This is a genomic window from Aliikangiella maris, assembly GCF_040719265.1.
GTDB classification, from domain to species: domain Bacteria; phylum Pseudomonadota; class Gammaproteobacteria; order Enterobacterales; family Kangiellaceae; genus Aliikangiella; species Aliikangiella maris.
Map to the genome: position 1 here is coordinate 288,358 of NZ_JBFDAH010000002.1, position 51,258 is coordinate 339,615.

The window sequence follows — 51,258 nt, forward strand, 5'->3', positions numbered from 1 at the left end:
TGCGTGGTATATTCTTGCGTCTTTGCCAAGTGATAAAGCCACTAATTGCCAATAATATTAAGATAATTGCCGTTATATCGTTTACCAGTTTGCCTGACAAATTAAACAAACGTCCACTATGTAAATCCTGAACAAATTGGAGCAATGTAATTTGTCGGCTCATATAGTCGGCTTGTAAGTTTGCGAACTGGGTCATTGTTAAGCTGATTGAGGTTTGCGCTGAGCCAACCTGGCCAGTCGCCTCAGTATTCGCAAGTCGGTCATGCTGTGGGCTATTGGCGTTTGATAGCGCTTGAGTGAGTTGTTCAGAGGTTTTTGAATCTAGTATATCCCAAGTAAATTTATCCCAGTCAAAAAGGTAACTGCGCGCCTCAATTTGAACAATGACTTGATTGCGCCAAATTAAAACCTTATCTGCCGGTGCGCCCAACTCATCTTGAAAGTTTAAGTTGTCTACCAATTGATGCGATGAATTTAACCAAAACATTTGATTAAAGGTAATAATGACTTGGTAATCACCGGTGGAGAGGATACCCGCTAAAGCAGACTCAGATTTAAAAGCGTAACTTTCATTTAAATAAATGAAATCGTCTAACTGACAGGCTGTTGTTTGCTGATGTTTAAAGCACTGGTAGCTAGCCGGCGGTTTTACGCCATATTGATCTAGCAGCCAACTTTGGCTTAAATAATGCTGATGCAGGTTAAAATATTCAAAATGATTTAATAAAATGCCGGTTATTGCTAAATTGAAAATAAATAGCGAAGCTAAAAAGCCAAATCTACGATGCCATTTTCGGAATATGCTTTTACGCTTTTTTTGTTTTTGTAATTTAGTTGCTGCAGTCATTGATTAACTAATTGAGCCAGCATTAAGGCCGCCCGGGCCACTTTTTTCATTGCAGTTACCGACATAGTGGCACCTGTAATCCCATCGATTGATTGATTGAGTCGACCCGCATTGTTTAAACTAACATTACTGAATTGATCGGTGAATGCCTGCATTCGAATTTCGCCACCTCGGCTCTCACGAAAGGCTAAAACTTTTATTTGGGCAATTTTGTTTTGATCAACTTTAATAGCAAATGAAATGGGTTTTTCTTTACCTATCTCATCCAAAAACCAAACTGATTCGTTTGCTTTTTGCCAATATCGAATTCTTAATTTAGGGTAGGGGTGATCAAAAATAGCTGTAAGCTTTTCTTGTATATTTTCGTCCAACCAAAGTACTTTGGCTGTAGGTTCGTTGTCTGGGTTGGTGTCGGGAAAAGCAATATTTAAAAAGTCACTTTGCGTCATATAGGTTTTTGCTGAGGCAGCACATGTTGTGCACATAACCAAAATGCAGACAGACAGATTAATAAATTTGCGGAGTTTTTTCACTTTTATATTAATAACTTACTTACAGTTAATGATAATAAATTACCGAGTTTGATTAAGCATTTGACACGATTAAATACTGAATTAGTATTGAGTGCCGACTTATCGCTTGATGCTTATTTCAATTAAATCACATAAGGCAAGCCCAAAAGCTCGCCTTACAGATAAACGTCTTACAGTTTATAATACCTGAGTGATAACAGGTAGTGATTTTTACTTAGATTTAGATTTTGATTACACTAATTAAAATTGATAACCTACGCCTAAGTTGAAACCACTGCCATCTTGCGCACCCGTTCGGTTTTCAATATCGAACTTGAACACAACATTCTCATGTGGCCAGTAGTTCACACCCATGTTGCTTTGGCGCATTTCAGTATCAGCCGCATCGCCTGCATTATTGTCCCAAACGTTATATCTGGCGAAAAATCCATAGTTTTCATTCAGCTTATAGCTAGGCTCAATGTAGTAACCGGTTTGTTCATCTCGGCCCAATGCTTTGGCTTCTTCGCTATCGATATCCCAAGTCGCATATAATGCTCTTAAACCAAAAGGTCCGGTATTATAAATAGCATGTGCAGTAAACAATGTTGCACCAGCACCCAACTCACCTTGGGTAACATCGTCTTGTACCTGAACGGATGCCGCCAATTCTAACCCAGGAATTGCGGTATATTTTAAACGAGCGGTGTAAGCAAGACTATCGGCATCTGCTTTGGCTACTTTTTGACGACCATCGCGGATTAAAAAGGATTTACTACCATCAGTCGGGACACTTAAGCCTGAATGCAACGCAAAGTCAGCTCTTAAGCCATCAACAAATTCGGTACTGTATGCTGCACCAGCTTCCCACCAGGTTGCAGGAATGATATTTTTTTCAATTGGATTACGCTCAACACCGTAAAACGTTGGCGGCTCATGCGTTTCGTTTAAGATGCCAACAGGTACTAGAAATAAACCCGCTTTTAACTGACTTTTGTCGCTTAAGTCTATTTCAACATACGCTTGCTCAAGTTCAACTTCACCAGGCTTACCATCACCAGCTAATGAATGTTCGATTTCTAATTCAGAGAAAAAACGAATGTCTTTGGTGAATTCATGTCCAAAAAATAGAACAAATCGATGGAAATCAATTGCTTCGTTATCTTCTATATCATTGTAGTGTAGTTCACCATAACCACCGATTGTTGATTTTGAACCATCAACACTACTCATGCTTTGCTCGACAGCGTTAATGCTGGCTTCTGCTTTTTTATCTGCTTCTTGAGCTTTTTTCTGGCTTTTGTCGACCTTTTTCTCTAAAGATTCAATTTTAGCCTGTTGTTCCTTGATTAATTCAAGTAGTTCTTTGGTTGTTGGTTCTGCTGCCATTACGGTTGAAGAGGCAAGAAGAGCGGCAATAGCCGAAAGTCTGAATTTCATTTTTTTTCCCAAAAAAGTCATTTAACAATTATTTATTTGTGGTTATGGCGCGGACTATACGCAAATACGTTTATTAATGCAAATCATTATCGTTAGTAGATGTGGTTAATTTTGATTTAGATCAAATAGTGGTGAAGTCATTAAATTGACACATTTAATCAATTTATGCGCTGATTTATTAAAAACATGAAAATTAACTTCGAATTCAATGGAATTCTTAACATATAGAAACAATTTTGCTATTCGAGTAAAAATATGAAGACTTATAATGGAAGCGCAAACGAAGCATCAATTGAACCACATCAATTGAACCATGAGTGTTCAAATTTTATGATGTAGATAAGACATAAATTAAAAGTACTAGGGCAGGTTATTTCAGTGATAAAAGCAATTATAATCGGTGTTGTCTCAAGCAGTCTGGTGACTGTTTTACCGAACGCTTATGGGGCAAAAACATCTTTTTCTGGTGAGCAACTGTTCGCCGCACAATCTTCTGGCAGTCACTCTGCTAAACAGCCAATGATTATTGCCAGTCCTAACGACGAAAGAGAATATCGGGCAATTAAATTAGAAAATCAAATAGAGATTATACTGGTCTCCGATCCCAGTGTCGATAAATCGGCCGCCTCATTAAGTGTCGGGGTGGGTTTATTACATGATCCGATGAGTCAGCAAGGAATGGCCCATTATTTAGAGCACATGTTGTTTTTGGGAACGGAAAGATTCCCCGAGGCAAATGGCTATAGTGAATTTATGGCGAAAAATGGCGGCAACTCTAATGCTTACACCTGGCTTGAAATCACCAACTACATGTTTGAAATTAAAAATGATGCTTATGCTGAAGCGCTTGATCGCTTTGCTGACTTTTTCAAATCACCCAAGCTGTATAAAGAATATTCGGAAAAAGAAAAAAGCGCTGTGAATGCTGAATGGTCAATGCGTCGAGAGCTTGATTTTTTTGGCCAATTTAAATTGAATCGTTCTATGATGGGAAGTCATCCTGCTAATCGGTTTTTAATTGGTAATTTAGAAACACTGGGAGATAAAAAAGAAAGCGAACTACATGCCACGATGGTAGATTTTTATAATCGTTACTATTCGGCCAATATTATGAAAGTGGCTTTAGTGAGCAATCAGCCTTTAGCAACCATGGAAAAAATGGCAAAGCAATATTTTTCAGATATTAAAAATAAAAATATTGATAAGCCATCTGTCGAACATCAACTTAACTTTAAAAAGTTAGGCAAAAAGCGAATTCACTATGTGCCTAACGAAGATGTTAAACAAATGATTATCGACTTTACCATAGAGAACAATCAACAAAAATATCGGCAAAAACCCAACCGTTTTTTAAGTTACCTGATGAGCAGCGAAATGCCAGGAACACCCGCATCAGTATTAAAAAAAGCAGGATTGATTTCACAGTTAAATGTCAGCATTACTCCTGATATGTATGGCAATTATGGACAATTTTCTATTGATGTTGACTTAACTAGTGATGGTATGCAACAGCGTGAAAAAATTATCCAGGTAATTATGAATTACATTGATAAAATTAAGCATGAAGGAGTTGATAAAAAATACTTTAAGGAAATTAAAGTTTCGCTAGCCAATCAATTTCAATTTTTAGAAAAAGGCAGTGCATTTGATTATGTATCTCAGCTTAGCGCACAGATGCAACAATATCCAATTCATGAAGTAATCAGCGCACCTTATACGTTTGAAAGTTTTAATGCATCATCAATTCAATCGGTTCTTGAACAACTCACACCTGAACGGTTGCGTATTTGGTATATCAGTCAGCAAGAACCTCATGATCAAAGTATGCATTTTTATAATGGTAAGTATAAGATTGTTGATATTCCTGATAGTGAAATTCAATCTTGGCGTAAACCTTCTTCCTTTGCTTTGAATTTACCTAAAGTTAATAGCTTATTGCCAGAAGGATTCGAAATTAAAACCTCGGGTAAGTCTGCATCAAAACCTGAGCTGGTTCATGATGAAAAGGGGATAAAGGTCTGGCATTTAGCATCGCCAAATTTTCATCACCAACCTAAAGGGAATTTGCGAATTTATATTAACAATCCTGAGCGCTTGAATAATATTGAAGGTCAAATATTACTGGCATTGTGGGCCGATTTATTACAGCTTGAATTAAGTACTTTAACGACAGAAGCATCAATTGCCGGAATGAACTTGAATATTTCGGTACGTAATGGAATGGAGCTGGTTGTGAGTGGTTTTACCGATAAGCAATTAGTGCTTATTGAAAAAGTATTAAAAAAATTGCGTATTAAAGTTGACGATAAAGCTTTTGTACAAGCGGTTGATCGCTTTGTGAGAGAAATACAAAATCAGGAAAAGCAATTTCCCATTTCACAACTTTTTCAATATGTACGCAAGATTGTTACTAGCTCTGGTTATAGTAATGCTCAACTAATCGCGGCAGCAAAATCGATAAAGCCACAAGTATTAGAAGCATTTATTGAAACGGTGTTGATCAACAATCAAATTAGAACATTTGCTTTTGGTAACTATAATCAAAAAGATCTGAGCGCGCTTGTTGCTGCAATTCAGCAGACTTTACCTGAAAAAAGAAAAGTCACTGATTATGCTATTACTAAGATTATAAAACCTGAAACTGGAAAAACTCTGAGCTTTAAGAAGGACTTATTCGTTGCAGATGTTGCCGTTGCTGATTTGTCAATTCATCCGGATCCAAGTGTTCGTCAGGAGGCTCGGGCTGAAGTATTGCAAAATCATTTTGGTACGGTTACCTATGATAAACTAAGAACAGAGGAGCAGTTAGCTTATGCAGTATCGGGTATTGCCACTAAAATTCGACAATATTCTGCTTTAGGTGTAGTGATTCAAACACCGGTTAAAGATGCCGAAGCCATGCAGCAGCGTATTGATGCGTTCAAAAATGAATATGCAGCAAAGCTGGCTAAAATGACAGACGCTGAATTTGCCGAAATTAAAAACAGTACATTGGTTGAATTGAAAGAAAAACCTAAAAACCTGAACGAAGAACAAAGCTTGTTTTTGAATGATTGGTATTATGAAGAATGGAGCTTTGATTCACGTCAAAAGTTAATTGCCGAAGTAGAAAAAGTCACGCTTGCTGATATCAAGCAATTCTATGCTGAAACTTTAGGCAGTGACAATGCGTTTCGAATTAACATTCAGTTACGAGGAGCTAAATTCAAAGATAAACCCTTTGCGACAATTAAAGATGAAAAAGTTATCGATGATTTAGTTAATTTTCATGAAAGTGCTCAATACCAATAAATTTGATTATAATAAGCGCGAACTTAATTATTCAGAGACCAATTAGTTTTGTTAGTAGGCCGGATTATCTGGCCTTTTTTTGAGTGCTTGAATGATAAAACGGACTGGATGAATCGCCTGTGCTAATGGCTGTGATAGAGGAGATAATTCTTGACTAATTAATTGTGTGATATGTTTGCTGGCAATTAAACCAAGTGTCAGACCATGAGAGCCATAAGCCGTATTTAACCATAACCCAGGAATGTTATAGTGAGACAAATCGGTTCTGCGAATACGCTTTTGTCCTAAACCTTGAAAATCATGGCGTAATTTTTTTGGGTCGATAACACCGCCCACCAAAGGCAGCCTATCATGAGTATGTAATCGATATCCTACTTTTCCGTCTAGTGGATATTGCGAAAAGGTTTCTATGTTGGGAAAATATTGGCCAATTGACTCAAAAAGTGAAGCAGTATTTTTTAATAAAGTGTGTTGCGTTGTTATTTGTAATTGGTCGTCAATAAAATTTTCAAATGAAGAACCAATCAACACTTGCTGATTGCGCATTGGAACAAAATAATTTTTTTCACATATGACTTGTTGATGCGTTTGGCTTAATCGAGCATTCTTGAATAAACAGGTTTGGCCGCGTGATATGTGTGTATCCTCAAAGGCATTTTCAAAAGCAAAATCAATTACAGACTGGTGATTAACGCCACCGCAATAAATGATATGATCATAGTGCTTTTGAAATATTTCAGTAGCATTGTTGTTTGCTGTCAGTACCCATTGATGGTTGGCTTGTTGAACTGAAGCTACATCATGAGCCAGTAAAATATTGAGTTTTTGTGATTGGCACTTGTTAATCAATAACTGACAGAATGCGGTCATATTAATTGCGGCGGCATGTGGAAATACTATTGCTCTTGTCTCTGAGTTGTCGATTGAAGGGGGTAACCAATGAGTTAATTCGAGTTGTTTACTTAATTGACATAACTGAGCTTGTTGGTGTGCTGTTTCAACGTAACGTTTTACGCCTTGCTGAACAATAATCGATTGTTTTTCTTCTGGGCTCAGTTGTTGTAAAAACTGGAGCATTGTTAAATAACCAAGCCAACTGAGTTGACTGCCAAAATTCATGTCGAGTGTTAATTGCGGGTGGAAAATACCAGCCGCCGCACCAGATGCTTGCTGAGCCAGTTGTTGTTTGGCTTCCAGCAGGTCAACAGTGTAACCTTGTCGAGTTAAGTAGTAGGCTGTAGCGCATCCGGCAATACCTCCGCCAATAATCGCAATAGATTGGCTGGTATCGGCTCTTTGCATATTTTTTTGTGTAAACCAGGGACGTTCATATTTTAAATTAATGTAGGGCGCCTTTGTGTTGAGTGTGGCTGGAAGTGTATGAAACGTTGCCGTTAACATTTCACGTTTACGTCCAAAACCTTTTCTTTTTTTAAGGATAAAACCAACATCAATGAGCGGCTTTTTTACTTGAGCCGCAACGCTAAAAGTTGCCAAGCGTGTGCCGGAGATTGAGAGCTTTGCGATTGATTCAAAAACAGATTGTTGCCACATACTCTGGTTTTTACTGGGGGCAAAACCATCTAAATACCAGTAGTCGATTTTGAGTAAATGATTGGTCAGTTGTTTTTCTTGTAACAGATCATCAAGGGCATCAGCAACGGGCATAAAAATTAATGTTAAAGTAATTTTTTGTGAGCTAAAAACGATCTGATGCCTTCCATAAGTTAACGATGGGTAATGAGCAATTAAATGATCGGCAATGGTTTTAAATTGCGGCCAGTTTTGTGATATTTGAATAAAGTCTTCGCGCCTTAATGGATGTTTTTCGATAGAAATATAGTGTAATCGAGGACTTTGGACTGCTGAGTCTGAGTGGCTTTTCTGAAATATGTCATTCCAACAGGCTACTGTATTATAAAAGTTTAACCCGCTCCCAAAACCTAATTCGCCAATGATATACTCGTGTTTTTTAATGGGTCGTGATTTTTCAGTTGGTTCATCTTGAATGAATTGCGCTTGTGCCAACCAGTCTTGCGCTAAATTATTCCCTTCGATAAAGACATAATTTGATTCAGCTACACCATCATTGGGTGAGAAGTATATGTCATCGAAAGTATGGCTATAAGGTTGATTATTTTTCCAGATAATTTCGGCAGGTGAAATCGAAGCAAATTTTTGTAAATGAGCACTGGACATAGTCAGATTAATATGAAAATTTTAAAGGGTCGCTTTGCTAATCAGGTTGTGACATTTTAATGTAGTAAATTTTTAATATGGTCATTCTTCAATATGGTTACTCGTTAATGCGAGCAATCTTTAATATGATCACGTTTTTAATGTCGTCATTTTAAATCAAAACGCGCATAACTGATTAGTGATTAAAATTAATTGGTTATGCGCAGATAATCAATGATTCAGTTAACTGCGAACTAAATTTAAAAATTCACTGCGAGTAGCTGGTTTTGAGCGAAAAGCGCCTAGCATGACAGAGGTTGTCATGGTTGAGTTTTGTTTTTCGACGCCTCGCATCATCATACACATGTGCTTGGCTTCAACAATGACGCCAACACCAGCGGCATTAGTCACTTTGCTGATTGCTTCAGCAATTTGCTTGGTCATATTTTCCTGAATTTGTAATCTTCTGCCGAACATATCAACAATTCGAGCTATTTTTGATAGTCCAATAACCTTTCCTGTGGGCAAGTAGGCAACATGACATTTACCAATGAAAGGTAACAAATGATGCTCGCATAATGAATATAACTCAATATTTTTTACAATGACCATTTCATCATTGTCAGATTCAAAAATGGCATTATTAACCACTTCATCCAGTGACTGATGATATCCTCGAGTTAAAAATTGCATCGCTTTAGCCGCGCGTTGTGGCGTGTCTTTTAATCCGTCTCGGTTTAAATCTTCGCCTAGCTCAGATATGATTTGCGCGTAGTAATTGGCTATATTTTCAGTCATTAAAATGCTCTTATCGATTGTCGTTGTTTTACTGACCAGCGTTAATTCAGTGTATTAATGTTGAATATGCGATTAAAAATACAAGTAAAAGTATAAGCAAATTTTACGATAACTGCTCACCCATGAATATCGCTTTGCATAAGTACTTGTGTTTACAACAGATTAACACTTCGATTATAGAGATAACTCTGGTTGTTCTCTAATCATTAATGCTGCCAAAAGGCGATATTGTATCGCTTAACGGCAATTTAGCCAATCATTATCCTATGGCTAACCAAATACCTACCGCTATCATCAGTGTGCCCGATAGACGATTAACCAGGCGAACATTATTGGGATTAACCAATAACAACTGAAGGGTCCTACCACCAGAAGCATAAAGTGTTAAAAAGATGAATTCGGTTAGTAAGATAATGATAACCAACACAATTAATTGTGAGCGAAGTGGCAATTCGGGATTAATAAATGGTGGTAATAATGAAAGCATAAATGCCCAACCTTTTGGGTTGGCAACCGCAGTGATGAAACCTTGTATCATCAGTTGATAATTACTAATTGCTGCTGGCTGTTTAGCATCGAGATTAATCGCCATTTTACCTTTGCTACGCCACAGCTGTACGCCCAAATAAGCTAAATAAGCGCCACCTAAATATTTGACTACTTCAAATAGTTGAGGGTATTTAAGCATAAATCCGGCAACCCCGATGACGGATAAGATAGAAACCAGTGCCACACCCGCCAGTTCCCCCCACATCATCCAAAAAGTTCGTTTTATGCCAATAGTCATGCCAAGTGTCAAAGCGAGAGTCATGCACATACCCGGCGTTGAAGAGACCAGTGCAAATGTTGGTATAAATAGGGTCAATAGGGTGTAATCGATTAGCATTTTCTTTAACTGGGCGTTACTAAAATTAAGCGCGGTAATTTTTAATGAAGTCACTTTAACTTAACTGCCAAATAATGAAAAGTTAAACAATTTGGCAGAAACTGAAAATGTTGAATAAAAGCATTTGGTTAATTTTGTCAAATTGATATGTGATAATTTGGTATTGGCGTTTCAGATCTTGAATCGCTGACGAAGAGGCAAGTTTTTACTGTAGCTTTTAAATTTTCAATAGGTTAGTCATCGATGGTTACACCAATTCTTATATTGATTTTGTTAGTATTACCGCTGCTGATTGCTTTTATTGGCGCGCGTTCAAAACAAGCTCCCGTTAATGTCTGTCTGTATGCTTGTCGAGGATTAGCAATGACCTTTTTCTTCTTTGCAGTTGGACATTTTGTAAAAACTGATGGCATGGTTGTGATGATGCCAGAATGGGTACCTTATCGATATTTTTGGGTTTATGTCACTGGTGTGTTAGAAGTCTTAATTGGTTTTGGACTTTTGCTCAAGCGCTATCAGTTGCTCGCCAGCAGGTTCGCTATTGCCATTTTTATTAGTTTTTTCCCGGTTAATATTTATGCTGCGTGGCATGGCTTCGGTTTAGGTGGCCATCAATGGGGGCTCGTATACTTATGGATTCGTGCACCATTACAATTAATTTTGATCGGTTGGGCTTATTTTTTGTGTATTAAACCGCTCATAGGCCGAACACAATAAACCTTCTGCTTCAAAAAACCATAAAAAATATTTATTTTTAAATGCAACTCGAATGCGATCCTGTTTGCTAGAATAGAGAGTTCTAGCGTGGATCATTGGGTTAAATTGAGGATAAATGGATTATCATTTGTTAAATGTGACGAAGTCACTTATTCTCTTTCGCCTAATTGAATCAAGAATATTTCCTATAAAGCGGGGTGAAATTGGCTCAACGATTAAATCTTGTCGCAGATGAAGATATGCCTCATGTGCACGAATGGTTTTCACCTGTTGCCGACATCACTTTATTACCCGGCAGACAAATTAATGCTGAACACTTGATCGGTAAAGATGCACTACTATGCCGCTCAGTCACTCAGGTAAATGCCGAGCTTTTACAAAAAAGCAGTATTCAGTTTGTAGGCTCTGCCACGATAGGTGTGGATCATCTGCAAACCGACTGGCTTGATCAACAGCAAATTGGATGGGCAAATGCCGCAGGATGTAATGCCGCCGCGGTGGCACAATATATACTCAGTGGTATCAGTGTCTGGTTATTAAGACAAAACCGCCAGTTAGATGATATTTCAGTAGGGATTGTCGGGGCGGGTAATGTAGGGACTTGTCTTGCAAATTTTTTAGATATATTAAAAGTTCCTTATTATTTTTATGATCCGCCACTAGTCGAGCAGGGAGATCCGCGACAATTTGTTGATTTTAAAAAAATTCTAAGTTGTGATGTGATAACCCTACATGTGCCATTGACACAAACTAATAAGCATAAGACTTTTCATTTATTCAACGAATTCGTCTTGCAACAATTAACGCCCGAACAACTATTGATTAACGCCTCGAGAGGTGCGGTAATTGATGGTGAAGCGCTTACAAAGTATTTATCTCTTGCACATCACGCGCAGGTAATTTTAGATGTTTTTGAACATGAACCGAATGTAAGTGACAAGCTGGTAAATCAGTGTTTGTTGGCGACTCCACATATTGCTGGACATACGCTAGAAGGAAAGTCTCGCGGTAGCTGGATGATTTATCAAGCATTCTGCCGTCACTTCAATCTTGATATATTGGCCGACCAGTCTCTGTCACAAGTTTTACCTGAGAAAAACGCTTTATTACTCGATACAATTGATGATATTCGCCATGGCTTATTAAACCTATATGATGTTCGGACCGATCACCAAAAACTGCTAAATTACTCGGGGAGTTTGGCGGAACACTTTGATGAGTTACGAAAAAATTATGCAAGATATCATCGCCTCTTACCGCGCAGAGACTATGACGGTTGGCAAACTATTGCGAATAAGGTGAATAGCTTAGAACAGGCTGATTTGGCAAAAACACCATCTGATCTTAATCATGCTCAGTTGTTGTTAAGCTTATTAATCGATCAGTAATAACCAATAGAGTTAAGCCGATATCAAGTGCTTGATACAATTGCGACCAGCTTGCTTCGCGGCATATACTGCTTTGTCTGCGGTATTAATTAGATAATTTTGTATAGCTTCGGCACTTTGCAGATGCTGGGCTTGTGGATTCCAGGTGCTTACGCCTAAAGATGCCGTTAGACTAAATAAATGCCCTATATGATCTGCAATTTCCATTTGTTGAATGTTTTCTCGAATCCTTTCCGCAATTTCTAATGCGGTTGATGAACGACATTCGGGCAGTAAAACGGTGAACTCTTCGCCACCAAATCGAGCCAGAACATCTGAGCGTCTGAGCAAGGGAGAGATTGATTGAACGACTGCTTTTAATGCCAAATCTCCTGTCAAATGACCTTTTTGATCGTTGATTTGTTTAAAGTGGTCAATATCGATAAACAAGCACGAAATTGGAGACATCGAACGACTGGCCCGCGCAATTTCACGCGCTAGCGCCTGAAAAAAATATCGCCTGTTTTTGGCTCGTGTCAGTATATCAACCAAGCTTAAATGAACATATTTTTCCTGATTGATACAGTTTTCGATACAAACGCTGATAATGGATGCCAAGTGCTGTAAAAAGTTGACCGCAAGACCCGCGTGAAAGCGATTAAAATCCTGGCTACCCAAATGCAGACTACCAATTAATTGATGTCCACGAATCAAGGGGAGCTGAGCGACAGACAAACTGCGCGTGGCGGAATGATTAAATAATCGTCGAATGACTGTTGAGTCTTGCGACAGGTTCAGCTTAATCCCATCGGTATAATAGGCTTCCAACTTTGTCCTATTATCAATATAGTGAAGATTTGGATAATCGAGATCCTGATATATTTCATTCATCTGACGTTGAATTTCCTGATCACTATCGAGCAAAAATAATTCAACTTGAACCAGACGTAATCGTTGAGGTAAATCGATTAAAATACGATCAAGTAAACTAGTATAAGACTGAGACTCTAAAAAATAGAGCTCTAAAGCATAAAACTTTTCTTGGGTTGCTTGATTTTGTTGAGCACTGGTTAATATTTCATCTAGTGTGGTTTTGAGCAGGCGATTCTCTTGGAGGAGTTGGTTCAAATTACTATCCTGCCCAATAGCATTATTGGCCAGTGGGGATTCTAATTGAGCAGAAGACTTTTTTGAATTATCCATCGACCACAAGTTTAGCTTTGTTACAGCAATTAAAAATGCATAATTAGAGTTTAGTACGATTTATTGTTTTATCTCAATTAAAGATTATAAAATGAATAATTAAAAATAAATCACGTAAAAATAATTTGTTTTAAGTCTGGCACACAAAAGTTATTTTTTCTGTTTAAAATATATTTATTCAGTTTTAAAAAACAGAGTTTTAATAAGTGGTATGATACAGCTATTAAAATTATGGTTATATTCGGTTGAATCAACCTATACTATTAGTTAATTGGAGAAGATTATTTATTTCTATGAGCAACGATGATTCTGAAAAAGATTTATCCAGTGATAAAGTCACTTGGACCTCACAAAAGCGAGTTGATCGTAGCGCGATTGATCGTCGTTCCGGTGAAGATCGTCGTCAAATGACAGGACGCACCATTACTGTTCCTGATATGCGTCAAGGGGAACGACGCAGTGGCAAAGATCGCCGCAAAGTCCGTTTAACCATTACCGGTAGGGCGATGAATATTTAACCAGTTTAGTCTAATTGATTAAGTAATTATCCTTTATCAGCGTATCAGGTATCAATTTGTCAGATATAACACAAACTGATAACGGATACTCTTAAACACCTGAAACTCACACAGATCGACAACAATTGAACTGTAACAACCAGCTATTAGAAATACTACTTGATCAAGTAGTAGTTATTTTGCTAGTATCTTCATTGTTGAAGATAACTTCCTGGTGACGACTTTAATTTCAACATTGAATATTCACCAAGCTAGCTGTCAAATAATTCCGAATGATAGCAACTGCCTGGTTTAAATACATAATGTTGACCCCAGATTTTTCTCCACAAGAAATTCTATCGTTGCTGGGTAGGCTCTCAATTGAAATTGTTACAAGAAAAATAACCACAAGGTAGTGAGGCAATATTTGATACCGATTTAAATGGAAATTAATGGAGAATGGCAGTTTTCTAAAAGGGAATGATTACAAGGATATTTTTATATTGTAAACTTTTTATACAAGGCCGTTGGGTTAAGATTAAAGTACAAACCTGGTGATTGATTTTTTATATATCACTGTTAAGTTTGGCAACTTGAAATATAGTCAATTAAAAATACATAGTGCTTTTTTTAATGTGTTATTTAACTGTAGATGATCAGACAATTTGTTAGGTTGAATAGGTGAGTTTTTTATAAGTTACGATTTAAATTCAAAATTTTGAGTGAGTATTATTTCGTTAGTCGTTGGCTTAACTCTCAATATGCGCAAGGGAGCATATGTTTCTTGAGTGTGACTTATATTAAGTACAATCCTAGAGGCTTGATAATGAGCAAGATCAAGAGCGGTAAATACTGATCAAGCATTGAATAGGTTATGTGTAGATTTAGTCGATGTATTGTAGATAAGCATAATTGTTATAATATGTTTTGAAAATCTTACCTAAAAAGTTGGTTTAGTGATTAAACGCTGTCATTACAGTAGTAGCTGTAAACCGTAGCAAGTAAATGCCGTTGTTATTTTTCTAATTGGGAAGTTATCTTCGACTTTATCTTTTTATTTTTTATGAGCGTGTTTACATGCCTGAATGGCTGGATAAATTGTTAAATACATTAACTGCATCAAATAGCGATATTGGGTTGCCGTTTATAGGTATAATTATTGGGTTATTTTTAATTATTTCGGTAAGCTGCTTAATTCTTCTCTGGCGCATTAAGCGCGCCGATTCTAATCGCTTTGTTCAGCTGAATCAAAACCTGCAAAAATTAACAGAATCAGTTAATTATCTATCTCTTTCACAAGGTAATTTTCAACGTCAGATACAGTCGATGCTGGCAGATAATCAAGCGAAACAATTTTCGATGATACTAAATGATCGGCAATCGATTCTGACGCAATTAAATGAATTGCAAGTTAAGCAAGAACAGCGGCTTGCGGCATCAAATAAAGAACAGTCGATTGCGTTTAACCTTTTTAGTGAAAAGCTTAGTCAACTGGTCGAGCAGAATCAGCGTCTGGTACAAAAACTGATCACTGACAATATACAGAATGGCACCAAACAGTTACTTGATGCAATTGAACGTAGTTTAAACCGCCAAAATCAATTTTTGATTGATAGTATTGGCCAGCTCACTCAATCGACTGATGAACGTTTAAAAGAAATCAGTGGCCAGGTCGACAAACGTCTTGCCGATGGTTTTAATCAGACGAACCAAACTTTCAATGATGTGATAAAACGACTGGCACTTATCGATAGCGCACAGCAAAAAATTACAGAGCTTTCGTCGAATGTGGTGAGCTTACAAGAAATTTTAAATGACAAGCGCTCGCGAGGTGCGTTTGGTGAAGTTCAACTTAACACGCTTATTGCTAATGTGATGCCTGCTACTCACTATAAACTGCAATATAAACTCTCCAACAATAAAATTGTTGATTGTCTGTTATTATTACCTCAGCCAACAGGAAAAATAGCGATAGATGCTAAGTTCCCACTGGAAAATTATCGCAAAATGAGCGATTTAGAATTGGCGCAGCCAACGCGTGATCAAGCACGACGTTTGTTTATTAAGGATATCAAAAAACATATTGATGATATTGCGCAAAAATATATTTTACCGCCAGAAACCTCAAGTGGTGCGGTGATGTTTATTCCCGCAGAGAGTATCTTTGCTGAAATTCACGGACATTTACCTGAGCTGGTCGAGTTGGCTCAGCAAAAAAGAGTCTGGCTGGTGTCGCCAACCACATTGGTTGCAATTTTAACCACAGCATCAGCCGTTGTTAAAGATGAGCAAACTCGTCAACAAGTGCATCTGATTAAAGAGCATATCACTTATCTTGCAAAAGACTTTAACCGTTTTCAGGAGCGAATGGATAATTTGGCTAAGCATATTGGTCAGGTAAGTAAAGATGTTGAAAATGTTCATGTATCTGCACGCAAAATATCGACCCGATTTGACAAAATTGAAAAAGTTGAATTGAGTGATGAAAGTCAAACGCCTAAAAAACGCATAGAAGAATTACACAGTATGCCATTTACTGCTGTTAGTGATAAAAATTCTGTCGGTTACGAAAGTTGATTATATATCAGCATAGCTGTGCCAAATTAAAGTCATTTATTACCTAGATAACACGCTATTTTGACGTTATAGAACACATATTAACCTATTGAAAATTGAGACTATTTGTCTGACATGGGCTATTAATGTGAGGTATTACTTATTTCTGAGAATAATCTATGTAAATTCACTAAATTTTCGGTGAATGGAGAAAATTCCTTCTATAGTTAAGAGTACGTATTGCGAATGAAAAGGGGTTTGAATTGTCCATTCCAAAATCGGTGATTGAACAGTTGGAGAACTGTGAAGTTACATATCAAGTGATTGAATTATCAGAATTTAATCATGCAAATAAAATTGCTGAATCACTCGGTGATGAGGCCGACAACTTACTGAGAACAGTGGCATTAAATAATTCGGCTGGCGACTTTGTAGCGGTACTCAGTCATTTTTCGCTTTTGGATATGCGCGCATTATCTGTGCAAAAAGGTTGCGAGTATGCGGTTAGTTCAAGCAAAAGAAAAAGCGAATTATCTAAGGAGGCCCATCTATTAAGCTTTCCGCCAATTGGAGAGCTTTGCAAAGCAAAGCTGATTGTTGATAGCAGTGTGCTGGAGATGTCTGAGGCGATTATTGAAAGTGGTAATCCTAGAGTTTTAATCAAGCTTCAGCAATCAGAAATTGCAAAATTGTTTGCTGATGCTGAAGTCTTATCTTTTGCTGCCAGCAAAGAGCGTCTATATGCTGGGCGAAACAAAGACGGTAATGAAGTTGATGTGAGTTTTACACCAATTCGATTGAAACAGCGGGTTAACGAAACTTTTGATTTACCTGCAATGCCTGAAATTGCACAAGATATCATGAAGCTAAGGGTTGACCCGAGTGCAGATGCCACCAAGTTGGCGCAAATAGTAAAGCGAGATCCTTCTCTTGCTGCGCAAGTTATTAGCTGGGCTAGTTCTCCATATTATGGTTATCAGGGGAAGGTTGACTCTATTGAAACTGCCATCGCGCGCGTTTTAGGGTTTGAACTGGTGATGAACCTGGCATTAGGTATCTCTATTGGTAAATCACTAAAAGTACCCATGGATGGTCCACTAGGGGTTCGGGAGTTTTGGAAACAAGCAATATATAGTGCCAGTTTATCTGAAAAGCTTTGCCGTACTATGCCCGTTAAACAACGCCCTGAGCGCGGATTAATTTATTTAAGTGGACTATTACATAATTTTGGACACTTATTACTCGGACATATTTTTCCCCCCCAATTTAATCTGGTTAATACGACTATCCTTGCAAATCCACAGATTGCCGTTGAAGATATTGAGCATTATGTGTTAGGTGTCACACATGAAGAAATAGGGGCTTGGTTAATGACAAACTGGCATATGCCAGATGAATTAATCGTTGCGGTCCAACATCATCATCAGGAACAGTTTTGGAGTAAGCATGCGGTTTATTCAAATATTGTGTTGATTGCCAATCGCCTGCTTAAACGATTAGGGATTGGCGATGCCACAGATACCCAGTTACCGCAGTCGACATTGGATCTGCTGGCAATCGATGAAGAAAATGCAGAATCAGCTTTACGAGACATCGAGCTAGAGTCTGAAACCCTTGATATTATGGCAAATCAATTGGTGGCATAAGCCGCGCTTTATATTTATTGGTAAAAAAAGCGTTTGTGGTTAACGGTATAATCTAAATGTACTGGGCTGCCCAATTGGTCGGACTAAATGTTTGTCGGTAATTATACAATTCTCCATGATCAATTTGTGTAACCGGTCATTCTGACTGGTTACAATTCAGTTACAATTCAGTTAATTTTGATAAGCTAATCAATAAGAGAGAAATCGTCATTTAACTTGTGCGATTTCTGTCGACAGTCGCTGTCTCATGTAGGCCATAAAATAGATACGTGATATAGTTGCATCATGAATTTGCTAACTGGACTCGATATGAAATCTTTCTGTGCTACCTTAATCATTTGTTTACTGAGCATTGGTTTATCTTTGCCGGTTTCCAGCGAATCAGCTAAAAAAGGTCGCTCACCATGCAAATTGATTTCAAGCAGTGAAGCGATTAGTCGCGCGAAACAGCAAAGCGGTGGCGGTAAAGTCGTGAGTGTCAAGTTGAACGCTAATGGTGCAGAATCTGTTTATCGTATCAGAATTTTAGTCGGTGAAAAGCGAATCAAAAATCTAACTATTAAAGCTTGTAAATAATTATGAAAGTACTAATTGTTGAAGACGAACTGCGTCTTAGAGAAAGTATCGTTGCTGCATTTAAAGCGGCAGGATTTGCTGTTGAAGTGGCAGAAAATGGTGAAGACGGTTTGTTTTTGGCTGAAGAATATCCAATTGATATTGCGGTCATAGATATTGGATTACCGGGGATGTCTGGATTAGAGTTAATTGCAAAATTACGCGAGAAAGGTAATCAACTGCCAGTGATAATATTGACAGCTCGCGATTCCTGGCAAGATAAAGTTGAAGGATTATCCACTGGGGCTGATGATTATATGGCAAAGCCGTTCCAGTTTGAAGAATTGCTGGCTCGCTGTAACGCATTATTACGCCGTTCGGCTGGTTATGCATCACCTACAATTAAATTTGCTGATATTGAAATTGACACTATGGCACAGGCGGTTACCAAAGCGGGTAAGTCGATCGAATTAACCGCTTATGAATATAAAGTACTGGAGTATCTCTTTCTTAATCCTAAAAAGGTCGTCTCTAAAACTGAACTGACAGAGCATATTTATGATCAGGATTTTGATCGTGACAGTAATGTGCTTGAGGTTTTTGTTGGTCGATTGCGTAAAAAGATTGACCCTAATCAAGATTTGAAAATTATACAAACCTTGCGTGGACAGGGATATCGGTTAAATCCTGAATTTTTAGAAAGATAATGAAATCCTGGTCACTGAAACGGCGCATGACGCTGGTGAGTGCAATCGTGCTGGTGATTGCTTTTTCGATTATCTATTTAATTACCAAGTCAGCCTATACGATTGCCAGTAAAACACGCATTCAGGAAAGTTTAACCGCACAAATTTATGCGCTAATGGCTGTTGCAGAAGAGCGAGATGGTCAACTAGGCTTACCAACTGAATTAAGAAATGATCGACTCAACCATCTAAACTCAGGATTGGTGGCTTATGTGCTGGATGTTGACGGTGATTTGATTTGGCGCTCGCGCTCAAGTGATACCTTTGGTGTATTGCCCAATATCAATTTTGATTATTCGATCACAAAAATTTCTGAAACTGATTTAGACAATAAACCCATGTTTTGGATAGGCGATCGCATTATCTGGGAACATGAAAATGGGATGGAAGGGCGATATTTATTTTTGATTGGAGAAAAGCAGTCAATTTTAAATGAAGCTGTTCGTAAATTTAAGCGCGAAGTGATTGTGTGGTTATCTATTACAGCAATGACTATTATTATCGTGTTTATTTATGTTTTAAACCGAACATTAAGGCCATTGCAAGAGGCGCAGTCTCAAATAGAATTAATTAGCGCTGGCGACGCAGAAAAAATCCAAGGTGATTTTCCAAAAGAACTGATCCCATTAACTTCGAGTATCAATCAGTTATTAGAAAGCGAACTACAACAAAAATCCCGTTATCGAGATACATTAGGGAATTTGGCACATAGTATTAAAACGCCGCTAGCGATTATTAAAAGTGAACTTAGTCAATTAAGCCCCGTTGCAGGATTAAGTGCTGAAGTAGCGGCGAATACGCCTGATAGCAAAATGGGTAGTAACCTTGCAAATACCGGTAAAATAAATTCTCATAAATTGAACACCAATAAAACAAGAGATTTACTTATCGCCCAAGTTGAGCGCATTGATGACATTGTGCGTTACCAACTGAATCGTTCGGTTGTTACTGCTGGTCAGACTCTGCGTCGTAAAGCGCCGATTAAACCCGATGTTGAAAAAATTGTTGATGCACTGAATAAAGTGCACAGCAGTAAATCATTGAAAATTACTTTTGAAGTTGACGAACAGTGCTTTTTTCCGGGAGATCGTGGTGATTTAATGGAGCTGGTGGGGAATTTGGCCGATAACGCCTGTAAGTTCGCAAAATCTTGCGTTGTTATCCGTGTATATAATCAGGGTAATCAGGTTGTGATTAAGGTTGAAGATGATGGTAGCGGAGTCCCCGAGAAAAAACGTACACTCATATTAGATAGAGGGAAAAGACTCGATCAACAAGCAGAGGGGCAAGGCTTGGGATTGTCGATTGTGATGGATATTATTAAAACTTATAAAGGTGAATTGATTATCGATCAAAGCATATTGGGTGGCGCGGCTTTTAGTTTAATGATTCCTTATTAAACGGCGCATCAGGCTTTGAAATTTTGCAATATGGTTATTGGCTCCATAATTATTTAGGCCTGTAAGTGCTTAGGTCTGTAAGCATTTAGGTTCATAAATATTTAGGCCCATAAATACTGGGAGTCATATTCAGGTTTTCAGTTAATTTACTGCTAATCGAGTATTGTGAGTCACTTTAGTGCGTCGGATTATCATGGTTATCACTTGTTAAAATGATGCATAAATCAAAACTGTAAAGATGACTGAAAATTCAACGCCAAATCGGCTTTTCAAAAATGGTTGGTATGGTAATATATCTACTTGTTTAAGTAGTAGGTGTTGATATTAGTCAAATGCGAAAAATCATTCATGTCGACATGGATTGTTTTTACGCCGCAATCGAGCAGCGGGATGATCCGTCACTGGCTAATTTACCGGTTGCAGTAGGCGGTAATCCTCAGTCAAGGGGAGTAATCTGTACCTGTAATTATGAAGCTCGCCGTTTTGGTGTTCACTCTGCGATGCCATCAGCACAAGCTGCAAGACTATGTCCTGATTTAGTATTTATTCGGCCCAATCTGGCAAAGTACAAACAAGAGTCTATTAAGATTCGTGAAATTTTTAATCAATATACCGATCGAATTGAACCACTATCCCTCGACGAGGCTTATTTGGATACAACCGATTCTGACCAATGTCAGGGAAGTGCGACCTGGATCGCTCAGTCAATATGTCAAAATATCCATAAGCAAACAGGCTTGACTGCTTCTGCGGGGGTTGCACGGAGTAAATTTTTGGCTAAAATTGCCAGCGACTGGAATAAACCGGCTGGATTGAAAGTTATTTTGCCACATGAAGAACTTTCTTTTATTGACCGTCTGCCAGTTAAAAAACTTTATGGCGTTGGTAAAGTAATGGCTGCAAAACTCGAGTCAATGGACATATTTTATTGCTTTGAGCTACGCCAGGTTCCATTAAATATATTACTTAAAAAATTCGGTAAAACAGGTAAATATTTATTTGACCTGTGCCGTGGTATTGATGAGCGTGAAGTGGAGTCACGTTCTTCACGTAAGTCGCTGAGTGTTGAGACTACATTTGATGAAAACATTTCTCAGTGGGAAACTTGTGAAAGTGAACTACACCAATTAATTTCTCAATTATCTCGTCGATTAGGTGATCCTCAAAAACTGGGTCATATTCGTAAGGTTTATGTAAAAGTTAAACAGGAAAATTTTTCATTACATACAGCAGAGTCTATTTCAATTGGTCTAGATGTACCACTGATAATCGCATTATTTAAGCGCCTTCGAAAACAATATCCTTCGCCCATACGATTGCTGGGCGTTGGTGTAAAATTTCCTGAAAATGCTGGAATGGTAAAGCATAAACAACTGGATATTCCTTTTTAATTAATATTTAATGACAGCCATTTAAGCAAATGTTTTTATTTTAAAGATTGTGACTTTTTATCCTTCTTTATTTAACTGCCCTTAGCTTTTTCCCATAAATTGACGTCCTAAATAAAAAAGAGTTGGAATCGTCAATAATAATCCGATAACAAATAATGGGCCTGCGATAAGAAATAATTTTGTATTAATATAAGCATGACTCAATAAATGATTTAATAAAAGGCTGTTTATCGGTAAATTAAGTAATAATGCACTAGTCAATCCTGGTGCGTAGTGGCGGGTAATAATACTGGCTAATAAATGCGGGAAAATGACATTTAATAACATTGCTAAAGAATAACCGGCTACCAGGTAGTAAATCCATTGATTTGATTTTTGGTAGATAGCAAAAGAACTGATTGCAATCGCCAGAAAGGTTAATATAAATATGGCAAAGTGAAATTCTTGTGGCGAAACTGCTGGGTGCCAGCGGGTATTATTTTTAGACCACTTGGGTAACCAGATAGCTTCTTCAACATTATGAATGATTGTTGCCAATAAAAATAAAAGGATTAGTGTGTTTAATGACATAAAATGGGGAACCGTTTATTCATCTAAATAATTGAGTAATTACTATTTTTGTTAGTTTTTTACATGGTTAAAAAGATTGGGCTGCGGATTAAGGATGCGTAGATTATGTCTTGATTGATAGAAAAATATTTGATTTGTATCAACAAATAATAGAAGAGCAAGAAAGATAAAAAATAATATGCATGAATGATGATGTGTATTGAATTATGAGAAATCAATTTAAGACGAATGGCGAGAGATAAACACAAGGGGATCTCTTGTGTCATTTATTGGCCAAAAAACAGAACCAAACGGTGTTGACTTGAGTAGTACACCTGGTGTGTCAACTTGCCATTCTTGCATCGCACTTTCGGTTTCTATTAAAACATCAACAATGCCTTGGGTTTGACCGCATTCAAACATTACTAAATCGCCAAGTTGAATTTCATGTCCGTCCAAGTATTGCATTAGATTGCTCATTAAAAAATGAATGTTAAAAGTCCAAAACCAATCATTCATAAATCGCTTATTTTGTGTTAAATTTTTTACCTATAAATTTAGGAAAGTTAACTTTCTGTATGAGAGTTCAAAAAAAATAAGCGATTATTGAATGCAACTTTTAATAATTAGAAGTTATCAGCTATTGTAGTCTTGCTGCGCCATCTAAACGAATTACAGAACCATTTAGCATTTGATTATCATTAATTTGCTCAACCATTTGTGCAAATTCATCGGCATAACCAAATCGTGAAGGAAATGGAATTTCGGCGCAAAGTTTAGTACGAATTTCTTCGGGGACACCTGCCATCATTTGAGTTTCAAAAGTGCCGGGAGCAATAGCCATACAGCGAATGCCAAACTGTGCAAATTCTCGTGCTAGTGGCAGCATCATACCCACAATAGCTGATTTTGTTGCTGAATAGGCGACTTGTCCCAATTGTCCTTCATAAGCGGCGATTGACGCGGTATGAATTATAACGCCACGCTGATCATTGACCGGCGTATTGGTTTGCATATGGCGCGCTGCTGCGCGAGTTAATAAGAAGCTGCCAATTAAGTTAATATCAACCACTTTTTGAAAATAATCGAGAGCCATTGGGCCTTTTTTACTGATTAGACGTCCCGCACCCAAGATTCCTGCACAGCCGACCGCCAGGTTTATGTGTCCAAATTTGGCTGCCGCTTGATCGACTGCACTATCAACTTGGTCTTCTTGGCTTATGTCTGTTTTAATAAAAATAATATTGTTTGAATGTTCCGCTACGGCTTTTGCTCCTTGTTCTTCATTTACATCTAAAATTGCTGCCTTGCCGCCCTGTGAAGCGATTCGTTTGGCAACTGAAAGACCTAAGCCTGAAGCGCCACCACTAATCACTGCTAAAGAATTTTTAAATGACATAGTATTGCGATCTCTTGATTAAAATTTGCCAGCAATTATAACAGCTAGTTTAAAGTATGCCTAAACTGATTACCGAAAAATTGATGATTAATTGATGACTAATTGATGATAGTTGCCTAACTATAATCGCTAAAGAGCAATAACGCTGGTGTCATCAAGTCATTTTAAAAGGTCAATGTTTTTTGCGGAAAAACTTTTGAAGAACTTTCTCTATCAATACGAAGTATGAAAAATCTTGAAAAAAATAGATTGCTCTGTTTATTTAATGTGATTTAAAGTTTTTGATATTATGATATTGACTGACGGTTTTGCTTTTTAAATTTAACTTATTTCAATCGATGGATATTGAATATAATCAAAACAATTTAATTAAAATAATTAAATTGAACCAAGCTGACAATCTTATGCATGGTTAAAAAATATAGTGTTAAATCATTGAGCTCAGGCTGTAATTAGAATTGAAGATTTCTGCTAATTCTTGAGTTCGCCAATTATTGAGTTCGCCAATTATGAGTCTGCCAATTATTGAGTTTGACTGGTTTTTGACTCGTTATCACAAGCTAGCCAAAAATGCTAAGGATTTGCGCTTTGTCGCCACTACGATTTTTACCGGGTAAAGAGCTTTTGTTTTCACGTAAAAAGATCTCGTTAATATCTTCTAATGTATCGTCGAGTCGGCAGTATTTTTTATCTTTCATTGATTGCATCATACTGGATGCAAAATATTCGAATTCGGTGTGCCATAAATGAGGGGTATTTGCCTGTTTCATACGGCGACTTATGCGACCTAAAATGCCATAGAGTCGAGGGGCATCATAAGATTTACAGTATTCTTGGATGACGTCTTTCATCATGGAAAATTCAGAAGGGGTTATTTTGATTGCCTCTTGATGAGCGAACTGTGGACTCATTGATTTCAAAATCACAGGTATTTGCTGAACAGACATAAAAATACTCCTATCGAGAAGTGGTTAGTTATTTGAAATAATTTCAGATAACAGGTGCCTTGAATCTTCACTTTCAATAAAATATAGGAAACGATTTAAATTAGTACAATATTTATAATGAAACAATCTCACTTTTATATATTTATAGTTGTAGTTGGTCTAATCGCGCCGAGTGTTAGAAGTAATGATTACCAAAAAGCGCTTATCGATTGCTATTTTGAACAAATCGATAAGGGCGATAATTCTCGTCAAGTTAATGAAGTCAAAGATTATTGTAAAGAACAGTTGCATCGTGAAATTGTTCAAAAACCAAACAAAGAGTTAACACCGCTCGACAAACGAATTATTAATGAAAGAACCGCATTAGAAAATCCCAATGTGATCACATCGCATAATCGTAATTATATGTTGCCTATTACCTATGCCAGTCATCCTAATAAAGCAGTGTATGAAAATGCTCCAGGTAAGTTGGATAAACTGGATAATTATGAAGCTAAGTTTCAAATCAGTTTTAAGGCACCAATTGCCCAGTCACTGATTAAAGATGACGATGTACTTTTCTTTGGATTTACTATTCAATCTCATTGGCAGATGTATAACAGTGATATTTCTGCGCCTTTTAGAGAGACAAATTATCAGCCTGAAATTTTTTATGGTTTCATTAATGATTTAAAACTGGGTGAGTGGACGAATCGAGTCAATATGATTGGCATTGAGCACCAGTCTAACGGCCGTTCACAACCTTTGTCACGTAGCTGGAACCGAATTTATGCGAATTTTATTTGGGAAAATGACCGTTGGATTATTGGTTTTAAACCTTGGTATCGTATTCCCGAAGATGAGAAGGAAGAGCCTGGTGCATCAGAAGGTGATGATAATCCTGATATTGAAAAATATATGGGCCATTTTGAACTGAGCACCTTATATAAATGGGAAGAGCAAACTTTCAGTTTGATGGTACGAAATAATTTACGTTCTGAAAATCGTGGCGCATTGCAATTAGACTGGACTTTCCCACTGGGGAGTCGTTTTAAAGGTTATGCACAATATTTTAATGGCTATGGTGAAAGTATGATTGATTACAATCATTCTATTGAGCGATTTGGTATTGGTATTTTATTAACTGACTTTTTCTAGTGTTGTCATTTAGGCGATTATTGAATTCAATAATCGCCTAGTAGTTGAGTCTACTTAAAATAAGAGTAATTTTGCGGCTTAATTGTTTTTGTCGCCAATTTATCGTTAAATTCAATAATGTAATTGAAATAATGTAACTTCAATATAGAAAATTAATGAAATTCACGAAGTTAATTTACTAGATATCCAGAGATTATATCTGAGCGCTATTTCACCGATTATTCTTCAAAAATAGCAGTGTAAACCTTACCATCTGTGTCGATATAACCACGATACATTCCTTTTGAGTTAAATGAGAAAACTGGTTGCCCTTTGGGAGATAGGCCAACGATTCCGCCATCACCTTTCATTTTTACCAGCTTTTGCATAATGACTTCATCGGCCGCTTGTTGCAGTGTGATATTCTTATATAGAACGCGCGCGCAAATATCATGAGCGACTGCTGCACGTATAAAATATTCACCATGTCCTGTTGCAGAAACTGCACAAGCATTATTGTCAGCATAAGTGCCTGCACCAATAATAGGAGAGTCACCAATTCTTCCATATTTTTTATTGGTCATGCCGCCTGTTGAAGTGCCGGCAGCAAGATTACCATGTTGATCAAGCGCGACTGCGCCAACTGTGCCAAACTTTTTATCGTCAGGCCAAACGGTATTTTGATAATTTAAAGCGTTGGCGTGTTTATCGGTTTTATCTTCTGATAATGCCGTTGCGTCAGGATCATTTTGTAATACTTCAAGTAACTGGTTCCAGCGTCTATCTGTTTTAAAGTAATCTGCTGAGACAATTTCCAGTTTTTGCTTTTTAGCAAAGGTGTCAGCACCTTCGCCGCTCAGCATAACATGCTTGGAGTGATACATAATTTCAGCCGCCAGCTTAATTGGGTTTTTTACGGTGGTAACACCTGATGCCGCGCCGGCGTTGAGCGTTTTACCTTCCATGATTGATGCATCAAGCTCATTTGTCTTATGATGGGTAAAAACAGCTCCTTTGCCTGCATTAAATAATGGTGAGTCTTCCATTATCATGATGGCTGCCTGAACGGCTTCGACACTTGTCCCTCCTTTTTTGAGTACGTCATAACCGGCTTCAAGTGATTCTTTCATTTTCGCATGGTAGGCCTTCTCGAGTTCGGGGGTCATATTACTTTTTAAAATGGTTCCTGCACCACCATGAATGGCAATGGCAATTGGGGCGGCCTTATCGTTTTGAGCTGTTTGCGCTTTTGCTTGAGTCGTTGTCATAATCGTTATTAAGCTGATTAATAATAGTTTAAGTTTCATTTTAGTCCCTTCTTTGGCACATAATAGATAAAATAAAGTAGCGTTTCACTTGGCGAATTGCAATAAAAAATCTAGTTATTTTAATGGCTTAGGTGAAGTACGAAGAAGAATTTGCATGTGAGTATAGCTTATATGCATGGCCACTCGTTAAAGCTCTTAGCGATAACAAGCTGCCATCATTCATCTTCAACAAATTATTTGATGAAAATCTCGACAAAAAATTTTTTGAGAAGACTTGAGGTAAGTAGGTATTCTATGGTTTTATGGGGCCCTAAACTTATCTGTTAATCGATAAGTGACCAATTAATTATCATTTTTAATAAAAAAACAATAATTTTAGAAAATAAAGTAGGAACAATAATGGCAACTCAACGTGGCGGTTTTAGTACTCGCATTGGTTTTATTCTGGCTGCCGCTGGTTCAGCAGTAGGTTTGGGTAATATTTGGAAATTTCCTTTTGAAGTGGGTGAAGGTGGCGGTGCGGCCTTTGTCGTAATGTATTTGGCTTTTTGTTTTATTTTATGTTTTCCGGTTATGGTTGCTGAAATCAGTATTGGCCGAAAAACGCAGCGTAATCCTGTTGGCGCATTTAAAAGTCTGGGTTTTAAACGGTGGTCAGTTATTGGCTATTTAGGATTGGCAAGCGGTGTGCTGATTTTATCTTTTTATAATGTTGTCGCAGCTTGGGCATTTGGCTATTTTATTGACATTTTATCTGGAACTTTTTCAATTGGCGGTGAAGCATTTGGTCAGTTTACAGCTGACTGGATAAAAGTTGGCGGCTATGGCTTAATTTTTATGGTTGGTACTGCTTTTGTGGTTTCCCGCGGAATTGCCGGCGGAATTGAAAGAGCCGCTAAAATTTTAATGCCGACACTGTTCATTATGATTATCGGGTTGATTATTTATGCTGTAACCTTGCCCAATGCGATGGAAGGACTAAAGTTTTACCTGGTTCCTGAATTTGATGAAATTACTGGTTCAGTGGTTTATTCTGCATTGGGTCAGGCGTTTTTCTCGCTATCTTTGGGAATGGGCGCATTAATCACTTATGGCAGCTATGTGGCTAAAACCGACAACATTGTTAGTTCCGCGGCATCGATCACTCTGGTTGATGTGGGGGTGGCTGTACTGGCTGGATTCATGATTTTTCCTTTTGTGTTTTCACAAGGCATCGAGCCTAACGGTGGTCCAGGATTAATTTTTGCGACCTTACCCGGGGTGTTTCAGTCCTTGGGTGGTATTCTTGGCGTAATCATTGGTGCGTTTTTCTTTTTATTACTGTCTTTTGCGGCATTTACTTCCACTATATCATTATTGGAAGTGCCAACGGCATATATGGTGGACGAACACAATATTGATAGACGTATAGCTGCTTGGCTAATCGCGTTACTGATTTTCTTGATTGGGATTCCCTCTATGCTCTCTTACGGCGCGGTTGAAGCGCTTGGTAACTTTGTTACCATGCCCGGTAGTGACACACCCATGCCATTCCTTGATTTTGTTGGTGTTATTGCCAATGATACTTTTCTACCGCTAGGCGGATTTATGATCGCTGTCTTTACGGCTTATGTTTGGCGCACTGAGAACTTTAATCTAGAAATAGCCGAAGGCGATGAAAGTATCAAAGGATCCTGGTTACAAATGTATGTCGATTTTGCCTTGAAATATGTTTGCCCAGTGCTTTTGGGAGCCATCTTTTTAGTCACAGTTGCAGATAAATTCTTTGGTATTAAACTCATGAGCATGATTTTGGGTTAAACTCTTGACAAAATAGAGTATCAATCGAGTTTTACTTTGTTGATACTCAATAAAATCAACATCTGGAGCCTGTTTTGAGACTGATATCGTTATTGATTCCTGCGCTCGTGTTAGGAATGAGCGGATGCAATGAAGAAGAAAAGAAAAAAGATCCGATTCCAATAGAAAAACCTCAACCGGTGTTTGAGTCAACCTATCAGGCTCGTCCTTCAGAAGAGATGATTATCTTTAACGCCACTATTTTGACCGGTACAGGTGAACGCCTGAATAATGCGGCCGTTTGGTTAAAGAATGGAAAAATTGAAAATATTGGGACTTCCATGGTTTACCCTGAAGGCATTAAGAAAATCGATGCTGGTGGTAAATGGATTACGCCCGGTCTTATCGATGTTCATTCTCACCTGGGCGTTTATCCTTCACCATCCCATGAAAATAATGCTGACGGAAATGAAATGACAGGGCCGGTGACCGCACAAGTTTGGGCTGAACACGGGGTATGGCCACAAGACCCAGGGTTTAATCTGGCTTTGCAAGGCGGCGTGACCAGTTTGCAGATATTGCCTGGCTCTGCCAATTTAATTGGTGGTCGCAGTGTTACCCTGAAAAATGTACCTTCAATCACCATGCAAGGCATGAAATTTCCTGGTGCGCCGTATGGCTTAAAAATGGCCTGTGGTGAAAATCCCAAGCGTGTTTATGGAAGAAAGGGCCGCGCGCCGATGACTCGAATGGGTAATGTGGCGGGCTATCGTAGTGCTTGGATAGATGCAAAGGCCTATCAACAAAAATGGGATGATTATTACGAAGCAGCACAAAACGGAGAACAAAAAGATCCACCCAAACGGGACTTAAATCTAGAATCATTAGCCGGTGTACTCAGTGGTGAAATCCTAGTGCATAATCATTGCTATCGTGCCGAGGAAATGGTAGTAATGATAGATATTGCCAAAGAGTTTAACTACAAAATTTCAACTTTTCATCATGCTGTTGAAGCATACAAAATAGCCGATGTTTTAGCTAAAAATGATATTTGTGCCGCAATGTGGGCTGATTGGTGGGGATTCAAACATGAGGCTTATGATTCTGTAAAAGAAAATGTCGCTATGGTTGAACGTGCTAAAGCTTGTGCAATTGTTCACTCTGACTCACCGATTGGCATTCAACATCTAAATCAGGAGTCTGCCAAGGCAATGGCGGCAGGAAATAAGCGCGGCGCTCAAATTCTACCTCAAGATGCCATTCGCTGGATCACGCTAAATCCAGCAAAAGCATTAGGTATTGCTGATCAAGTGGGGAGTATTGAGAAAGGAAAAATGGCTGACATTGTCATTTGGAATCAAAATCCAATGAGCGTTTATGCCAAGGCTGAGCAAGTGTACATTGATGGTGCGTTAATGTTTGATCGGCAAAATCTAAAATCGAATGCAGTAAGTGATTTTGACTTAGGCATTAAAGAGCCAGCAGGAGAGCGACTATGATTATGCGTAAAATAAAATTGAAGTCAATAGGACTGTTTTCGCTTACATGTATGATGGTTTGTTTGAATACAGGGCTTACTGCTAAAACTTACATTATTAAAAATGCAACGGTTTATACCGCAACCGCGAAGGGCGTATTACATCAGGCAAATGTCGTGATCGCTGATGGTAAAATTATGGCTGTTTCGCAGGATTCCATTTCTCAAGAAAGCATTTCTAATGGCGCTGACTCTCAAAATGTTATTTCACCAGAACTGATACAAGATGCCCAGATTATCGATGCTTCAGGTAAATTTATTACGCCAGGGTTGTGCAGTGCTGATACAAAAATTGGATTGGTAGAAATTAACGGTGTATCGAGCACCGTTGATTGGTCAACCAAACAGCAGGGTTTGGGCGCATCGTTTGATATTTCATCTGCGATTAACTTTAGTTCAACGCTGATTCCACAAAACCGAATTAATGGTTTGACGAGAGCGATTGTTCGGCCGTCAGCAAGTAATTCAATCTTTGCCGGACAAGGAGCGGTTATTGCATTGCAATCATCGCTTGATGGATTAATTAAAGCAAAGGCTTTTCAAGTTGCTGTGTATGGCGCTTATGGCGCACAAAAAAGTGGTGGCTCAAGAGCCGCAGCCATGCAAACGATTGATACAGCGCTAACTGAGGCCAAATATTTGCGGCAACACGAAAGTCGCTATTTACCAGGGTTTAATTGGGCCTTTAGTCAATCGGTTGCTGACTTAAAAGCGCTCTATCCGGTATTAGACAGAGAAGTACCTTTGATTGTTTCGGTTGAGCGAGCTGATGATATCGAGCGGATGATCGCGCTAGCAGAAAAGCATCAAATCAAATTGGTTGTTGCTGATGCAGGTGAGGCTTGGCGAGTGGCCAGCAAATTAGCAGCAGCCAAAGTGCCGGTTATTATTAATCCTCTTGATAATTTACCTCAGTTCGAATCTCTTGCTGTGCGAATTGATAGTGCAACCAGACTTTATCAGCAGGGGGTTAAACTGCTATTTAAAGGTGGCGGTTCTCAATCCGATGGCGGGACACATAATGCCTATCTGGTTAGGCAGTCGGCTGGCAATGCGGTTGCTTATGGATTGCCAAAGTCTGTCGCGATTGAAGCGATGACTATCAATATTGCTGAAGTTTTTGGTATCGAAAATTATGGCCAGATTGAAGTTGGAATGGATGCTGATGTTGTTGTATGGGATAGTGACCCACTTGAGGTTACGGCTAATCCAGACTGGGTGTTCATTCAAGGTGTTGAACAGGCGCTGGTATCTAGAGCGACTCGATTAAGAGATCGTTACTGGGAACTTAAAGGTAATCATCAGCAAGCATACATCTACTGATTCTATTTTTTTTTAAAAGCTGATTAATTTATACCAGGCAAATTAAACCAAAACTATAAACTCAATAATAAAAAGGTTGAATGCAGAATGACGGTTGATAATAAGAAACAGCCAACGTTGATTGATGCTTTAATTCCAGTCGCTATTTTAATTTTAATGTTATTCGGTGCAGTAAAACTGTATGAGGATAACTCTTCTTATGGGCCCAATCAGATTGCGTTGCTGTTGTCGGCTGCGGTGGCTATGCTCATTGGATATAAAAATGGTTTTAGCTGGAAAGAGTTGGAAGAGGGAATCGTTAAGGGGATTTCGATGGCACTTGGTGCTATTTTAATTCTCTTGATGGTAGGTTCATTAATTGGTACTTGGATTTTAGCCGGCACCGTACCAACCATGATTTATTATGGACTGCAAATTCTCGATCCTGCATTTTTTTACGCGGCAGCTTGCCTTATTTGCGCGTTGGTTTCTATTAGTATTGGTAGCTCTTGGACTACCGCTGGAACGGTAGGCGTTGCCTTAATCGGTATAGCATCAGGACTTGAGCTATCGGTTGCAATTGCGGCAGGTGCCGTTATTTCTGGCGCATATTTTGGTGATAAAATGTCACCGCTTTCTGATACAACAAATTTGGCTCCAGCCGTTACCGGTACAGAATTATTTATTCATATTCGGCATATGGCCTGGACCACTGGCCCCAGTATTTTAATTGCCATTTTTCTTTTTTTGATTATAGGGTTGACTGAAAATTCATCTGCAACAACTGCAGGATTGGATACAACACTAAGTGTCATCGACAATCATTTTAATATATCGATATTATCCTTAATCCCGCTAGTAGTTGTTTTAGTGCTGGCCTATAAACGAATGCCGGCATTTCCAACTTTAATGATTGGTGCCTTGCTCGGTGGGATTTTCGCTATTGCATTTCAACCAGCATCGACAGAAAAGTCAGTTGAAGATTCGATTTATAGTTGTCAGGCATCAACTAAGCAGTCCATCAAGTCTTGTGAAGTTTTAAGTGTTGATAGGGAGAAAACTCAAAATGGACAAAACCAATATGTGGTTACTTTTGATGTGCGACCAGAATTTAGTTTTGCCTTTACCTTAAGTAAAACGCTCGACTCTGATAAATCACAGACTATATCATTATCTAAAAACGGGCAAGAGGTCATTATCGAACTTGAGCGCCGCAGTTATTGGGTTAACGCGATTGACGCCGTTTGGCGGGTAATGTCTGGAGGTTATAAGTCTGCAACAGGTGATGCATCTGTTGATGAGTTGCTTTCTCGCGGTGGGATGGAAAGTATGCTTAATCCGACGGTTTGGCTAATTCTTTGTGCCATGACATTTGGAGCCGTGTTGGAAACGGTTGGTCTGTTACAATGTCTGGTCAACAGCGCTTTACATTTAGTTAAAGGTACGGGATCGTTAGTTATTACCGTCATTGCGACCTGTATTGGTATCAATATTATTGCAGCCGACCAATATATAGCCATTGTGTTACCTGGTCGAATGTATCGGGCAGAGTTTAAGCGGCGTAAATTACATCCTAAAAATCTCTCACGAGTTTTAGAAGACTCTGCCACTATTACTTCACCGTTAATTCCCTGGAATACTTGCGGCGCGTTTATGGCCAGTACGCTAGGGGTTTCAACTTTTATTTATTTACCTTTTTGCTTTTTTAATTTAATCAATCCGATTGTTTCTATTATTTATGGCGTAACGAATTTTAAAATTGAAAAAATTAAAGAGTAAAAAGTACAAAATATTTTGCCAATTCATTAGGATTTGAACATGAAAAAACTCTATTCAATATTGGGAAATTCTCAAAAGCTTGATGGCGGAGCCATGTTTGGTAACGCACCAAAAGCAATGTGGCAAAAATGGGTGCAAGTCGATGAACTTAACCGCATTGATTTGGCCTGTCGAACTTTGCTAATCAAAGAAGAGAGTCGAAATGTGTTGTTAGAAGTCGGCATTGGGGCTTTTTTTGATCCGCAATATAAAGAAAGATATGGTGTTGTTGAGTCTGAACATGTATTACTAGACTCACTGGCCAGTGTGGGATTATCGCATGAAGATATCGATGTGATTGTTCTATCTCATTTGCATTTTGATCATATTGGGGGATTATTACCGCAATGGCAGCTAGAGAATGAGCCTGGATTATTATTTCCCAATGCGCAAATATTAATTGGAGAAGAGGCTTGGGAGCGTGCTTACAACCCTCATCCCCGTGATAGAGCATCATTTATTCCAGAAATTTTATCGTTACTTAAGTCACGAAAAAATGTCCATTTGGTTGATAGTAAAACTCACTCTTTGCTGGGGGATGATTACTGTTTTCATTTTTCGTCTGGACATACGCCAGGGATGATGTTGACCGAAATCAAAATGCCTGACGGGCCGATTGTGTTTTGTGCTGACTTAATACCTGGTGAGCCTTGGGTGCATATACCTATTACAATGGGATATGACCGCTGTGCTGAAAAGTTGATTGATGAAAAATCCCAGCTTTTGTCTGATTTATTTGATAGAAATGGCCGCCTATTTTTTACACATGATGCCAAAACAGCACTTGGCAGGTTGGGAAAAAATGAAAAAGGTCGTTATTGTCTAACTGAAAGCTTTGCTGAACTGAATTCTTTTCAAAGCTAACGTTTTGATTTTTATAAGTTTTATAAAAAAATGCAAAAAAACTATATTTTTGTGGAACTAACAATGTTTGAGTGAGTCTGAGTTATTAGAGAATTTAACTCCCCCTTACGGTTGTTAGTTAGGCAGTCGGATGTCCTATAGGGTTCAACCCCATTGAGCTTGAAGGCAGAATCTCCGATATAGTTTAAGCCACCCTTTACCAGGTGGCTTTTTTTTGCCTGTCATAAAGTTTCTAGAATTGACTTGCCGGTCAAAATGACTAAATAGTGCGCTGAATGACTAATAGTACTTTTTACAACCCTAGCAAATCACACCATTTAGGTAATTTGGATATGGCACTATTATTGCTACATTCAGTTAAGTTAATTCAAAAGACAACAAATAATTAGGAAAAATTGATGAAAAATCTGAAGCTGGTACTGGCATTGGGGATAATGGTTGGAACTTCGGTTTCTTTAGTTAAGGCATTTGAGCAAAATATAAAAGCGACTGAAAAGCGAGAACTATCGACACATGAAATTCAACAACTAGTGATAGAGGCAGGCGCTGGTTCTCTAAGGGTAGAAGGCAAAAAAGGAATTAAACAAATCTATTTGTCTGCAGATATAAATGTTGAGTCTGGTAATTATGAGCTATCGCTCGAACGTGAAGGAGAAGTAGCGCGAATTATTGCCAATCCTAATTTAAAGAATAAAAACTATTGGGGCGTTGATTCTCCTTATATTCATGTTACCGTGCAAGTACCCGCTTATTTGAATGTTAAAATTTCAGATGGGTCGGGAGATATTGCAATATCAAATATTGCAGGCGCACTTGAACTTTATGATGGTTCTGGTGATATACAGGGGGCAGACCTATCAGGATCTGTGGTTATTAAAGATGGTTCAGGTGAAATTCGTTTGAAATCTGTCGGCGAGCTAAATATTAATGATGGCTCTGGTGAAATGGATATTGTTCAGGTTAATGGAAGCGTTAATATTATTGATGGTAGTGGTAGCCTTCAATTGATAGACGTCAATGGTGATGTAAAATTAAATGATGGCTCAGGCGAAATTATTGTTAAAAATATCAATGGACATGTAACTATTAAAGATGGCTCTGGTGGGATTGAAGTAAAATCGGTCGAAAAAGGGTTGACGATTCTTGATGCAGGCAGTGGTGGGTTATCAATTAAAGATGTTAAAGGTGATATTGAAACCCGCTGATTGAAGAGCCCTGGACAAATACTTGCACAAATAAAAGTAAAGCGATTTGCCCGATATTCTTCGGGCATTCATTGAGTTGGCACTGTTTTTCGCTTATCAGGCATTTTTGTTTTTTTCGTCCCAAAGCATCGGTTCCCACAGTTCTATTTTGTTTCCTTCAGGATCCATAATCCAGGCGAATTTTCCATTTTCATGTGATTCTGGTCCATCGACAATTTCAATACCCGAATCAGTTAATTGATTAAGCATTTCATCGAGATTATCGACCCGGTAATTGATCATAAAAGGTGAGTTACTCGGGCTAAACCATTGACTATCTTTGTTTGCTAAATGCCACACGGTAAGACCTTGATCTTCCGATTTATCATCTGACCATTTTAAAATGGCCCCACCAAAATCGGCTAATGGCATTCCAAGATGTTTTTCATACCAAGCTGCCAGTGCCTTATTGTCTTTTTTGCTTTTAAAAAATATACCACCAATTCCCGTCACTTTTGCCATAAATGCCTCGCTTGCTGGAATTAAAATTCAATAATGAAGTAACATCTGATACTTAATTTGTTTGCTTTGTAATCAATAGAATGCTTATGTTATTGCAAATTGTAGGCGCTGTCTATGACAGCTCAAATGAGAACATTTGCTAATCGATAACGGTTAGATTATTAATTGCTTAATGTTTGAACTGCTAGCATACAGTATTCTTGTTGTACTTATGGATAAAGTCGTTGCTAGTATTATGAATGATTGAATGACCCTAGTTAATTTGTTAGATGGTGACTGTCAGGTTTCATTGTCTGAGTAATCTACAGATATCATAATTGGATTCAACCTTAGATGATTGCGAATATTAGGTGATTTAAAGTGATCGCATGTATAATGATTACTTTTCATTAAAAGTGTTTGTAGGTTAATCGGCTATTTAATCTGAATATTTGGTTGCGTACTTTTGCAAGTTGAAGTCTATAAATTGTTTATAGGAGTATTATAGACTTTTGGGTATATTTAGGTTATTTCGGGATTACACATTCATTACAACTTACATCCAATACAACTTACATCCAATACAACTTAAATAGTTTTAGTTGTTTTTAATAGATAGTATAAAATTTTTTAGGAGTGACTTTTATCAATGAGAGTGATCACCTTCGGTACATTTGATATGCCACATATTGGTCATGTAAAGATATTAAATCGTGCTCGCGAATTAGGTGAGCGTTTGATTGTAGGAGTATCTTCTGATGCACTCAACTTATTAAAAAAAGGACGTAAACCGATATACTCACAGCAGGAAAGAATGTTTTTAGTCCATGCATTTAAAGGCGTCGATGAGGTATTTTTGGAAGAATCACTTGAACTTAAGCGCGAATATATTTTACAACATCAAGCTGATATTTTAGTCATGGGAGATGACTGGCAAGGAAAGTTTGATGAATTTTCTGATATTTGTCAGGTGATTTATTTACCTCGAACGCCGTCTATTTCCACAACTTCGGTGATTGAAGTTGTGAAAACTAATCGACTTGATGAAAGCACTTTAAATCTGCTTGAAAATAAATAAAAATAGTTTTTATTAAAATAAATGAAGAATATTTTTTTTAAATATCATATAAAGCCAGATACTTAAAAAACTTTTCTTTTAATTCCTGCCGCAGCGAGTATTTTGGTTGCCAGTTCTTCAACTGATCGCGTTGTTGTATTGAGGTAAGGAATTTTTTCTCGACGATAAAGTGATTCTACTTCTCTTACTTCAAATTGGCACTGCTTGAGTGATGCGTAACGTGAGTTCGCCCGTCGCTCAGTGCGTATTTCATGCAATCGACCTGGATTGATAGTTAGGCCAAAAATTTTATTTTTTTGTTTAGTAAGGGCGGCTGGTAGTTTGAGTCTTTCCATGTCGTCTTCAGTAAATGGGTAGTTGGCCGCTTTAATACCAAATTGCATTGCCATATACAAAGACGTTGGCGTTTTTCCGCATCGCGACACTCCAACTAAAATTACATCGGCTTTATCGTAATGTCTGGTCGATATTCCGTCATCATTATTGAGTGCAAAATTAACAGACTCAATTCGAGAGTCATAGGCTTTTCCATCGGTGAGGGAGTGGGTTTTGCCGACACGAAAGCCAGAGGTTTCGCCTAATTCTGTTTCTAATGGTCCGATAAAGGTATGAAAGAAATCCAGTACCAATGCGCCACTCGATTGTATAACACTGCGAATTTCTGGGGTAACAATGGTATCAAATACGATTGCACGTAAACCAGACTCCTGTTCAGCGTCTTGAATAATCTTGCAAGCATCCTTTGCTTTATCTATATTATCGATGAAGGGAATGGTCATTTCATCAAATTCGACATTTTCGAATTGAGATAGTAATGATTGACCAAACATTTCGGCGGTAATACCGGTTCTGTCCGAGATAAAAAACACCTTCCGTTTCATATTTGTGTGCCCTTGAAGTAAAATACCCACTCTAATATTGGGTTGAATTTAAACATGCTAAATGAATATCGGCAAGTGTCATAACATTAGCATTAAAATTAAAGATCTTAGGAGTAATTGACTGTGCAAGACTTCGTGCTTTGGTATAACGGCTTAGGAATGAATGATGTTGATCGAGTTGGTGGTAAAAATGCCTCTCTCGGTGAAATGATCAGTAATCTGAGCAACATGGGCGTAAGTGTTCCTAATGGGTTTGCGACGACAGCTGATGCATTCCGTGACTTTATGGCGCAAAGCGGATTGAATGATAAGATTCAAGCCGAACTGAAGGCTTTAAATGTTGAAGATGTTGATGCTTTAGCGGTTACTGGTAGTAAAATCCGTCAGTGGGTTATCGATACCCCTTTCCAACCCGAATTAGAAAAAGCCATTCATGAAGCTTATATTCAGTTAAAAGGCGAAGCAAATGACGAATTTGCTGTTGCTGTACGTTCATCGGCAACTGCCGAAGATTTACCTGATGCTTCTTTTGCTGGTCAGCAAGAAACTTTTTTAAATGTTCGTGGGTGGGAAAATGTCAAACTGGCATTAAAAGAAGTGTTTGCCTCTTTATTTAATGATCGTGCGATCTCTTATCGGGTTCACCAAGGATTTGCGCATGCGGATGTTGCATTGAGCGCAGGTGTGCAAAAGATGGTGCGCAGTGATATCGCAGCCAGTGGCGTGATGTTTACTATTGATACCGAGTCTGGATTTTCTGACGTGGTGTTTATTACTGGAGCTTATGGTTTAGGTGAAACGGTTGTGCAAGGGGCGGTCAACCCTGATGAATTTTACGTGCATAAGCCGACATTAGCAGCTAATCGTTCGGCGATTGTCAGAAAAACAATTGGTGGTAAAGCGATTAAAATGATTTATACCGATGATGAAACTCACGGTAAATCAGTTGCCACAGTTGATGTTGAACCCGCGCTGCGTCAACAATTTTGTATTACACCTGCGGAAGTTGAAGAATTAGCAAAACAAGCAATGATTATTGAAAAACATTATCAGCGTCCAATGGATATTGAATGGGCAAAAGATGGTGCAGATGGCAAGCTTTATATTGTTCAAGCCCGACCTGAAACTGTCAGAAGTCGAGATGATTCGCGGATAATCGAACGTTATGTCTTAGCAGAAACTTCTGAAATTGTTGTTACTGGACGAGCTATCGGTCAAAAAATTGGAAAGGGACCTGCAAAAGTTATTTCTGATTTGTCTGAAATGTCTAAAGTTCAACCGGGTGATGTACTGGTGACAGATATGACCGATCCTGATTGGGAACCTATCATGAAGCGTGCATCAGCCATTGTTACTAACCGTGGCGGTCGTACCTGTCATGCAGCAATTATTGCACGCGAGTTGGGTATACCTGCTGTTGTTGGCTGTGGCGATGCTACAGATACCATTAAATCAGGTCAGGAAATTACTGTTTCTTGCGCCGAAGGTGATACAGGGAATATTTATTCAGGATTACTGGAATTTAACATTAATAACAGTGAAATTGATGACATGCCTGATCTGCCATTTAAGATTATGATGAATGTTGGTAATCCTGATCGTGCTTTTGATTTTGCCCGACTACCGCATTTTGGTGTTGGTTTGGCGAGATTAGAATTTATCATCAATCGAATGATTGGCGTTCACCCACGCGCGCTTCTCGAATTTGATCAACTTGAAGATGAAGAGCTCAAGCAAACAATTACTGAAACGATCGCCGGATACGACGATCCAGTGAGTTTTTATGTTGAAAAACTGGTTGAAGGTATATCAACGCTAGGAGCCGCTTTTTCACCTGAAAAAGTTATCGTGCGTATGTCTGACTTTAAATCAAATGAATATGCGAATTTGATTGGTGGACATTTATATGAGCCCGAAGAAGAGAATCCAATGCTTGGTTTCCGAGGGGCATCAAGATATATTTCTGCTGAGTTCGAACAATGTTTTGAGCTCGAATGTCGAGCAATTAAGAAAGTTCGTGAAGTGATGGGATTGACCAATGTCGAAATTATGATTCCATTTGTACGCACGGTTGATGAAGCCGCACAAGTCATAGAGTTACTCGCCAAATATGGTTTAAAACGTGGTGATAACGGGCTGCGCGTGATTATGATGTGTGAGCTTCCGTCAAATGCATTATTGGCAGATCAGTTTTTAACTTATTTTGACGGTTTCTCTATTGGTTCAAACGATTTAACTCAGTTAACCTTGGGACTTGATCGTGACTCAGGTATTATTTCTCATTTATTTGATGAAAGAAATGCGGCGGTTAAAAAATTGTTAAGTATGGCAATTCAGGCCTGCCGTAAAGCGAATAAATATGTTGGTATTTGCGGTCAAGGACCTTCAGATCATCCAGACTTAGCCAAATGGTTAATGGAGGAGGGAATTGAAAGCGTGTCGCTAAATCCAGACTCTGTTTTGGAAACCTGGCTATTTTTGGCGAATAAAGAAAAATAACCTATTGGCGTTAAACGCTCGATCTTGATACAACGGTTTCATCAAATAATATATTGATGAAACCGTTTTAGCTTTTATTTGTCAGTGTTGCTTTTTTGCCCATTGAATGTACTTTACCATTTCAGGCTGTTGCAACAACGCTTCTAGTGTATTCAAGTCTCGTCCTAACTGTTTTTCTGTAAATCTTTTATGAATATAGTTATGGCAACTTCGACAAATATTAATGCCGTTGTGTTTCATTTCAAAAGCAGTGTAATGCTTTTTAAACCATTTATTGGTGTGGCAACTTTTAGGGATTAAATGGTGAAAAGTTAATGGTAATTGTCGAGAACATAATTCGCATGTTTTTAAATCAGTCATTTTGCCCTAGTTTGGATAAGAGTTGTTGTATATCTAAATCAATTTTATTGAGAGAAGCTTTCAATTGTTTTCGCGATTTCATTAGTTCTCTAATATTTTTGTTGGATAATTTCTTGGTGCCAAAATAAAGTGGCGGATTAAGGTTATAGTCATTTTGTTTGATGACAGTATGTGTTGCAATACAATAATCAGGCATACTAGCCTGCTGATCTCCACTCAGTGACGACTGAATCTGATACAAGTATTGACCTGAAATTTCAGTGGTTTTTGCCTGAAACTGCACTGTTTTTTTGTGATACTGAAGTTGTTTATTAATTTGACTATTGCAGAAATCATGATAAATTTTCGATATTTTAAGTATCTGCTTATCATCAAATGTGTTTAATCTTTTGGATGGTGTAAAATAGTTTTCGGCATTAATAAATAATATTTCTTTGTTACGCTTATCTTTTCTGAGTATCAGAATGGCCGCATTTATATTTCTCTGATAGAAAGACTTAGGTGGCAAATTGATAATACAGTCGATGAAATTATTTTCAATTAACTGTGTTCGGATTAATTTTTCCTGCTCTCCGCGAAATAAAATGCCTTGAGGTGAAATGATGGCCATTCGCCCTTGATGCTTTTTTAGTGATGCCAAACCATGGAGTAAAAATGCAAAATCTGCTTTATTAGCTGGTGGTAAACCTAAATTAAAGCGATTCAAATTATCTTGAAAATGCTCCGTTTCCCGCCAATGATCGATTTTAAAAGGTGGTGCGGATACGACTACATCAAATTGACGTAATTGATTTTTTGATTCTTTATACGCTGGCGCGGAAAGACTATTACCGATATTGATTTCAAAGTGGTTGATGCCATGCAAAATGAAATTCATTTTTGCAATTGCTCCAATTTGCTGTTTGGCTTCTTCTCCAAAAAAGTGAGGTAAATCCATTTTTTCTCTCTTATATTGACTAAACTCAGCCACTTTAATCATTAGCGATGATGTGCCACAAGCAGGATCATAAATGGACTCTTTACCGGTTGGCTGAATGAGTTGTTGTACTAAGCCACTGATTGCAGTTGGCGTATAAAAAATAGCGACGTCAGGGATAGTTGAATTAACTCTGTCAATAATGGTTAAAAATACTTCACAAAGCATTTGCGGTGAAGAGTTTTTATTTGGAGACGGAATTTGGTGTAACGATTGCAGCATTGCTCTGAATAATTTATTTGCTTTAGCAAGGTCGAGCGGAAGTGCTTGTCTGAAATCAATATTAGATAACAGTTGATTGGACATTGCACGATCTTTTGATTTTTGATTTGATGCTTGAGTCGGCAATAAAAAGTTCAAATTATCTAATTCGGCTAGACATTGATTAAGTTTGTCTAAGATCAAATGCTCAGGCTGTTCGAGAATTTGTTTAATTAACAAATGCTTATTAGCCAAAATCTTGTGAGTTGCTGTTTCATTCATTAACTTTATGAAAACCAGCGAAATAAAGTAAGGGTATCCATTTTCTAAGCGAATAGTTTCGCTTAGAGTCTGGTTCACTTCCCAAATATCATTTATAAATTGGTCAAGTTTACTGAATGGCATAAGTGACTTCCATTTTATAAGAGGGTACTGTCGTTTAATAAATCGAATGCTATTTGGTGCATGATTTGTTTTGAGTTATCGATTAGTTCGCGATAGGTTTGTTGTTCTTCTTCAATTTTTTTATCTAATGCTAGTATTGAGGCTTGATGGTGCTTCGAAGTGATAAAACATGGGGTTAATTCAAGTGTTTTTCGACGAATACTTTTAGTGATAGAGCCTTCTGCATGCTGAATAAAATAATCTTGTGCTGGTAGTTGTTTGAGTTGCCAAGCTAAAAATGCAGGTAAAATCACAGATTGATATATTGGCTTTAATCGTAAAATATAAAAGTAAGGTGCACAAACAAGCTGTTGTTCAGGTGTTTGCTTAAAGAAAGAGACCGTAAAGTGTTTGCCTCTCGCACTTATTAAAATATCATCTTTTTGTAAAAAATTAGGTGCTTTTTTACCTGTTAAGTGTACTTCGGAAAAATGAGACCAATTTATTTCACCATTTTCAGCAACATCCTTCATTTGAATGCAGTAAATATTAGAATTACTAGTTTCCGGGATTTTACCTCTAAAGGGGTAACCTGCTGATAATTCGACTATTTCAGATAAGATCATAATAATAGAAATTGCATAAACAATAATGATGTAAATAATAGTTGACAGAAGAAAAATGTCAATATATATTATGCATAAAACAAAATGATGCAAATGTATAGATGTATGATATATAAAGATAAACAAATAAACAAATTTAAGGCAATACCCGAAAAGGTAATAAACATTCAAAAATTTTTGGAAAAATATTTGTTAAGATAAAATGCAAAGAAAAAGAAATGTGAATACACAAACGATATGAAGATTAATGTAAGAAAGAGAAAAGAACGAGCTGAAGAATGAATGTATTCACAACGAATACTAAGTAAAGCATAAAATAGAATGCAAAGTTGGAGCAGCTCCGTTAAAAATAAAGAAATATTATAATGATCAACTTGAAATTGATTTTATGATTTTGAGCAATTGAGTCACAAGGTAGAAAAAATAAAAAGTATACTTAAATATTTTAGATCGAGCTCAAAGAGTTCGTGTGATTATAAATTTTATTGACTAAGAAAAGATTATATTGATCAAAGATCAACTGTAATCGGTATTCAGTTTGTAGCAGCATTATTTCAACTTATTAAATTAGCAAATAATCTGTAGGTTAATGTCGAACCTATTTGTAAGTTATTAATTTATAGTAATGAAGCGCCGTAATATTTTTAAGTTAATTACTGCGTTTATCAGACAAATAAAGATTTGGGTAAATATAAGGCGGTAATCAATATCCTATAGCGTCTATGGGAGTGTTGATTGAAGTTGTTAACATCAAAAAGTATTCGTTTAAAAAGAACGATATAATTTATATTTGAATGTTAAAAAAATGTTAAGAGCGCTATCCCAACAACATTATTTATGCTAACCTCTCGGTTGCTTGTTGTTGGAAATTTCTTTCAGCTTGCTCACGGTAATAGAGTGATTTTGTAGCCAGAGCAAGCTTGATAAGTAACCGCCAACCCCTATGAACAATAGTGAACATAGAAGTTAGCGGCCCGTCTAAGGTCGAGGGTGGCAGCCCTCAGTTATAGACTGGCCATAGTCAATCTACACAGGAGATCAACTATGACGTCTTGCTATTATATAACGTCGTGGCTAACAACGCGACCCCAGATTCTCAAACCCTCAAATAAATTAGGGTTTATTTTCAATATTTTAATCCGTCGATTAACTTTTTGCTTTCTTTATAGAGAAACTTAGATCAATTAACCGTTTTTACGTTTCAAAGTAGACAATTTATTTCTGATTAAAGTATTCACACCTTTTTGTGTATTGCTCTAATTGAAGCTATTTGTCTATTTTTACCCTGTTTGAGAACTGGGGAAGCGTGGGCTGATGGTTAGTTGTAAAAGTTTCTAGCACTTGCACCAAAAAACAGTAATTGTTTCTGGTCATTTGAGTGATCGCCATTCTTACTCATAGGCTGTATGGCCAGTTTTCTATTGAGACACTTTCTGGTCAGGAAAGTGTGTTGTTATTAATAAAAGGAACTGTTAAATAAATGGCTAAAAGAAATCAACTGATTCAATCATTAATTGAAGCCAGAGACATTGCCGGAATTTCTGCTGAATATCTGATGACTTTTTTGAAATTTTTAAAGTCTGAACGAGAACAACATCTACTATATTCACTCTGCTGCAATTTTCACCGAGTAGAGCACACATTAGAAATCGAATTAATCCACTTAGGGATAGATATAACATCGCGCACCTATCAAGCGGACTCATTTAAAAATTCCATCTATGTCGATGTCGATTTTGTTGATGCAATCACAACCTTTTTAAAAGAAAAAGAACTTGATCGAATCAAAAATCGATTTTCTTAGTGATACGGTATTAATATTTAATCAATTGTGCTGCTCGGACTCTCTATCACTTATAAATTATTTAAGCGGTAAAGCTTTATTGGGGGCTTTTTATAAAGTAGAAACTTATTATTGGATTAAATAGCCTTGATTTTAGCAATAATTTTATTGAGTTTAATCAAAATGTACTTATCGAATTTTATTGCTTAGTCATTAGCAATTAGCTACTATTCGGCTGGTCGTCGCCGACGATATTTAATAAATTCGATTGATGACTTATTGAGATTCTAAATACGACTCAGGGAGATATTTAGTAATTATTTCTTTCAGTTCGCCATTTTCATGCATTTCAATAATGACTGATTCGAACTTTTCGATGATGTCGGCATAGTGTGAGGATTTACTAATACAAAGGTTAAATGGAACTATCGTAAAAGAGTTTGGTAAAATTACAAGCTCGTTATTATAACCTAGCTTCTGACTGTAGTAAGCTTCTTCGAGCCTACCATGAATGATTACATCAATTCGATTGGCGACAACCATTTGCAGTAACTGTTCTACTGTTCTGGTTTCAATTAATTCAATTTGGGATAAATTTTCTTTTGCCCAGCCATTACCTAAATTGGTCCCAACTCGAAAGCCTTTTAATTGTAATGGGGTACCAACTTGTTTTAGTTCTTCTATTTTGGGATGATCCTTACGTGTCATTAATGTTACTTCCCAATTAGCAACAGGAGTCGCATTCACATAGGTATATTGACGTCTTTCTGCTGTTGGTACGGTAATAAAGCCGTCGGCAAGATTGTTCTTTACAAGTGATTGAGCTCTTACCCAAGGAAGTCCTGTATGAGAAACCGGAATTTTTAGTTTATACACAACAGCAGCGTCAATAATATCGATTAAGATACCTTTCATATTACCATTTTCACGCCAGGAAAATGGCGCAAAGGCTTCATAGTAGACCATTTTTAAAGTTGGCTTGAGACTTGTTAGCTGTTTAGATTGTTCTGCAGAAATGACTACTGTATTGATAAGTAAGTAAAAAATAATCAATATACGCGCACAAAACTTCATGTAGATGATCTAATATTTGGCCGGACTGTTTTGTTCGGGGGCGGTTTTGGGAATTTCAATCGTAAAACAGCATCCTTTAGCGGGTGTATTGTTTTTTACTTGAATAGTACCTCCTAAAGTTAAATTAACTATATTGTAAACAATATTCAAACCCAATCCGGTGTCAACTGTACGTGAACCCGTTGTAAAAAATGGATCGAATATTTTTTTTAAGTTATCTGGCGGTATACCTTTTCCGTCATCCGCGTAAGTTATCGTGACTTGCTCTGAGTTACTGGATTCTTTTATTCTAATTTGAATTTTACCTTCATCTTCCGCTGAGTAGGCATGCCGAATGGAATTGTTAATTAAGTTAGTGACTATCTGGTTGATAGAACCAGGGAAACTATTCATTTCAATTTTTTTCAAACAGTCAAATTGTACTTTTATTTTAGGATTTTTAATTAAAGGCTCCGTCACAATAATGACTTCTTCTATTAACTCACCCAATTCAAAATTACGACGCTGTGAACTGGTTTGATCGACGGCTACCTGCTTAAAATGTCCCATTAACTCTACTGCGCGAGCCAGGTTTTTACTTAACAATATATCTGCTTTTTCATTGGATTGAATAAATTTATCTAAGCTGCTTTTAGTGAGCTCACCCATGTTAAACTGGTCTTTAATCGTTTTAGTACTATCAACTAAAGTGCTGGCAACGGTTACACAAATACCTAAAGGCGTGTTAATTTCATGGCAAAGTCCTGCAACAAGCCCGCCTAAAGATGCCATTTTCTCAGTTCTTATCAGAGTATCCTGGGCAAACTTTAATTCCTCTATTGCTGCTTCTAATTCGATAGTACGCTCTTTGACTTTGAGTTCGAGTTCTTGTTTAAACTGCTTTTCCAACTCGAGTAATTTTTCCCGATCTTTCAGTGCTTCTTTCAATTCATCTTCTGAATTTTTCAGTTGCAGATAAGAAAAGTGCAAAGTACTGCTCATTTTATTGACGGCCATAATGACTCTTTCAATTTCATCTCCGCGATAACTTTTATTTCGAGATAGCATTAAAGGTTTATCTGATTGTTCCAAATTCATAGATTCAAAATGTTTAACCAGAAGATACAGCGGTGTGGTAATCATGCGACGAATTAAGAACATAATGAAACCCGCAACAATAAAGGTTTTAAAGCCGTTAGAAAGTAATATCACCAGTGTTTTGTCGAGCAGTCGTTTATAGACTTGAGTTAAGTCAGATTGAATGATTAACTCGCCTATCTTAATACGTTCGTCGTTAATATGGGCGTGGGTCAAATCGAGTTTTTTCTCGATAACGAAATCCTTTTCACGAGTGCCTGCGGTCCAGTTTCCACCAATATTGGAGGTAACATTGACAAATGAAATATGTTGTAGACTAGAAATGCCATAGACCTGAGATTCAATAGTGGTCTCATCCATAATCCACAAATTTGATTCAAGCGGCTTCAAATAGGAAGTCACAATTTCATTTTGCTGATTTAATATTTGGTCAAAATCAGAACGATAATCATTGTACAACTGAAAAAGTGTCACGAAAACTGTAACCAGAGAACTAAATAATACAATTCGAATCGTTAATAATCGATTTAGTGAATTTGGAATTGATTTTAATTCGGTTTTTGTTCTCATTTAGTTGCCTTAAAACTGCTGCGACTATAAGCCAAGCTGGATAATGAGACTTAATTGAAAATTAACATTTTTGTTGAACACACAAATAATTAACTGGTCAGGCAATAGTTACTTAAAGCGTAGTACAGGAAATCGAATTAGGCTATTTAATCAGACACTGTCTATTTTTTAAGTTGACCGACCTGTCACTTAATTGTGCTAAACATGATAAATTTTTTTTTGAGATATTTTATTTTTAAACCACTATTTATTCATTTATTAAGAGGTAATATTCCGGTTTGAATTTTTAATATCGCAACCAAATATAATGGCAGTCTTTTTATATCAGTCTAATCTTAACAGATCTGTCACACACGTTTCTTAAGCTTCATCAGTTAACACCGAGAACGCACTTTCTAATTACTACCAACAATAATATTTGGAGCTTTTATGAATAATTGTACTCAAGCTTTAATAAAGCTGGGTCTATTTTTATGCTTGTTATTCACCACACTGGTTGAAGCAGCAAATTTAACTCGTGGTCCTTATTTGCAAATGGGCAATGAACAGGCAATGACTATTCGTTGGCGGACAGATTCAGCTACTGATTCTGTGGTTCGTTATGGCAGCAATCCCGCTAATTTATCGCAAAGTAAAACGGTGTCAGGTAATCGAACTGAACACGAAGTTAGATTAACGGGTTTAAATCCGTTAACGCAATATTACTACTCAGTTGGATCCTCTACACAGACAATTGCCGGTGGTGATAACAGTTACCGTTTTACCACTTCACCCAATCCTGGCACGTCGACACCCACGCGAGTTTGGTTAATTGGTGATTCTGGCACTGCCAATTCAAATGCCGCCGCCGTATATAATGCGTATTTAAATTATACGGGGGCAAACAATACGAATTTGTGGATTATGCTGGGCGATAATGCTTATAACGACGGGACAGACAGCGAATATCAAAACGCAGTTTTCAATATGTATCCTGAGTTGTTAAGACGCTCACCTGTTTGGCCAACACTTGGCAATCACGACGGACACTCTGCCGATTCGGCCAGTGAATCCGGTCCTTATTATGATATTTTTTCTTTGCCTAGAAATGCCCAGTCTGGGGGATTGGCTTCAGGAACCGAGGCTTATTATTCGTTTGATTATGGCGATATTCATTTTATTTGTCTTGACTCATATGAAACCAGTCGAGCTACCAATGGCGCAATGATGACCTGGTTACAAAATGATATTGCAGCGACAGATAAAAAATGGATTATTGCATTCTGGCATCATCCACCATATACCAAGGGGTCACATAACTCTGATTCTGAAGGCGCACTAATCGACATGCGTGAAAATGCTTTACCAATTATCGAAAGCTATGGTGTTGATTTAGTATTTTCGGGACACAGTCATTCTTATGAGCGTTCCTACTTAATTGATGGACACTATGGTTCGTCTGGTACGTTTAACTCCAGCCACTTGAAGGATGGTGGCGACGGGCGTGAAGATGGAAATGGTGCTTATCAAAAAGTCGATCAGGCTGCTAATGCTGGGGCTGTTTATACTGTAGCAGGTGCTTCAGGAAAAACTTCAGGCGGCTCACTCAATCATCCTGCAATGTTTACTTCGTTAAATCAGTTAGGCTCAGTGATTCTGGATATCAATGGTAATCGACTGGATGCCAAGCATTTGCGTTCTGATGGCGTAGTGACTGATCACTACACGGTCATTAAAGGCGAAGATACCACACCGCCAGTTTTAACTGCTACCTCTGCCACCAGTGTAAACGAAGTTGTGGTGAGTTTTAGCGAAGCGCTGGATACTGCATCAGCTCAAAATACGGCAAATTATAGTATCAACAATGGCGTCACGATTAATTCGGCGACTCTAAATGCCAATCAGGTGAGCTTAGCAACATCAAGCCTGGCAATTGGTACCAATTACACGTTAACCGTTAACAACGTTAAAGATACAAATAATAATATCATCGCGGCGAACAGCCAAAAAGGATTTACATTTGAAAACATACAAACGGTGAGTTTTCAAAATGGTGTCTCTCCTGGTAGCAGTTACACCGGTACCAGCGACAGTTATTTGGCAAGTGGAAATGCATCAACAAACTATGGTACATCAACAACATTGTTAGCCGATGGTGATGATGGTGCAAATGGCGAATTGGCAACCGTTATAAAATGGGACTTAAGCACTATACCTGCCGGTGTCAGTGTCAGCGAAGCGAGTATTGAACTGGAAGTTTTTAATCCGAGTGCCGGCAGCTATGTCTTATATAATGCTAATGCCAACTGGACTGAAAGTAACGTGACATGGAATAATATCAATCCGTTAGCTAATCGGGGTAGTCAAATCGGCAGTTTCTTGCCATCTTCTTCGGGCAAATATACGGTTGCGCTTAATGCTAACGGAATTGCTTTAGTTGAAAGCTGGATCAACTCAAATACCAATCAGGGGATTTTGATTATGACTGGCGGCAGTGCTGATGGAATTGATATGCGTTCTAGTGAATATGGAACAGCCAACATGCGACCACGCTTAAATTTGACCTACTCAAGTGGTACTGCATCAAACATTCCTCCGGTTGCCGATTTTGCAGTGGGCACAAATCAATTACAGGCAAGCTTTACCGATCAGTCATCTGATAGTGATGGCAACATTGTTAGTTGGTATTGGGATTTTGGTGACAATAATAGTGCAACATCACAAAACCCTGTACACAACTATACGAACTCAGGTACTTATAACGTCAACTTGACTGTCACCGATAACGAAGGTGCAACTCATAGTCGATTAAAGGCGGTAACTGTCAGTTCGGCTAACAATCCGGTTACGGTTGTTTTTCAACAAGGCCTTAATAGTTATACCGGCACTCAAGATACCTATGTTGCTTCCGGAAGCCCGTTATCAAATTATGGTGCTGATGCAGAAATATTAGCAGATGGTGATGACGGAACTCGTGATGAATTAATCACTTTAATTAAGTGGGATATTTCATCGATTCCAACTGGCGCAACGGTTACTAGTGCAACAATAACCATGCAGGTTTTTAATCGTTCTAACTCAAATTATGATTTATGGGAGTTAACGACCGCTTGGTCAGAAATGACTGCGACCTGGAATAATACTCAACCAGAAAGTAATCGCGGCAGTCAGATTGGCAGTTTCTCACCAACTTCTACGGGTAGTTATTCCATAAATCTAAATGCCAATGGTTTGGCATTAATTCAAAGCTGGATTAACGGTAGTAGTAATAACGGTATCACCATTGAAAGTGGCGGCACTGTTAATGGATTAGATATGCGTTCAAAAAGTTATTCAACTCAGGCTCAGCGACCAAAACTAACGATTACTTAGTCGCCCCTGAAAAAAGAAACCCCCATTGATTTTTTATCAGCCAATCATGCGCAGAAGCATTTTAAATGGTGAGTTCCGGCTGCGCAATCTCATTTCGCGATCAA

40 protein-coding genes (1 of these 40 only partly in view) are annotated in these 51,258 nt (G+C 37.8%); 21 read left to right on the forward strand and 19 right to left on the reverse strand.

The window, feature by feature from the left end:
• The 3 genes from ABVT42_RS03240 to ABVT42_RS03250 all read right to left on the reverse strand — a co-directional run.
• Positions 1-847 carry the 5' portion of a PepSY domain-containing protein gene (locus tag ABVT42_RS03240; protein WP_353873670.1) on the reverse strand. The gene continues 5 nt to the left of window position 1, outside the view, so only the first 847 of its 852 coding nucleotides appear in the window; its start codon is at positions 845-847; its stop codon lies beyond the left edge, outside the window.
• Positions 844-1,332: an FMN-binding protein gene (locus tag ABVT42_RS03245; RefSeq protein ID WP_353873671.1), complete on the reverse strand. Its 489-nt coding sequence runs from the start codon at positions 1,330-1,332 to the stop codon at positions 844-846. Before ABVT42_RS03245 ends, ABVT42_RS03240 begins: the two co-directional genes overlap by 4 nt.
• Positions 1,333-1,620: 288 nt before the next feature.
• Positions 1,621-2,799: a porin gene (locus ABVT42_RS03250; RefSeq protein WP_353873672.1), complete on the reverse strand. Its 1,179-nt coding sequence runs from the start codon at positions 2,797-2,799 to the stop codon at positions 1,621-1,623.
• Between the two features lie 378 nt (positions 2,800-3,177).
• On the opposite strand from ABVT42_RS03250, the gene ABVT42_RS03255 reads away from it, so the two are divergent.
• On the forward strand, positions 3,178-6,090 hold the full coding sequence (locus ABVT42_RS03255; protein ID WP_353873673.1) for an insulinase family protein: 2,913 nt from the start codon (positions 3,178-3,180) through the stop codon (positions 6,088-6,090).
• A 51-nt stretch (positions 6,091-6,141) separates the two neighbouring features.
• On the opposite strand, the gene mnmC1 is transcribed toward ABVT42_RS03255, so the two are convergent.
• The 3 genes from mnmC1 to ABVT42_RS03270 all read right to left on the reverse strand — a co-directional run bounded on the left by mnmC1 (position 6,142) and on the right by ABVT42_RS03270 (position 10,006).
• The gene (gene mnmC1 / locus ABVT42_RS03260; protein WP_353873674.1) at positions 6,142-8,289 is read right to left on the reverse strand and encodes an FAD-dependent 5-carboxymethylaminomethyl-2-thiouridine(34) oxidoreductase MnmC1; all 2,148 of its coding nucleotides are present in this window, start codon (positions 8,287-8,289) and stop codon (positions 6,142-6,144) included.
• Between the two features lie 222 nt (positions 8,290-8,511).
• Entirely contained in the window at positions 8,512-9,066 is a 555-nt protein-coding gene (gene folE / locus ABVT42_RS03265) for a GTP cyclohydrolase I FolE (RefSeq protein ID WP_353873675.1), read from the reverse strand.
• Between the two features lie 259 nt (positions 9,067-9,325).
• Complete coding sequence (locus tag ABVT42_RS03270; protein ID WP_353873676.1) at positions 9,326-10,006, reverse strand: LysE family translocator; 681 nt, start codon at positions 10,004-10,006, stop codon at positions 9,326-9,328.
• A 189-nt stretch (positions 10,007-10,195) separates the two neighbouring features.
• Here ABVT42_RS03270 and ABVT42_RS03275 point away from each other — a divergent pair, with 189 nt between their 5' ends.
• Positions 10,196-10,669, forward strand: a complete 474-nt coding sequence (locus ABVT42_RS03275; protein ID WP_353873677.1) for a DoxX family protein — start codon at positions 10,196-10,198, stop codon at positions 10,667-10,669.
• A gap of 203 nt (positions 10,670-10,872) precedes the next feature.
• Positions 10,873-12,057 carry a 4-phosphoerythronate dehydrogenase gene (locus ABVT42_RS03280; protein WP_353873678.1) on the forward strand — a complete coding sequence of 395 codons (1,185 nt, stop codon included), beginning with the start codon at positions 10,873-10,875 and terminating at the stop codon, positions 12,055-12,057.
• A 12-nt stretch (positions 12,058-12,069) separates the two neighbouring features.
• Here ABVT42_RS03280 and ABVT42_RS03285 read toward each other — a convergent pair whose 3' ends face one another.
• Entirely contained in the window at positions 12,070-13,239 is a 1,170-nt protein-coding gene (locus tag ABVT42_RS03285; protein ID WP_353873679.1) for a DUF484 family protein, read from the reverse strand.
• A 293-nt stretch (positions 13,240-13,532) separates the two neighbouring features.
• Here ABVT42_RS03285 and ABVT42_RS03290 point away from each other — a divergent pair, with 293 nt between their 5' ends.
• The 7 genes from ABVT42_RS03290 to dinB all read left to right on the forward strand — a co-directional run bounded on the left by ABVT42_RS03290 (position 13,533) and on the right by dinB (position 22,030).
• Positions 13,533-13,757, forward strand: a complete 225-nt coding sequence (locus tag ABVT42_RS03290; RefSeq protein WP_353873680.1) for a hypothetical protein — start codon at positions 13,533-13,535, stop codon at positions 13,755-13,757.
• A 1,056-nt stretch (positions 13,758-14,813) separates the two neighbouring features.
• Positions 14,814-16,313, forward strand: coding sequence for a DNA recombination protein RmuC (locus ABVT42_RS03295; RefSeq protein ID WP_353873681.1), 1,500 nt, complete (start codon positions 14,814-14,816; stop codon positions 16,311-16,313).
• Between the two features lie 242 nt (positions 16,314-16,555).
• On the forward strand, positions 16,556-17,938 hold the full coding sequence (locus ABVT42_RS03300; protein ID WP_353873682.1) for an aminoacyl-tRNA deacylase and HDOD domain-containing protein: 1,383 nt from the start codon (positions 16,556-16,558) through the stop codon (positions 17,936-17,938).
• Between the two features lie 309 nt (positions 17,939-18,247).
• Positions 18,248-18,514 (forward strand): PepSY domain-containing protein, encoded by a 267-nt coding sequence (locus ABVT42_RS03305; protein WP_353873683.1) that lies wholly within the window; start codon positions 18,248-18,250, stop codon positions 18,512-18,514.
• 2 nt (positions 18,515-18,516) lie between these two features.
• Positions 18,517-19,200 carry a response regulator transcription factor gene (locus tag ABVT42_RS03310; RefSeq protein WP_353873684.1) on the forward strand — a complete coding sequence of 228 codons (684 nt, stop codon included), beginning with the start codon at positions 18,517-18,519 and terminating at the stop codon, positions 19,198-19,200.
• Complete coding sequence (locus ABVT42_RS03315; RefSeq protein WP_353873685.1) at positions 19,200-20,639, forward strand: ATP-binding protein; 1,440 nt, start codon at positions 19,200-19,202, stop codon at positions 20,637-20,639. The genes ABVT42_RS03310 and ABVT42_RS03315 overlap by 1 nt, the downstream gene beginning before the upstream one ends.
• Positions 20,640-20,971: 332 nt before the next feature.
• On the forward strand, positions 20,972-22,030 hold the full coding sequence (gene dinB / locus ABVT42_RS03320) for a DNA polymerase IV (protein ID WP_353873686.1): 1,059 nt from the start codon (positions 20,972-20,974) through the stop codon (positions 22,028-22,030).
• An 81-nt stretch (positions 22,031-22,111) separates the two neighbouring features.
• Here dinB and ABVT42_RS03325 read toward each other — a convergent pair whose 3' ends face one another.
• The 4 genes from ABVT42_RS03325 to ABVT42_RS03340 form a co-directional block, all read right to left on the reverse strand.
• Positions 22,112-22,600 (reverse strand): HXXEE domain-containing protein, encoded by a 489-nt coding sequence (locus ABVT42_RS03325; protein ID WP_353873687.1) that lies wholly within the window; start codon positions 22,598-22,600, stop codon positions 22,112-22,114.
• A gap of 219 nt (positions 22,601-22,819) precedes the next feature.
• Positions 22,820-23,098 carry a hypothetical protein gene (locus ABVT42_RS03330; protein ID WP_353873688.1) on the reverse strand — a complete coding sequence of 93 codons (279 nt, stop codon included), beginning with the start codon at positions 23,096-23,098 and terminating at the stop codon, positions 22,820-22,822.
• Positions 23,099-23,219: 121 nt separating this feature from the next.
• Positions 23,220-23,978 (reverse strand): SDR family NAD(P)-dependent oxidoreductase, encoded by a 759-nt coding sequence (locus tag ABVT42_RS03335; protein WP_353873689.1) that lies wholly within the window; start codon positions 23,976-23,978, stop codon positions 23,220-23,222.
• Positions 23,979-24,538: 560 nt separating this feature from the next.
• Positions 24,539-24,925, reverse strand: a complete 387-nt coding sequence (locus ABVT42_RS03340) for a hypothetical protein (RefSeq protein WP_353873691.1) — start codon at positions 24,923-24,925, stop codon at positions 24,539-24,541.
• Between the two features lie 117 nt (positions 24,926-25,042).
• Here ABVT42_RS03340 and ABVT42_RS03345 point away from each other — a divergent pair, with 117 nt between their 5' ends.
• Complete coding sequence (locus ABVT42_RS03345) at positions 25,043-26,062, forward strand: phospholipase A (RefSeq protein ID WP_353873692.1); 1,020 nt, start codon at positions 25,043-25,045, stop codon at positions 26,060-26,062.
• A gap of 218 nt (positions 26,063-26,280) precedes the next feature.
• On the opposite strand, the gene ABVT42_RS03350 is transcribed toward ABVT42_RS03345, so the two are convergent.
• A complete protein-coding gene (locus ABVT42_RS03350) occupies positions 26,281-27,348 on the reverse strand; it encodes an isoaspartyl peptidase/L-asparaginase family protein (protein ID WP_353873693.1) in 1,068 nt (355 codons plus the stop codon).
• A 360-nt stretch (positions 27,349-27,708) separates the two neighbouring features.
• On the opposite strand from ABVT42_RS03350, the gene ABVT42_RS03355 reads away from it, so the two are divergent.
• From ABVT42_RS03355 to ABVT42_RS03380, 6 genes are all read left to right on the forward strand, one after another.
• Positions 27,709-29,109 carry a sodium-dependent transporter gene (locus tag ABVT42_RS03355; RefSeq protein WP_353873694.1) on the forward strand — a complete coding sequence of 467 codons (1,401 nt, stop codon included), beginning with the start codon at positions 27,709-27,711 and terminating at the stop codon, positions 29,107-29,109.
• A 74-nt stretch (positions 29,110-29,183) separates the two neighbouring features.
• Positions 29,184-30,587, forward strand: a complete 1,404-nt coding sequence (locus tag ABVT42_RS03360) for an amidohydrolase (protein ID WP_353873695.1) — start codon at positions 29,184-29,186, stop codon at positions 30,585-30,587.
• 2 nt (positions 30,588-30,589) lie between these two features.
• Complete coding sequence (locus tag ABVT42_RS03365) at positions 30,590-31,948, forward strand: amidohydrolase family protein (protein ID WP_353873696.1); 1,359 nt, start codon at positions 30,590-30,592, stop codon at positions 31,946-31,948.
• Positions 31,949-32,035: 87 nt separating this feature from the next.
• Entirely contained in the window at positions 32,036-33,706 is a 1,671-nt protein-coding gene (locus tag ABVT42_RS03370; protein ID WP_353873697.1) for a Na+/H+ antiporter NhaC family protein, read from the forward strand.
• A gap of 39 nt (positions 33,707-33,745) precedes the next feature.
• Positions 33,746-34,609: an MBL fold metallo-hydrolase gene (locus tag ABVT42_RS03375; RefSeq protein WP_353873698.1), complete on the forward strand. Its 864-nt coding sequence runs from the start codon at positions 33,746-33,748 to the stop codon at positions 34,607-34,609.
• Positions 34,610-35,007: 398 nt separating this feature from the next.
• The gene (locus tag ABVT42_RS03380; RefSeq protein ID WP_353873699.1) at positions 35,008-35,814 is read left to right on the forward strand and encodes a DUF4097 family beta strand repeat-containing protein; all 807 of its coding nucleotides are present in this window, start codon (positions 35,008-35,010) and stop codon (positions 35,812-35,814) included.
• Positions 35,815-35,910: 96 nt separating this feature from the next.
• Here ABVT42_RS03380 and ABVT42_RS03385 read toward each other — a convergent pair whose 3' ends face one another.
• Positions 35,911-36,315, reverse strand: a complete 405-nt coding sequence (locus ABVT42_RS03385) for a VOC family protein (protein ID WP_353873700.1) — start codon at positions 36,313-36,315, stop codon at positions 35,911-35,913.
• A 628-nt stretch (positions 36,316-36,943) separates the two neighbouring features.
• Between ABVT42_RS03385 and ABVT42_RS03390 the strand changes: the two genes are divergently transcribed.
• Positions 36,944-37,372 carry an FAD synthase family protein gene (locus ABVT42_RS03390; RefSeq protein WP_353873701.1) on the forward strand — a complete coding sequence of 143 codons (429 nt, stop codon included), beginning with the start codon at positions 36,944-36,946 and terminating at the stop codon, positions 37,370-37,372.
• A gap of 62 nt (positions 37,373-37,434) precedes the next feature.
• Here the strand turns inward: ABVT42_RS03390 and ppsR are convergent, their stop codons facing one another.
• Positions 37,435-38,253 carry a posphoenolpyruvate synthetase regulatory kinase/phosphorylase PpsR gene (ppsR, locus tag ABVT42_RS03395; protein ID WP_353873702.1) on the reverse strand — a complete coding sequence of 273 codons (819 nt, stop codon included), beginning with the start codon at positions 38,251-38,253 and terminating at the stop codon, positions 37,435-37,437.
• A gap of 123 nt (positions 38,254-38,376) precedes the next feature.
• Here ppsR and ppsA point away from each other — a divergent pair, with 123 nt between their 5' ends.
• Positions 38,377-40,752 carry a phosphoenolpyruvate synthase gene (gene ppsA / locus ABVT42_RS03400; protein WP_353873703.1) on the forward strand — a complete coding sequence of 792 codons (2,376 nt, stop codon included), beginning with the start codon at positions 38,377-38,379 and terminating at the stop codon, positions 40,750-40,752.
• 81 nt (positions 40,753-40,833) lie between these two features.
• On the opposite strand, the gene ABVT42_RS03405 is transcribed toward ppsA, so the two are convergent.
• The 3 genes from ABVT42_RS03405 to ABVT42_RS03415 are packed head-to-tail and all read right to left on the reverse strand — an operon-like array spanning position 40,834 to position 43,299.
• Positions 40,834-41,112, reverse strand: coding sequence for a hypothetical protein (locus tag ABVT42_RS03405; RefSeq protein WP_353873704.1), 279 nt, complete (start codon positions 41,110-41,112; stop codon positions 40,834-40,836).
• Positions 41,105-42,694, reverse strand: a complete 1,590-nt coding sequence (locus ABVT42_RS03410) for an N-6 DNA methylase (protein ID WP_353873705.1) — start codon at positions 42,692-42,694, stop codon at positions 41,105-41,107. The genes ABVT42_RS03405 and ABVT42_RS03410 overlap by 8 nt, the downstream gene beginning before the upstream one ends.
• A gap of 14 nt (positions 42,695-42,708) precedes the next feature.
• On the reverse strand, positions 42,709-43,299 hold the full coding sequence (locus ABVT42_RS03415) for a restriction endonuclease subunit S domain-containing protein (RefSeq protein ID WP_353873706.1): 591 nt from the start codon (positions 43,297-43,299) through the stop codon (positions 42,709-42,711).
• 1,480 nt (positions 43,300-44,779) lie between these two features.
• Here ABVT42_RS03415 and ABVT42_RS03420 point away from each other — a divergent pair.
• Positions 44,780-45,103 carry a hypothetical protein gene (locus ABVT42_RS03420; protein ID WP_353873707.1) on the forward strand — a complete coding sequence of 108 codons (324 nt, stop codon included), beginning with the start codon at positions 44,780-44,782 and terminating at the stop codon, positions 45,101-45,103.
• 255 nt (positions 45,104-45,358) lie between these two features.
• On the opposite strand, the gene ABVT42_RS03425 is transcribed toward ABVT42_RS03420, so the two are convergent.
• Both ABVT42_RS03425 and ABVT42_RS03430 read right to left on the reverse strand, forming a co-directional pair.
• Positions 45,359-46,156, reverse strand: a complete 798-nt coding sequence (locus ABVT42_RS03425; RefSeq protein WP_353873708.1) for a substrate-binding periplasmic protein — start codon at positions 46,154-46,156, stop codon at positions 45,359-45,361.
• A 9-nt stretch (positions 46,157-46,165) separates the two neighbouring features.
• On the reverse strand, positions 46,166-47,803 hold the full coding sequence (locus tag ABVT42_RS03430; protein WP_353873709.1) for a sensor histidine kinase: 1,638 nt from the start codon (positions 47,801-47,803) through the stop codon (positions 46,166-46,168).
• 429 nt (positions 47,804-48,232) lie between these two features.
• On the opposite strand from ABVT42_RS03430, the gene ABVT42_RS03435 reads away from it, so the two are divergent.
• Positions 48,233-51,154, forward strand: a complete 2,922-nt coding sequence (locus ABVT42_RS03435) for a DNRLRE domain-containing protein (protein ID WP_353873710.1) — start codon at positions 48,233-48,235, stop codon at positions 51,152-51,154.
• Positions 51,155-51,258: the final 104 nt, after the last annotated feature.

What these genes read in the sequence shown, in the direction of transcription:
- ABVT42_RS03275 (WP_353873677.1), top strand. Translation starts at nt 10,196, where the DNA reads ATGGTTACACCAATTCTTATATTGATTTTGTTAGTATTACCGCTGCTG.
- folE (WP_353873675.1), bottom strand. Translation starts at nt 9,066, where the DNA reads ATGACTGAAAATATAGCCAATTACTACGCGCAAATCATATCTGAGCTA.
- ppsR (WP_353873702.1), bottom strand. Translation starts at nt 38,253, where the DNA reads ATGAAACGGAAGGTGTTTTTTATCTCGGACAGAACCGGTATTACCGCC.
- ABVT42_RS03325 (WP_353873687.1), bottom strand. Translation starts at nt 22,600, where the DNA reads ATGTCATTAAACACACTAATCCTTTTATTTTTATTGGCAACAATCATT.
- ABVT42_RS03430 (WP_353873709.1), bottom strand. Translation starts at nt 47,803, where the DNA reads ATGAGAACAAAAACCGAATTAAAATCAATTCCAAATTCACTAAATCGA.
- ABVT42_RS03315 (WP_353873685.1), top strand. Translation starts at nt 19,200, where the DNA reads ATGAAATCCTGGTCACTGAAACGGCGCATGACGCTGGTGAGTGCAATC.
- dinB (WP_353873686.1), top strand. Translation starts at nt 20,972, where the DNA reads ATGCGAAAAATCATTCATGTCGACATGGATTGTTTTTACGCCGCAATC.
- ABVT42_RS03435 (WP_353873710.1), top strand. Translation starts at nt 48,233, where the DNA reads ATGAATAATTGTACTCAAGCTTTAATAAAGCTGGGTCTATTTTTATGC.
- ABVT42_RS03335 (WP_353873689.1), bottom strand. Translation starts at nt 23,978, where the DNA reads ATGTCATTTAAAAATTCTTTAGCAGTGATTAGTGGTGGCGCTTCAGGC.
- ABVT42_RS03405 (WP_353873704.1), bottom strand. Translation starts at nt 41,112, where the DNA reads ATGACTGATTTAAAAACATGCGAATTATGTTCTCGACAATTACCATTA.
- ABVT42_RS03385 (WP_353873700.1), bottom strand. Translation starts at nt 36,315, where the DNA reads ATGGCAAAAGTGACGGGAATTGGTGGTATATTTTTTAAAAGCAAAAAA.
- ABVT42_RS03425 (WP_353873708.1), bottom strand. Translation starts at nt 46,156, where the DNA reads ATGAAGTTTTGTGCGCGTATATTGATTATTTTTTACTTACTTATCAAT.
- ABVT42_RS03330 (WP_353873688.1), bottom strand. Translation starts at nt 23,098, where the DNA reads ATGAATGATTGGTTTTGGACTTTTAACATTCATTTTTTAATGAGCAAT.
- ABVT42_RS03375 (WP_353873698.1), top strand. Translation starts at nt 33,746, where the DNA reads ATGAAAAAACTCTATTCAATATTGGGAAATTCTCAAAAGCTTGATGGC.
- ABVT42_RS03350 (WP_353873693.1), bottom strand. Translation starts at nt 27,348, where the DNA reads ATGAAACTTAAACTATTATTAATCAGCTTAATAACGATTATGACAACG.
- ABVT42_RS03290 (WP_353873680.1), top strand. Translation starts at nt 13,533, where the DNA reads ATGAGCAACGATGATTCTGAAAAAGATTTATCCAGTGATAAAGTCACT.
- ABVT42_RS03345 (WP_353873692.1), top strand. Translation starts at nt 25,043, where the DNA reads ATGAAACAATCTCACTTTTATATATTTATAGTTGTAGTTGGTCTAATC.
- ABVT42_RS03305 (WP_353873683.1), top strand. Translation starts at nt 18,248, where the DNA reads ATGAAATCTTTCTGTGCTACCTTAATCATTTGTTTACTGAGCATTGGT.
- mnmC1 (WP_353873674.1), bottom strand. Translation starts at nt 8,289, where the DNA reads ATGTCCAGTGCTCATTTACAAAAATTTGCTTCGATTTCACCTGCCGAA.
- ABVT42_RS03245 (WP_353873671.1), bottom strand. Translation starts at nt 1,332, where the DNA reads ATGTGCACAACATGTGCTGCCTCAGCAAAAACCTATATGACGCAAAGT.
- ABVT42_RS03370 (WP_353873697.1), top strand. Translation starts at nt 32,036, where the DNA reads ATGACGGTTGATAATAAGAAACAGCCAACGTTGATTGATGCTTTAATT.
- ABVT42_RS03295 (WP_353873681.1), top strand. Translation starts at nt 14,814, where the DNA reads ATGCCTGAATGGCTGGATAAATTGTTAAATACATTAACTGCATCAAAT.
- ABVT42_RS03365 (WP_353873696.1), top strand. Translation starts at nt 30,590, where the DNA reads ATGCGTAAAATAAAATTGAAGTCAATAGGACTGTTTTCGCTTACATGT.
- ABVT42_RS03310 (WP_353873684.1), top strand. Translation starts at nt 18,517, where the DNA reads ATGAAAGTACTAATTGTTGAAGACGAACTGCGTCTTAGAGAAAGTATC.
- ABVT42_RS03285 (WP_353873679.1), bottom strand. Translation starts at nt 13,239, where the DNA reads ATGGATAATTCAAAAAAGTCTTCTGCTCAATTAGAATCCCCACTGGCC.
- ABVT42_RS03380 (WP_353873699.1), top strand. Translation starts at nt 35,008, where the DNA reads ATGAAAAATCTGAAGCTGGTACTGGCATTGGGGATAATGGTTGGAACT.
- ABVT42_RS03390 (WP_353873701.1), top strand. Translation starts at nt 36,944, where the DNA reads ATGAGAGTGATCACCTTCGGTACATTTGATATGCCACATATTGGTCAT.
- ABVT42_RS03410 (WP_353873705.1), bottom strand. Translation starts at nt 42,694, where the DNA reads ATGCCATTCAGTAAACTTGACCAATTTATAAATGATATTTGGGAAGTG.
- ABVT42_RS03250 (WP_353873672.1), bottom strand. Translation starts at nt 2,799, where the DNA reads ATGAAATTCAGACTTTCGGCTATTGCCGCTCTTCTTGCCTCTTCAACC.
- ABVT42_RS03340 (WP_353873691.1), bottom strand. Translation starts at nt 24,925, where the DNA reads ATGTCTGTTCAGCAAATACCTGTGATTTTGAAATCAATGAGTCCACAG.
- ABVT42_RS03420 (WP_353873707.1), top strand. Translation starts at nt 44,780, where the DNA reads ATGGCTAAAAGAAATCAACTGATTCAATCATTAATTGAAGCCAGAGAC.
- ABVT42_RS03355 (WP_353873694.1), top strand. Translation starts at nt 27,709, where the DNA reads ATGGCAACTCAACGTGGCGGTTTTAGTACTCGCATTGGTTTTATTCTG.
- ABVT42_RS03415 (WP_353873706.1), bottom strand. Translation starts at nt 43,299, where the DNA reads ATGATCTTATCTGAAATAGTCGAATTATCAGCAGGTTACCCCTTTAGA.